This window comes from Tenacibaculum sp. M1.3A (assembly GCF_057732375.1).
This window is the reverse complement of sequence record NZ_JBYJEF010000005.1, coordinates 115344-171010: the sequence shown is the minus strand read 5'-3', so window position 1 is coordinate 171010 and position 55667 is coordinate 115344. Positions and strand designations below refer to the sequence as shown.

The 55667-nt window shown below is 31.9% G+C and carries 73 protein-coding genes and 1 riboswitch (1 of these 74 only partly in view); of the genes, 12 read left to right on the top strand and 61 right to left on the bottom strand.

Annotated features, from left to right (window positions below; genetic code table 11):
• The 4 genes in view from AC28QF_RS09600 to AC28QF_RS09585 are tightly spaced (at most 10 nt apart) and all read right to left on the bottom strand, a layout consistent with a single transcriptional unit that may run on beyond the window.
• Positions 1-1612, bottom strand: the 5' portion of a protein-coding gene (locus AC28QF_RS09600; RefSeq protein WP_488202421.1) for an ABC transporter substrate-binding protein. 23 nt of this gene lie to the left of the window's left edge; the window shows 1612 of its 1635 coding nt (coding positions 1-1612); the start codon lies at positions 1610-1612; its stop codon lies beyond the left edge, outside the window.
• Positions 1569-2081, bottom strand: a complete 513-nt coding sequence (locus tag AC28QF_RS09595; protein WP_488201557.1) for a DUF4442 domain-containing protein — start codon at positions 2079-2081, stop codon at positions 1569-1571. Before AC28QF_RS09595 ends, AC28QF_RS09600 begins: the two co-directional genes overlap by 44 nt.
• Positions 2082-2091: 10 nt before the next feature.
• Positions 2092-2409 carry an antibiotic biosynthesis monooxygenase family protein gene (locus tag AC28QF_RS09590; RefSeq protein WP_488201558.1) on the bottom strand — a complete coding sequence of 106 codons (318 nt, stop codon included), beginning with the start codon at positions 2407-2409 and terminating at the stop codon, positions 2092-2094.
• Positions 2406-2903, bottom strand: a complete 498-nt coding sequence (locus AC28QF_RS09585) for a GNAT family N-acetyltransferase (protein WP_488201559.1) — start codon at positions 2901-2903, stop codon at positions 2406-2408. Before AC28QF_RS09585 ends, AC28QF_RS09590 begins: the two co-directional genes overlap by 4 nt.
• A gap of 127 nt (positions 2904-3030) precedes the next feature.
• Here AC28QF_RS09585 and mtaB point away from each other — a divergent pair, with 127 nt between their 5' ends.
• Genes mtaB through AC28QF_RS09565 form a run of 4 tightly spaced genes read left to right on the top strand, consistent with a single transcriptional unit; the run spans position 3031 to position 6523 of the window.
• Entirely contained in the window at positions 3031-4365 is a 1335-nt protein-coding gene (gene mtaB, locus AC28QF_RS09580) for a tRNA (N(6)-L-threonylcarbamoyladenosine(37)-C(2))-methylthiotransferase MtaB (protein WP_488201560.1), read from the top strand.
• Between the two features lie 37 nt (positions 4366-4402).
• A complete protein-coding gene (locus AC28QF_RS09575) occupies positions 4403-4921 on the top strand; it encodes a DUF6438 domain-containing protein (protein ID WP_488201561.1) in 519 nt (172 codons plus the stop codon).
• Positions 4921-5586, top strand: a complete 666-nt coding sequence (locus AC28QF_RS09570; RefSeq protein ID WP_488201562.1) for an alpha/beta hydrolase family protein — start codon at positions 4921-4923, stop codon at positions 5584-5586. Before AC28QF_RS09575 ends, AC28QF_RS09570 begins: the two co-directional genes overlap by 1 nt.
• A 37-nt stretch (positions 5587-5623) precedes the next feature.
• A complete protein-coding gene (locus AC28QF_RS09565) occupies positions 5624-6523 on the top strand; it encodes a lytic transglycosylase domain-containing protein (RefSeq protein WP_488201563.1) in 900 nt (299 codons plus the stop codon).
• Between the two features lie 222 nt (positions 6524-6745).
• Here the strand turns inward: AC28QF_RS09565 and AC28QF_RS09560 are convergent, their stop codons facing one another.
• The 9 genes from AC28QF_RS09560 to nadC form a co-directional block, all read right to left on the bottom strand.
• On the bottom strand, positions 6746-6946 hold the full coding sequence (locus AC28QF_RS09560; protein ID WP_488201564.1) for a YwbE family protein: 201 nt from the start codon (positions 6944-6946) through the stop codon (positions 6746-6748).
• Positions 6947-7031: 85 nt separating this feature from the next.
• Complete coding sequence (locus AC28QF_RS09555) at positions 7032-7223, bottom strand: cold-shock protein (protein ID WP_218771141.1); 192 nt, start codon at positions 7221-7223, stop codon at positions 7032-7034.
• A 240-nt stretch (positions 7224-7463) separates the two neighbouring features.
• Positions 7464-7655 (bottom strand): cold-shock protein, encoded by a 192-nt coding sequence (locus AC28QF_RS09550; protein WP_218771143.1) that lies wholly within the window; start codon positions 7653-7655, stop codon positions 7464-7466.
• A 152-nt stretch (positions 7656-7807) separates the two neighbouring features.
• On the bottom strand, positions 7808-8476 hold the full coding sequence (folE, locus tag AC28QF_RS09545) for a GTP cyclohydrolase I FolE (protein WP_488201565.1): 669 nt from the start codon (positions 8474-8476) through the stop codon (positions 7808-7810).
• A 68-nt stretch (positions 8477-8544) separates the two neighbouring features.
• Positions 8545-9909 carry a histidine--tRNA ligase gene (gene hisS, locus AC28QF_RS09540; RefSeq protein WP_488201566.1) on the bottom strand — a complete coding sequence of 455 codons (1365 nt, stop codon included), beginning with the start codon at positions 9907-9909 and terminating at the stop codon, positions 8545-8547.
• Positions 9910-10067: 158 nt separating this feature from the next.
• A complete protein-coding gene (locus AC28QF_RS09535; protein WP_488201567.1) occupies positions 10068-10997 on the bottom strand; it encodes a YihY/virulence factor BrkB family protein in 930 nt (309 codons plus the stop codon).
• Positions 10998-11134: 137 nt separating this feature from the next.
• Entirely contained in the window at positions 11135-11704 is a 570-nt protein-coding gene (locus AC28QF_RS09530; protein ID WP_488201568.1) for a pentapeptide repeat-containing protein, read from the bottom strand.
• Between the two features lie 183 nt (positions 11705-11887).
• The gene (locus tag AC28QF_RS09525; RefSeq protein WP_488201569.1) at positions 11888-13993 is read right to left on the bottom strand and encodes a M3 family metallopeptidase; all 2106 of its coding nucleotides are present in this window, start codon (positions 13991-13993) and stop codon (positions 11888-11890) included.
• Positions 13994-14008: 15 nt separating this feature from the next.
• Positions 14009-14869, bottom strand: a complete 861-nt coding sequence (gene nadC, locus AC28QF_RS09520; RefSeq protein ID WP_488201570.1) for a carboxylating nicotinate-nucleotide diphosphorylase — start codon at positions 14867-14869, stop codon at positions 14009-14011.
• Positions 14870-14930: 61 nt separating this feature from the next.
• Here nadC and rlmH point away from each other — a divergent pair, with 61 nt between their 5' ends.
• Both rlmH and AC28QF_RS09510 read left to right on the top strand, forming a co-directional pair.
• Complete coding sequence (rlmH, locus tag AC28QF_RS09515) at positions 14931-15404, top strand: 23S rRNA (pseudouridine(1915)-N(3))-methyltransferase RlmH (protein ID WP_488201571.1); 474 nt, start codon at positions 14931-14933, stop codon at positions 15402-15404.
• A 118-nt stretch (positions 15405-15522) separates the two neighbouring features.
• Positions 15523-16377, top strand: coding sequence for a hypothetical protein (locus AC28QF_RS09510; protein WP_488201572.1), 855 nt, complete (start codon positions 15523-15525; stop codon positions 16375-16377).
• A 73-nt stretch (positions 16378-16450) separates the two neighbouring features.
• Here AC28QF_RS09510 and AC28QF_RS09505 read toward each other — a convergent pair whose 3' ends face one another.
• Positions 16451-17212 carry a helix-turn-helix domain-containing protein gene (locus tag AC28QF_RS09505; RefSeq protein WP_488201573.1) on the bottom strand — a complete coding sequence of 254 codons (762 nt, stop codon included), beginning with the start codon at positions 17210-17212 and terminating at the stop codon, positions 16451-16453.
• Positions 17213-17413: 201 nt separating this feature from the next.
• Between AC28QF_RS09505 and AC28QF_RS09500 the strand changes: the two genes are divergently transcribed.
• The 5 genes from AC28QF_RS09500 (at position 17414) to AC28QF_RS09480 (ending at position 21762) form a co-directional block, all read left to right on the top strand.
• Entirely contained in the window at positions 17414-17992 is a 579-nt protein-coding gene (locus AC28QF_RS09500; protein ID WP_488201574.1) for a non-canonical purine NTP diphosphatase, read from the top strand.
• Positions 17993-19024, top strand: coding sequence for a FecCD family ABC transporter permease (locus tag AC28QF_RS09495; RefSeq protein ID WP_488201575.1), 1032 nt, complete (start codon positions 17993-17995; stop codon positions 19022-19024).
• Positions 19025-19026: 2 nt separating this feature from the next.
• On the top strand, positions 19027-19824 hold the full coding sequence (locus AC28QF_RS09490; RefSeq protein ID WP_488201576.1) for an ABC transporter ATP-binding protein: 798 nt from the start codon (positions 19027-19029) through the stop codon (positions 19822-19824).
• Positions 19825-19891: 67 nt separating this feature from the next.
• Positions 19892-20938, top strand: coding sequence for a M28 family metallopeptidase (locus AC28QF_RS09485; RefSeq protein WP_488201577.1), 1047 nt, complete (start codon positions 19892-19894; stop codon positions 20936-20938).
• Between the two features lie 107 nt (positions 20939-21045).
• Entirely contained in the window at positions 21046-21762 is a 717-nt protein-coding gene (locus AC28QF_RS09480; RefSeq protein ID WP_488201578.1) for a 3-ketoacyl-ACP reductase, read from the top strand.
• Between the two features lie 42 nt (positions 21763-21804).
• On the opposite strand, the gene moeB is transcribed toward AC28QF_RS09480, so the two are convergent.
• The 8 genes from moeB to thiS form a co-directional block, all read right to left on the bottom strand.
• Positions 21805-22860 carry a molybdopterin-synthase adenylyltransferase MoeB gene (moeB, locus tag AC28QF_RS09475; protein WP_488201579.1) on the bottom strand — a complete coding sequence of 352 codons (1056 nt, stop codon included), beginning with the start codon at positions 22858-22860 and terminating at the stop codon, positions 21805-21807.
• Entirely contained in the window at positions 22860-23981 is a 1122-nt protein-coding gene (thiH, locus tag AC28QF_RS09470; protein WP_488201580.1) for a 2-iminoacetate synthase ThiH, read from the bottom strand. The genes moeB and thiH overlap by 1 nt, the downstream gene beginning before the upstream one ends.
• Positions 23982-24090: 109 nt before the next feature.
• Positions 24091-24861, bottom strand: a complete 771-nt coding sequence (locus AC28QF_RS09465) for a thiazole synthase (RefSeq protein ID WP_488201581.1) — start codon at positions 24859-24861, stop codon at positions 24091-24093.
• A gap of 14 nt (positions 24862-24875) precedes the next feature.
• Positions 24876-25523, bottom strand: a complete 648-nt coding sequence (thiE, locus tag AC28QF_RS09460; protein WP_488201582.1) for a thiamine phosphate synthase — start codon at positions 25521-25523, stop codon at positions 24876-24878.
• A 1-nt stretch (position 25524) separates the two neighbouring features.
• The gene (locus AC28QF_RS09455) at positions 25525-26280 is read right to left on the bottom strand and encodes a hydroxymethylpyrimidine/phosphomethylpyrimidine kinase (RefSeq protein WP_488201583.1); all 756 of its coding nucleotides are present in this window, start codon (positions 26278-26280) and stop codon (positions 25525-25527) included.
• A gap of 296 nt (positions 26281-26576) precedes the next feature.
• Positions 26577-27179 carry a thiamine phosphate synthase gene (locus AC28QF_RS09450; RefSeq protein WP_488201584.1) on the bottom strand — a complete coding sequence of 201 codons (603 nt, stop codon included), beginning with the start codon at positions 27177-27179 and terminating at the stop codon, positions 26577-26579.
• Positions 27180-27472: 293 nt separating this feature from the next.
• Positions 27473-29332 (bottom strand): phosphomethylpyrimidine synthase ThiC, encoded by a 1860-nt coding sequence (gene thiC / locus AC28QF_RS09445; RefSeq protein WP_488201585.1) that lies wholly within the window; start codon positions 29330-29332, stop codon positions 27473-27475.
• A 33-nt stretch (positions 29333-29365) separates the two neighbouring features.
• Positions 29366-29569: a sulfur carrier protein ThiS gene (thiS, locus tag AC28QF_RS09440; RefSeq protein WP_488201586.1), complete on the bottom strand. Its 204-nt coding sequence runs from the start codon at positions 29567-29569 to the stop codon at positions 29366-29368.
• Between the two features lie 45 nt (positions 29570-29614).
• A riboswitch (TPP riboswitch) is annotated at positions 29615-29709 on the bottom strand.
• A 270-nt stretch (positions 29710-29979) separates the two neighbouring features.
• Between thiS and AC28QF_RS09435 the strand changes: the two genes are divergently transcribed.
• Positions 29980-30264, top strand: coding sequence for a hypothetical protein (locus tag AC28QF_RS09435; RefSeq protein WP_488201587.1), 285 nt, complete (start codon positions 29980-29982; stop codon positions 30262-30264).
• A 60-nt stretch (positions 30265-30324) separates the two neighbouring features.
• Here the strand turns inward: AC28QF_RS09435 and AC28QF_RS09430 are convergent, their stop codons facing one another.
• From AC28QF_RS09430 to rpsL, 39 genes are all read right to left on the bottom strand, one after another.
• Positions 30325-31281: an arginase gene (locus tag AC28QF_RS09430; RefSeq protein ID WP_488201588.1), complete on the bottom strand. Its 957-nt coding sequence runs from the start codon at positions 31279-31281 to the stop codon at positions 30325-30327.
• Between the two features lie 56 nt (positions 31282-31337).
• Positions 31338-32624, bottom strand: a complete 1287-nt coding sequence (locus tag AC28QF_RS09425) for a citrate synthase (protein ID WP_488201589.1) — start codon at positions 32622-32624, stop codon at positions 31338-31340.
• 324 nt (positions 32625-32948) lie between these two features.
• A complete protein-coding gene (locus tag AC28QF_RS09420) occupies positions 32949-33533 on the bottom strand; it encodes a hypothetical protein (RefSeq protein WP_488201590.1) in 585 nt (194 codons plus the stop codon).
• A gap of 85 nt (positions 33534-33618) precedes the next feature.
• Positions 33619-34908 carry a phosphopyruvate hydratase gene (eno, locus tag AC28QF_RS09415; protein ID WP_488201591.1) on the bottom strand — a complete coding sequence of 430 codons (1290 nt, stop codon included), beginning with the start codon at positions 34906-34908 and terminating at the stop codon, positions 33619-33621.
• Between the two features lie 113 nt (positions 34909-35021).
• Positions 35022-36137 carry a glutamine-hydrolyzing carbamoyl-phosphate synthase small subunit gene (carA, locus tag AC28QF_RS09410; protein WP_488201592.1) on the bottom strand — a complete coding sequence of 372 codons (1116 nt, stop codon included), beginning with the start codon at positions 36135-36137 and terminating at the stop codon, positions 35022-35024.
• 80 nt (positions 36138-36217) lie between these two features.
• Positions 36218-36523 carry a hypothetical protein gene (locus AC28QF_RS09405; RefSeq protein ID WP_488201593.1) on the bottom strand — a complete coding sequence of 102 codons (306 nt, stop codon included), beginning with the start codon at positions 36521-36523 and terminating at the stop codon, positions 36218-36220.
• Between the two features lie 521 nt (positions 36524-37044).
• A complete protein-coding gene (locus AC28QF_RS09400) occupies positions 37045-37743 on the bottom strand; it encodes a hypothetical protein (protein WP_488201594.1) in 699 nt (232 codons plus the stop codon).
• A gap of 221 nt (positions 37744-37964) precedes the next feature.
• Positions 37965-38438 (bottom strand): 50S ribosomal protein L17, encoded by a 474-nt coding sequence (rplQ, locus tag AC28QF_RS09395; RefSeq protein WP_218771174.1) that lies wholly within the window; start codon positions 38436-38438, stop codon positions 37965-37967.
• A 60-nt stretch (positions 38439-38498) separates the two neighbouring features.
• The gene (locus AC28QF_RS09390) at positions 38499-39491 is read right to left on the bottom strand and encodes a DNA-directed RNA polymerase subunit alpha (RefSeq protein ID WP_488201595.1); all 993 of its coding nucleotides are present in this window, start codon (positions 39489-39491) and stop codon (positions 38499-38501) included.
• Between the two features lie 95 nt (positions 39492-39586).
• On the bottom strand, positions 39587-40192 hold the full coding sequence (gene rpsD, locus AC28QF_RS09385; protein ID WP_488201596.1) for a 30S ribosomal protein S4: 606 nt from the start codon (positions 40190-40192) through the stop codon (positions 39587-39589).
• A 139-nt stretch (positions 40193-40331) separates the two neighbouring features.
• Complete coding sequence (gene rpsK / locus AC28QF_RS09380; protein ID WP_028887452.1) at positions 40332-40718, bottom strand: 30S ribosomal protein S11; 387 nt, start codon at positions 40716-40718, stop codon at positions 40332-40334.
• Positions 40719-40797: 79 nt separating this feature from the next.
• Complete coding sequence (rpsM, locus tag AC28QF_RS09375; RefSeq protein WP_218771177.1) at positions 40798-41163, bottom strand: 30S ribosomal protein S13; 366 nt, start codon at positions 41161-41163, stop codon at positions 40798-40800.
• Entirely contained in the window at positions 41163-41279 is a 117-nt protein-coding gene (ykgO, locus tag AC28QF_RS09370) for a type B 50S ribosomal protein L36 (RefSeq protein WP_073316873.1), read from the bottom strand. The genes rpsM and ykgO overlap by 1 nt, the downstream gene beginning before the upstream one ends.
• Before the next feature lie 12 nt (positions 41280-41291).
• Positions 41292-41507 (bottom strand): translation initiation factor IF-1, encoded by a 216-nt coding sequence (gene infA / locus AC28QF_RS09365; RefSeq protein ID WP_104808455.1) that lies wholly within the window; start codon positions 41505-41507, stop codon positions 41292-41294.
• A gap of 1 nt (position 41508) precedes the next feature.
• Positions 41509-42828 carry a preprotein translocase subunit SecY gene (secY, locus tag AC28QF_RS09360; RefSeq protein WP_488201684.1) on the bottom strand — a complete coding sequence of 440 codons (1320 nt, stop codon included), beginning with the start codon at positions 42826-42828 and terminating at the stop codon, positions 41509-41511.
• Between the two features lie 14 nt (positions 42829-42842).
• A complete protein-coding gene (rplO, locus tag AC28QF_RS09355; protein WP_260585026.1) occupies positions 42843-43292 on the bottom strand; it encodes a 50S ribosomal protein L15 in 450 nt (149 codons plus the stop codon).
• Positions 43293-43303: 11 nt separating this feature from the next.
• Entirely contained in the window at positions 43304-43486 is a 183-nt protein-coding gene (rpmD, locus tag AC28QF_RS09350) for a 50S ribosomal protein L30 (RefSeq protein ID WP_218771179.1), read from the bottom strand.
• Between the two features lie 11 nt (positions 43487-43497).
• Positions 43498-44022 carry a 30S ribosomal protein S5 gene (rpsE, locus tag AC28QF_RS09345; protein WP_488201685.1) on the bottom strand — a complete coding sequence of 175 codons (525 nt, stop codon included), beginning with the start codon at positions 44020-44022 and terminating at the stop codon, positions 43498-43500.
• Positions 44023-44030: 8 nt separating this feature from the next.
• Positions 44031-44381 (bottom strand): 50S ribosomal protein L18, encoded by a 351-nt coding sequence (gene rplR / locus AC28QF_RS09340; RefSeq protein WP_488201597.1) that lies wholly within the window; start codon positions 44379-44381, stop codon positions 44031-44033.
• Positions 44382-44399: 18 nt separating this feature from the next.
• The gene (gene rplF, locus AC28QF_RS09335; RefSeq protein ID WP_488201598.1) at positions 44400-44945 is read right to left on the bottom strand and encodes a 50S ribosomal protein L6; all 546 of its coding nucleotides are present in this window, start codon (positions 44943-44945) and stop codon (positions 44400-44402) included.
• A gap of 12 nt (positions 44946-44957) precedes the next feature.
• On the bottom strand, positions 44958-45356 hold the full coding sequence (gene rpsH, locus AC28QF_RS09330) for a 30S ribosomal protein S8 (protein ID WP_058884664.1): 399 nt from the start codon (positions 45354-45356) through the stop codon (positions 44958-44960).
• Positions 45357-45714: 358 nt separating this feature from the next.
• Complete coding sequence (gene rpsN / locus AC28QF_RS09325; RefSeq protein ID WP_101046946.1) at positions 45715-45984, bottom strand: 30S ribosomal protein S14; 270 nt, start codon at positions 45982-45984, stop codon at positions 45715-45717.
• Between the two features lie 3 nt (positions 45985-45987).
• Complete coding sequence (gene rplE / locus AC28QF_RS09320) at positions 45988-46539, bottom strand: 50S ribosomal protein L5 (protein ID WP_488201599.1); 552 nt, start codon at positions 46537-46539, stop codon at positions 45988-45990.
• Positions 46540-46541: 2 nt separating this feature from the next.
• Positions 46542-46850 (bottom strand): 50S ribosomal protein L24, encoded by a 309-nt coding sequence (rplX, locus tag AC28QF_RS09315; RefSeq protein WP_488201600.1) that lies wholly within the window; start codon positions 46848-46850, stop codon positions 46542-46544.
• Between the two features lie 12 nt (positions 46851-46862).
• Entirely contained in the window at positions 46863-47231 is a 369-nt protein-coding gene (rplN, locus tag AC28QF_RS09310) for a 50S ribosomal protein L14 (protein WP_218771186.1), read from the bottom strand.
• A gap of 1 nt (position 47232) precedes the next feature.
• On the bottom strand, positions 47233-47490 hold the full coding sequence (gene rpsQ / locus AC28QF_RS09305; protein WP_068703444.1) for a 30S ribosomal protein S17: 258 nt from the start codon (positions 47488-47490) through the stop codon (positions 47233-47235).
• Positions 47491-47508: 18 nt separating this feature from the next.
• Positions 47509-47700 (bottom strand): 50S ribosomal protein L29, encoded by a 192-nt coding sequence (gene rpmC, locus AC28QF_RS09300; protein ID WP_218771187.1) that lies wholly within the window; start codon positions 47698-47700, stop codon positions 47509-47511.
• Between the two features lie 11 nt (positions 47701-47711).
• A complete protein-coding gene (gene rplP / locus AC28QF_RS09295) occupies positions 47712-48143 on the bottom strand; it encodes a 50S ribosomal protein L16 (RefSeq protein ID WP_488201601.1) in 432 nt (143 codons plus the stop codon).
• A gap of 22 nt (positions 48144-48165) precedes the next feature.
• A complete protein-coding gene (gene rpsC, locus AC28QF_RS09290) occupies positions 48166-48888 on the bottom strand; it encodes a 30S ribosomal protein S3 (protein WP_488201602.1) in 723 nt (240 codons plus the stop codon).
• 11 nt (positions 48889-48899) lie between these two features.
• Positions 48900-49304, bottom strand: a complete 405-nt coding sequence (rplV, locus tag AC28QF_RS09285) for a 50S ribosomal protein L22 (protein WP_418649878.1) — start codon at positions 49302-49304, stop codon at positions 48900-48902.
• A 9-nt stretch (positions 49305-49313) separates the two neighbouring features.
• A complete protein-coding gene (gene rpsS / locus AC28QF_RS09280; RefSeq protein WP_028887472.1) occupies positions 49314-49592 on the bottom strand; it encodes a 30S ribosomal protein S19 in 279 nt (92 codons plus the stop codon).
• A gap of 3 nt (positions 49593-49595) precedes the next feature.
• Positions 49596-50420: a 50S ribosomal protein L2 gene (gene rplB / locus AC28QF_RS09275; RefSeq protein ID WP_488201603.1), complete on the bottom strand. Its 825-nt coding sequence runs from the start codon at positions 50418-50420 to the stop codon at positions 49596-49598.
• A gap of 11 nt (positions 50421-50431) precedes the next feature.
• Positions 50432-50722, bottom strand: coding sequence for a 50S ribosomal protein L23 (rplW, locus tag AC28QF_RS09270; protein WP_488201604.1), 291 nt, complete (start codon positions 50720-50722; stop codon positions 50432-50434).
• Between the two features lie 8 nt (positions 50723-50730).
• Positions 50731-51360, bottom strand: coding sequence for a 50S ribosomal protein L4 (gene rplD, locus AC28QF_RS09265; protein WP_488201605.1), 630 nt, complete (start codon positions 51358-51360; stop codon positions 50731-50733).
• A complete protein-coding gene (rplC, locus tag AC28QF_RS09260; RefSeq protein WP_260584997.1) occupies positions 51360-51977 on the bottom strand; it encodes a 50S ribosomal protein L3 in 618 nt (205 codons plus the stop codon). Before rplC ends, rplD begins: the two co-directional genes overlap by 1 nt.
• A 281-nt stretch (positions 51978-52258) precedes the next feature.
• The gene (gene rpsJ / locus AC28QF_RS09255; protein ID WP_058885438.1) at positions 52259-52564 is read right to left on the bottom strand and encodes a 30S ribosomal protein S10; all 306 of its coding nucleotides are present in this window, start codon (positions 52562-52564) and stop codon (positions 52259-52261) included.
• Positions 52565-52576: 12 nt separating this feature from the next.
• Entirely contained in the window at positions 52577-54694 is a 2118-nt protein-coding gene (gene fusA, locus AC28QF_RS09250; protein WP_488201606.1) for an elongation factor G, read from the bottom strand.
• 3 nt (positions 54695-54697) lie between these two features.
• Positions 54698-55174 (bottom strand): 30S ribosomal protein S7, encoded by a 477-nt coding sequence (rpsG, locus tag AC28QF_RS09245; protein WP_218771196.1) that lies wholly within the window; start codon positions 55172-55174, stop codon positions 54698-54700.
• 32 nt (positions 55175-55206) lie between these two features.
• Positions 55207-55581, bottom strand: a complete 375-nt coding sequence (rpsL, locus tag AC28QF_RS09240; RefSeq protein ID WP_028887479.1) for a 30S ribosomal protein S12 — start codon at positions 55579-55581, stop codon at positions 55207-55209.
• Between the last annotated feature and the right edge of the window lie 86 nt (positions 55582-55667).

The following is a 55667-nucleotide window of genomic DNA, read 5'->3' as shown; positions in this document are numbered from 1 at the left end:
AATTCAATAAATCAATAGGGTTAATTCCTAATCCTTGGATATTTTTTTGACTAAAACGAATTACTTCATCATAATATAACGGAACAATCGGAGCCTGATTTATTATTATACTATCCATTCGTTGATACAATTTGTATCGCTTATCAACTTCGATTTCCTTTATTGAGCTTTCATATAACTCATCAAATTTCTCATTCTTAAAATGCGTATAATTTGGTCCGTTTGGTGTAAAATTTTTGCTGTAAAATAACGACACATAGTTTTCTGCGTCTGGATAATCAGCAATCCAACTTGCTCTAAAAATAGGTAGTTTTCCACTTGATTTTCCTTGTCGTAAGGTTGAAGGCGGAATTACATCTACTTTAGTTTGTAATCCTATATTTTGTAATTCACGCTGAATAAACTCACATAAATCTAAATAATTACCATTCGTAGTAATTGTAATTTCTGGATTTTCATTTCCTGTTACCTTTATATATTCCGAAACCAACGCAGCCGCTTTTTCTGGCTGATAAGAATATCCTTTTTGGTTATTAAACGACGGTAATCCTTTTGGTATAAATCCGCTTGTGGCAGGTGTACCAATTCCGTTTCTTAAGAATTTAATCATTTTTACACGATCAAATCCATAATTTATAGCCTGCCTTATTAATTTTGACTTTGTTGGTTCTTCATTTTCACCATCTAAATAAATCCCTAAATATTCAGTATTCAAATATGCGCCAGTTTCCATCTTAATCTTACCAACATATTTCTCTTTTAAAGTTCCATCTGTATTTAAAATATCATCTTTATAAGAAGCATCTAAACTCTTCATAAAATCGAGATTTCCTTGTATAAATTGCAAAAATTCACTCTGCTTGTCTGGTAAAAAAGTAATTGCAACAGCTTCTAAATATGGTAACGACTTCCCATCTATATCTTTTTCATAAAACAACGGATTTTTACGCAACACCAACTTCGTATTTTCTACCCATAATTTAAATTTAAAAGGCCCTGTACCAATTGGATTTGCTCTAAAAAAATTACCAAAATAGGTTATTGCTTCTTTCGGAACTACCGAACAGTATTTCATTGCCAACAACCCTAAAAAAGGCGGAAAAGGCTGTTTTATATTGATTGTAAAAAGCGAATCGTTTTCAGCTTTAAAATCCGCTACATTTTGCAAAACCCAACCTCCTGGAGAGGCTACATTTTTATCTAATAATCTATTAAATGAATATTCAAAGTCATGAGCCGTAACATTTCTGGTGGAATCTTTTCCGAACAATAAATGTTTATGAAATTTCACATCGCTTCTTAAAGTAAACTTATAGCTTTTTCCGTCTTCAGAAATCGCCCAACTTTTAGCGATGTCGGGTTGTAGATGCAAACTATCATCTAATTGCACCAAACCATTAAACAATTGATTAACCGCCCAAATGTTACGCTGATCTTTTGCAAAAGCAGGATCCAACGAAGTTATATTTGAATGTTCATTATAACGAAAAACCTGAGCTTCAGAAAAAGAACTGGCTTCTTTAGCACAAGAATTAAAACCTATAAAAAGAACTGCTAAAACAAGAAAATTACTTATTCTTCCTTTTATTTTTATAATATGATTTATCTGCAATGTATATGGTTTTTGATACTTCGGCATATATCGTCGAAGCCTCTTTATTAGTAATTTTAATTTCTTTATGTAAATCTATTTCTTGAGCATCTTTTACACCGTCTTTTATTTGCTGAATTTCATCTTCAGTAAAAACAAAATCAACATACGAATTCGATTTTGCTGGTCGTTTAAATTTAATATTGGCGCTTTTATCCCAAACTACATAATCATTTCCTAAAATATTCATTAACTGAATCATAAAAATTGGGTCCGTTGCAGAGAATAAACTTCCTCCGAAAATAGAACCTACATAGTTTTTATTTTTATAACTAATAGGTATTTTAACTTTTACATTAAACAAATCGTCAGATACTTCAATAATTTTACCTGTTGATCTACGATACATAGGCGAAATATTAAATCCGTATTTAAAAATAGTACTTTGTTTTAAAAAAGCACTTAAAACCTTAGATATTGTTGCGTACATTTAATTGTTATTATTTTTCAAATCCATATTCTCGCTCTACTTTACAAATTCGAAGCTGGTATTTTGTATACCATTTTTCTCTTCCTTTTTCTCGAGCTTCTATGTGTAATAAATTATTTTTCCATTGTGTAATTGCCTCTAAACTTCGCCAATATGAAACCGTAATTCCAACTTCTGCTCGGGCTGACTCAATTCCTAAATAACCTTCTTGTTGTTTTGCTAATTCTACCATTCTATTAGCCATGTCGTTATACCCGCTATGGTCATCAGACAATATAGTTGTAAAAATAACCGCGTAATATGGCGGAGTTAATGAATCTTCAATCATAAAATTAATTCGTATTTTGTTTCTGGCAAGCCTATATCTTCACTTATAAATTTCTTTACTTCTGTAAAATTAAATCGTTTTAATATTTTAGCTGAAGCTATATTCTCATCAACTACATAACCTACAATTTTTTTCATTCCTACAAATCTACAATAAGAAATTAGTCCTTTGCAAATTTCAGTTGCATATCCTTTACCCCAATATTCTTGAATAAACCGATATCCTATTTCATCATCTACATTGTCTTTTACCAAAGCAACGGTTCCTATAAACTTCTTATCAGTTTTTCGTTCGATTGCATAAATCCAGAAATCATTTTTTGGCTTATCATACCTATTCATCAAATCTTTAAGTTCTACTTCACACGCAATAATTGTTTTAACTTCACCTGTTGCATATTGTAAAACTACTGGATTACTTTCTAACTTAAAAAAAGGTTTTAAGTCAGTTAAAAGAAGTTTTCTAATGCGTAATCTTTCGGTTTCAAAAATCATGAATAAATTGTAATTTTGCAGTTGATAAATACTGTCTAAAACAGATTTATAAAAATACACCATACGAACTTCTAAAAAATTAAAGACTTACACAAGGCTTTTGTTTTTTATTAAGGATATTAAAAGAATGAACGTAGATAAAAAAGTAGCTTTTTACACTTTAGGATGTAAATTAAATTTTTCTGAAACTTCAACTATTGCTAGAAATTTTGTTTCTGAAGGTTTTGAACGTGTTGAATTTGATGAAAAAGCAGCTATATATGTAATTAATACATGTTCGGTTACTGACAATGCTGATAAACGTTTTAAATCGATTGTAAAATCAGCTTTAAAACAAAATGAAGATGCTTTTATAATTGGTGTTGGTTGCTATGCGCAATTAAAACCAGAAGAATTAGCCAATGTTAATGGTGTAGATTTAGTTTTAGGTGCTACCGAAAAATTTAACGTTACTAGTTACATCAACGATTTAACTAAAAATGATATTGGCGAAGTACATTCGTGCGAAATTGAAGAAGCTGATTCTTATGTTGGTGCCTATTCTATTGGCGATCGTACCCGTGCTTTTTTAAAAGTACAAGATGGTTGTGATTATAAATGTACGTATTGTACAATTCCGTTAGCACGAGGAATTTCTAGATCTGATACTTTAGAGAACGTTTTAAAAAATGCCAAAGAAATATCAGAAAGAGGAATTAAAGAAATCGTTTTAACAGGTGTAAATATTGGCGATTACGGTAAAGGTGAGTTTGGTAACAAAAAACACGAACACACTTTCTTAGAATTGGTTAAAGAATTAGATAAAGTTGACGGTATTCAACGTTTGCGAATATCGTCTATCGAACCAAATTTATTAAAAGACGAAACGATCGATTTTGTTTCTAAATCTAACACTTTTGTTCCGCATTTCCACATTCCATTGCAATCCGGATCTGACGAATTGTTAAAAAAGATGAAGCGTCGTTATTTAACACAAACCTACACAAATAGAGTTACTAGAATAAAAGAAGTAATGCCAAATTCTTGTATTGGTGTAGATGTAATTGTTGGTTTTCCTGGTGAAACAGATGAATTATTTTTAGAAACCTACAACTATTTAAACGAAATGGATATTTCGTATTTACATGTATTTACCTATTCTGAAAGACCAAATACAGAAGCTGTTAATATGGATGGAGTAGTAGCCAAAAATGTACGTGCAAAACGAAGTAAAATGTTACGTGGCTTATCTGTTAAAAAACGTAGGGCTTTTTATGAAACTCAAATAGGCAATACATTAACGGTACTTTTTGAAAGTGAAAATAAAGAAGGCTATATTCACGGATTTACACAGAATTATGTAAAAGTAAAAACACCTTGGAATCCGGAATTGGTAAACACACTACACACTGTTTCCTTAACCGAAATTGACGAGGATGGTTTAGTTCGTTTTAACTTTGTTAAAAACGAAGTTATTACTTAAATTGTGAATGGTTTTTTATCTACTTTAAAATAAAATTATGAAATACGCACTAATATTATTTTTCGCTTTAACTTTAGCTTGTAGCGTTCCTAAAACAGAATTTAAAAAAGAGTCTATACCTATCGAGAAAGAAATAGTGGTAGAAAAAACAATTGAAAAGCCTAAAGTACTAGAAAGCGAACCAATTAAAGAGAACACTCTTGTAAATATTCGAAAAACGCCTTGTCTTGGAGACTGTGCCGTTTACAATGTTACTATTGATAAAAAAGGTAATGTTATATTTAACGGAATCGAATATGTGCTTGAAAAAGGAATTCATAAGTTTAAACTTTCTGATAAAGATTTCAAAAAACTTAATGATATGTTTAATACAAATGGTTTTGACTCGTTTAAAACTGTTTATGATAACACTAATATCTCTGATTTACCAAGCACATTTATAACCCATAACAATAAACAAGTAAAAATTCGTTTGTGGAAAGATATTCCTGATGAATTAATTAATATTCACGAGTATATTGAGGAACTTTTATTAGACAAGAACCTTATTGAATAATGGTAAAAACTCATGTATATTTTGTACCGGGTTTAGCTGCAAACACCAAAATATTTGAACACATTTCTTTGCCTGAAAAAAAAGTTCAACTTCATTTTATAGACTGGTTATTACCTACATCCATAAATGAAAGTATTGAAGAGTATGCCGCTCGAATGTGCCAAACTATTAAACACAAAAACGCTATATTAGTTGGTGTTTCTTTTGGAGGAATAGTGGTGCAAGAAATGAGTAAAATTATTCCTTGTAAAAAAGTAATTATTATTTCTAGTATCAAAAGTAATAAAGAACTTCCTAAGCGTTTAAAATTAGCGCAAATAACTGGAGTATATAAACTTTTCCCTTCAAAAATAATAGCGAATATCGAAAGTTACGAACATTATTTTTTTAACGACTATCTAAAAAAAAGAGCAGAATTGTATAAAATATATTTATCGATAAGAGATAAAAAATATTTACAATGGTCTATATACAACGTATTGCATTGGCAACAAAAAGAACCATTGAAAAATACAATTCATATACATGGCAATGATGATGAAGTTTTTCCTGCAAAGCATATAAAAAATTATATTAAAATAGAAAAAGGAACTCATATTATGATTTTAAATAAAGCAAAAACTATTTCTAAAATATTAGAAAAGGAATGCTTTTTGATTGATTAAAGATCTTAATAAATTCTAATTAAAAAATTAAAAGAAAATGAATAAATCCGTACGTTTTTTATCACTACTAACAATTGTGTTTGTTGCTATTTTATTTACAAATACAATAAGCCAATCCAATGAACCTCTTGTTAAGAACGTAGCAGAGAGCTATCAAATTAAAGCTGTAAAACTCCCTAAAAACATGGAGTTAGCTGGTGAACGTGTGCCTTTAGAAAAAGCAGACATTAAAGAACGTATGGATCGTGAACTACTTGTAAATACTTATTGGCAATCAAACGGATTACTGCTAATAAAACGTGCAAACAAATACTTTCCGGTTCTAGAACCTTTATTAGCTAAACATGGTTTACCTGATGATTTTAAATTTTTAGCTTTGGCTGAAAGTGCATTTATTGATGAAACTTCTTCTGTAGGTGCGGCCGGAATGTGGCATTTTATGAAAAGTACTGGTCGTGAATACGGTTTAGAAATTAACGATAATGTAGATGAACGCTATAATATAGAAAAATCGACTGAAGTAGCTGCAGAATATTTAAAGAAAGCATATAGTCGCTTTAATTCTTGGACTCTTGCTACTGCCGCTTATAACGCTGGTAATCATGGCGTAGGAAGAAGATTAGAAGAACAAAATGTAACTAGTTATTACGACGTTTTATTGCCTGATGAAACAGAACGTTATGTATTTAGAATCTTAGCTTTAAAAGAAATAATTTCGAATCCTGAGAAGTATGGTTTTGAATTTGATAAAGAAGATTTATACACTTTACCATCTACCTACTCAGTTAAAGTAGACACTGCTATTACCAATATAGCTTTATTTGCTAAAAAGTACGGTACCACCTATAAAGACCTTAAACTACACAACTCTTGGTTAAGAGAAAATAAACTAAATAATAAAAGCGGTAAATTATACGAAATTAAAATTCCTAACTAACAAATGAAAAAAGTACTTCCCTTTTTATATATTGTAATTGGGCTATTTATTTTAATAGCAACATTCTCTCAATTTTTTAAAGATCTAGATAGCTATAGAGTTCTTTTAAGTTTCAGAACCGAAAATAAGTACATATTCTTACTTGTAAGAGTCTTATTTGCAAGTTGGTTTTTAATAGACGGAATAAAGAGATTGAAAAATATCAAAGAAGATTAGAGTACTCTAATCTTCTTTGATATTTTTTACCCTTCCTACAATTCCTGATTCTAATTGTACTTTAATTCCATGAGGATGATTTGCTGAGTTTGTTAAAATTCTACTTACAATACCTATCGTTAACTCGCCTGACCTTTGGTGATTTTTTTGGACAACCTCAACCTCTGCACCTATACGAATGTGATTTCTATTTCTACCGTCTTTCATTTAAAATATTTTCATTAAAATAAGAAAGCCTATCAATTAATTGATAGGCTTGTCTTTAAAAAGTTTACTCTGGTAATAATATATATTATAATACTCTTACGTTTACAGCGTTTAATCCTTTTTTTCCATCTTGTAAGTCAAACTCAACCTCATCGTTTTCACGAATTTCATCGATTAATCCTGAAACATGTACAAAATGCTCTTTGTTGTTTCCTTCTTCTGTGATAAATCCAAATCCTTTTGATTCGTTGAAGAATTTTACGGTACCTTTATTCATAATAAAAAATTAATTGTTGCTCGCTTAAGTGCTAACAACGTTTATTGTACTGCAAATGTAATGCCAAATATCTAAACTTAGCCTAAATAATTGATTTTATTACAATTAAAAAAATATTTCTTAAAAATCACCTATAACAAACAGCTATTTTTACAGGTGTTTAAAACATATTAAACACAAAAAAAGCTTATCAATAATTGATAGGCTTTTTATTAAAAAGTTTACTCTGGTAATAATATATTATAATACTCTTACGTTTACAGCGTTTAATCCTTTTCTTCCATCTTGTAATTCGAATTCAACTTCGTCGTTTTCACGAACTTCGTCAATTAATCCTGATACATGTACAAAATGTTCTTTGTTGTTTCCTTCTTCTGTGATAAATCCGAATCCTTTTGATTCATTGAAGAATTTTACGATACCTTTATTCATTATAAAAAATTATGTGTCGCTAACTTAAGTGCTAGCTATGTTTATTAAAGTGCAAATGTACTATCAAAAAACGTAATAAAAAATATTTTTTTTAATAAAAAAAACTCGATTTACATGAAATAAATCGAAGGTTTTCTTTATAAACATTGACGTTAATCAAACTTTGTATCCATTTTAACGTAATCTAAAAACTCACGCTTAGTATCTTTCTCTTTAAATTTACCGCCAAATTCGGCTGTAACAGTACTACTTTCTATATCTTTTATACCTCTTGAGTTTACACATAAATGTTTTGCATCAATAATACAAGCTACATCTTGTGTTCCTAAAGCATCTTGCATTGCCTGAACTATTTGCATTGTTAAACGCTCTTGTACTTGCGGTCTTTTAGAAAAATACTCCACAATACGATTCATTTTAGACAACCCAATTACTTTTCCGTCAGAAATATAAGCAACATGTGCACGACCAATTATAGGTAATAAATGATGCTCGCAGGTAGAATATACAACGATATTCTTTTCTACTAACATTTCACCATAATTGTAATTATTATCAAACGTAGATGCTTTTGGCATATTTGCAGGGTTTAAACCCATAAATATTTCATTTACAAATGCTTTAGCTACACGTTTAGGTGTACCTTGCATACTATCGTCTGTTAAATCCATTCCTAAAGTGATTAAAATATCTTTAACACTTTCTTGAATTTTCTCTATTTTTTCTTCATCAGAAATATCAAAAGCATCCGCACGTATTGGTGATTCTGCCGATGTACTTATGTGGTTCTCTCCTATCTCTTCTATTCTCTCGTCATTCATTTTGTTGCTACTCACTTCAAACATTTCTTTCAATTATTAAGGCGCAAATTTACAAATTAGTTGTTAATTTACTGTACTTTACTTATCAATTCATCTAAAGAACAAGTAGTTTGCTCTCCGTTTACCATATCTTTTAAAACAAACATATTGTTTTCAATAGTAGTTACCACAAATTGTATGTCTCTACTACCAACGTATTTCCATTGTTTTTTCTCTTGTTTATTACTCGTTGCCGTATCAGGATACAACTCTGATTTTATGTTATACTCTCTTAATTTTTTAATGGCTTTGATCTTCGATAGATTTTCTGCTTCATCAAAATTTAAAAATAACACTCTTGGTTTTGGCAACTCAACCTCTTCAAATAAGTTTAACTCTTCCATTACCAAGTAAATTCTGTCTAATCCGAAAGAAATACCTACACCACTTACATCCTTTAATCCGAAGATTCCTGTTAAATCGTCATAACGACCTCCGCCACCAATAGATCCCATTTTTACACCTTCTGGCGGTGCTACTTCATAAATGGCACCTGTGTAATAATTTAATCCGCGAGCTAAAGTTACATCTAACGCTAACGAAGCAGATGCCAACCCAATTTCTTCTATCATCTCTACAACAGTACGTAATTCTTGTACCCCTGCCAATCCTTCTTCTGAAGTTTGTAACATTTCTTGCAAAGAAGCTAACTTTTCTTGATTACTTCCTGAAAAATTAAATAACGGATCTACTTTTACAATAGCATCTTCAGAAATTCCTTTTTCAAGCATTTCTTTTACAACACCTTCTTTACCTATTTTATCTAATTTATCTAAAGCAACCGTAAAATCGATTAGTTTATCTTTTGCGCCAATTACCTCAGCAATACCAGATAATATTTTTCTGTTGTTGATTTTTATAGTCGCACCATTTAAACCTAACTTACTAAAAACAGTGTCGTATAACTGTACAAATTCTACTTCTTGCAATAAAGATTTACTCCCTACTACGTCCGCATCACATTGATAAAACTCTCTAAAACGTCCTTTTTGTGGACGATCGGCTCTCCAAACTGGTTGAATCTGGTATCTTTTAAAAGGAAACGTAATATCGTTTTGATGTTGCACCACATAACGTGCAAATGGCACTGTTAAATCGTAACGTAAGGCTTTTTCAGATATTTTTGAAGTTGTTTTAAGGCTATTTTTTTCTGTTAATAAAACTTCGTCTACCTTTTTTAAGTAATCACCAGAATTTAAAATTTTAAAAATTAAACGATCTCCTTCTTCTCCATACTTACCCATTAAAGTTGATGAATTTTCGAAACTTGGTGTTTCGATAGGCTGGAATCCGAAATTTTCAAACGCGTGTTTGATCGTATTAAATATATAATTTCTTTTTGCTACTTCGTTTGATGAAAAGTCTCTGGTTCCCTTTGGGATTGATGGTTTCATAGTTAATTATGAATTGTAGGTTATAAGTCGTGAGATTTTCTCAAAATCTAAAACCTTTAATTTTTAAACGTTTGTTTTGTGTTACTTAAAAGTAAGCTTTCATAAGAGCGAGATACTTAATCCAACTTCGTTGGCAAATATCTGAATTTATAGGCGAATTATAAAGCTTTATTTATTCGTTTTAATCGATAAATAGCTGCATTTAACTCAAAGCCTAAAAGCAATATAATTGCGTTTAACCACACAAACAACATTAGTATTAATAATGTTCCTATCGCACCATATAATTGATTATAAGTTGCAAAGTTTGTCACATAAACACCGAATATATAAAATGTAAATAATGATAACACTGTAGTTAATATTGCTCCAGGCGAAAAGAACCTTACTTCCCTTCCTTGTTTGGTTCCGAAACGAAATAATATCGAAACAATTGTAAAAATCATTATTAAAAAAAGCAAACTTCTTCCCCAATAAAAAAAATCTAAATCACTAGTTTCTAACCAACCTATATTGTTAATGCGAGCTAGTGCTAGTTGATAAAAAATAATAGCAACTACGGTTATTATTAAAAAGAAAGACATTAATAAAGAAACTCCTAATGACACGATATAAGTAGCAAACACATTTCTAAATTCGGTAACATGGTAAGAATATTCAAAACCACCAAAAATGGCATTTACCCCGTTGGTCATAAGAAAAATAGATGCTAAAAAACCAAAAGATAACAAACCTCCGTATTGATTGTTTATGATGTCTTTTAATACCAAATCTACAGCCTCAAAAGTTTCTGGAGGCAATAGATCTTGTATTAACCAAAAGAGATTATCCTGAAATCCTTCAATTGGAATATAGGGAATTAACGATAAGATAAATAACATAAAAGGAAAGATTGCCATAAAAAAACTAAAAGCAATTCCTCCTGCCCTTGATGTTAAGGCTCCTTTAACAATACCAATAATATACATTTCTAGCACATCATATAAAGACATACCTTGTAGCATTGGAATTTTAATTTTCTTTCCAAAAACTACTAGTAGATTTAATACTGGTATTTTTTCTAAATTATCCTCTATCTGTTTTGTCATTTATTAAATTTCACAGGATTTAAAATTCTTATTTAATTAATATTATAAAATATATTAATGCTTTATAGTACTTATTGTGTCTTGTTATTTAAATGCAAATTTACACTTGATAAATCACAAAAAAATTGAACCTCAGATTACCCTACAACAATATTATATTTTTGCAACAATCCAATCACATTTTCTTTACTAAACTTTGCTCCTTTTAACTTATTTTCTTCAGGGTTTATTGAGAAATTAAAGGCGGTTTCAAAATCTACCTTTTCTAATATTGAGCGATCAAATATGGCGCTTTTTAAATCGCATGTATCAAAAAATGAATTTGTAATATCAGTTTCTGTAAAATCAACTTCTTGCAAATTACAATTTACAAATTTTGTGTTTGGTATTTTTAACTTATAAAATGATGAGAAATTTAATTGACAGTCTTTAAAACTAAACTGCAATAAAAACGAATCACATTCATTAAATTTTACACCAATCATTTTACATTTCACAAAAGAAGCCTCTTTAAAAGCCGTATTTGTTACAATGGCATTACTAAAATTACAATCGATAAATTCACATTCTACAAACTGAATATTTGAGGCATGTACGTTCTCGAAATTACAATCCGTGAACGTACAATTATCATATTCTCCTTTTTTGATTTTTATTTCGTTAAAATCAATTTTTGTAAATGTTTCGCTATCGAAGTAATCTTTCATTTGAAAATAATCTTAGGGTGTTTATGAGTACTAAAAATATCTCGATACAAATTTATTCGTTCCTCATAATTTACTCGATGTGACAGCCTCACAATTGTAAATATTATTTTTTTCAAAACACTGAGTAAAAATATTGGTAAAAACTCATTCATTACTTAAGGTTTACAAGATGTAACAACCAAACTATTGTAATCCTCTAGCTTTTAACATTGGTGCCGCTTTTGGATCTCTTCCTGCAAAAGTATTATACATTTTCGCGTAATTCATCGTGTTTCCTTTTGATAAAACTTGTTCGCGGAATTTCTGTCCGTTTTCACGCGTTAACAATCCGTTATCTTTAAACCAATCGTACGCATCGTGACTTAACATTTCTGTCCATAAATACGAATAATAACCAGCCGCGTAACCGCCACTAAAAATATGTGCAAAATATGTAGAACGATATCTTGGCGGAACTTCTGCTATTTTTAATTGCATCATTTTTAAGGCATCTTCTTCAAAATTAGCAACGTCTTCAATCTTTTCATCCGCAGAAATAGTATGCCAATTCATATCTAAACTAGAAGAACATAGGTTTTCAATCATTGAATATCCTTGATTAAAAGTTCCGGCATCTTTAATTTTCTGTAATAAATCAGCAGGTATTACTTCTCCTGTTTTATAATGCACTGCATAATTATTTAAAATCTCTGGATGAGTTGACCAGTTTTCGTTAAACTGAGATGGAAACTCAACAAAATCTCTCGCTGTACTTGTTCCTGAAATTGATGCATATTGTTGATTACCGAATAAACCGTGTAATGCATGTCCGAATTCATGAAACATCGTTTCTACCTCTCCAAAACTAATTAAAGCTGGCTCACCTGCTACTGGCTTAGGCGAATTACATACATTGTAAATTACTGGTTTTTGATTACGTAACTTCGATTGTTTTACGAAAGCACTCATCCAAGCGCCACCACGTTTACTATCTCTTGCAAAGAAATCTCCATAATACAAGCCTAACTTAGATCCGTCTTCTTCAAAAATTTCATACACCACAACATCAGAATGGTAAACCGGAATATCTGTACGTTTTTTAAATGTAATTCCGTACAACTTAGTAGCTGCATAAAAAACACCTTTCTCTAATACATTTGTTACTTCAAAATAAGGTTTTACGTCCTCTTCATTTAAATTATATTTAGATTTACGTACTTTCTCTGCATAATGATTCCAATCGTAAGCCGCTAATTTAAAATCGTTTTCTTCTTTTTTAATTTCAGCCTGAATTTCTTTAGTTTCTGAAGCAACTTTATCTAAAGCACCCGGAATTAATCCACTAAACATTTTAAAAACCTCATCTGGTGTTCCTGCCATTGTTCCTTGTAAGCTCCAACTTGCATAGTTTTTAAAACCTAAAATCTGTGCTTTTTTTGCTCGTAAAGCAACCATTTTTTTAACCAACTTACTTGTATCGTATTCGCCTGCGTCTGATCTGTGAATAGATTTTTCGAATAATTCTTTACGAACCTCTCTGTTTTCTAAAGTTTGTAATGATGGTTGTTGACTTGTATTAATTAACTGTATTTCATATTTACCGTCTTTATTTAACGTCTTAATTTTTTCTTCAGAAAATCCTTTTAACTTTTGTTTATCAGTAATAACAACACCTCCTTTTTTGCTTGCATCTAATAATTTTTTACCAAAATCATTTGCCAAGCTTGCTATTTCTGAGTTAATTTCTTTTAACTTCTCTTTTTTATCTTCTGATAAATCAGCCCCTGCTTTAGAAAAATTCTTATAATATTCTTTTATCAAATGTTTAGATTCAGCATCTAATTGTATACTATCTACATTATTATAAACAGTTTTAATTTTAGCAAACAATGCGGTGTTTAATAAAATATCATCATTGTGTTTAGAGAATTTTGGCGCTAATTCTTTTTGAATTTCTTTAATTGTGTCATTTGTATTAGCACCTGCTAATCCATAAAAAACAGCAGTAACTCCATCTAAAGTTTTACTACTTTCTTCTAAAATTAAAATGGTATTTTTAAAAGTTGCTGCCTCTGTATTTTCAACAATTTCTTTAATTGTTTCATTTTGCAATTTCATACCTTCCAAAATAGCAGGCATAAAATGTTCATTTTTTATTTTAGTAAAATCTGGCGCACCATAATCCAATGTGCTTTTAACTAATAACGGATTTTCTACAGCCATATTCGTATTTGTTTCTTTTTTAGTTTCTTTCGTATTACATGAAATTGCCAATACTAAAGTTGCTACTATAATTATATGTTTTTTCATTTTGATAAAATTAAATTAATCAACTGCTTTTAAACTTAAATCTAAATTATAAACCGAATGTGTTAAGGCGCCTGATGATATGAAATCTACACCGCACTCAGCATAATCACGAATTGTTTCTTCATTAATTCCGCCAGAAGATTCTGTTAAGCAAGTATCACCTATTAATGCAACCGCTTTACGAGTATCGTCATAATTAAAATTATCTATTAAAATACGATACACTCCTTCGTTCAATAAAATTTCTTTAATTTCTTCTAAACTACGCGCCTCTACTATAATTTTAATACCTAACCCTTTTTCTGCTAAATATTTTTTTGTTTTCGTAATTGCCTGTGTAATTCCACCTGCAAAATCGATATGATTGTCTTTTATCATTACCATATCATACAATGCAAACCGGTGGTTTTCTCCGCCACCAATTTTAACTGCCCATTTTTCTATAGCACGAATACCTGGCGTTGTTTTACGAGTGTCTAAAACTTTTGTTTTTGTTCCTTCTAATAAATTAGCGAAAAACTTCGTTTTCGTTGCAATGGCACTCATACGTTGCATTGCGTTTAACACCAAACGTTCTGCCATTAAAATAGATTGTGATTTTCCTGACACATAAAAAACAATATCCCCGTACTTTACTTCATCTCCATCGTTTAACAATGTTTCTATTTGCAGATCTGCATCAACATAATTAAAAACCATTTTGGCAAATTCTACTCCAGCTATAATTCCGTCATCTTTTACCAATAATTTTGCTTTACCAGTAGCATCCGAAGGAATACAAGAAAGTGATGTATGATCTCCATCGCCAATATCTTCGCGAATAGCATTAGCAATAATTAAATCTAGCTCTTTATTAAATTGTTCTTTTGATATCATGTTTTCAATAATTCTGACGTAAAAATACTAATTCGTAGTGCATAATTCATAATTTTACCCCATGAAAATAAAACTAATAGCCATTGGTAAAACTGATGATAAAAATTTGATTCAGTTGATCGATAATTATCAAAACAGATTAAAACATTATGTTAAGTTTGAACTAGAGGTTATACCTGACATTAAAAATGTTAAAAATCTTAGTGAATCTCAGCAAAAAGAAAAAGAAGGTGAATTGATTTTGGCGAAGCTTCAAAACACCGATCAACTTGTTTTATTAGATGATAAAGGAAAACATTTTACATCTGTTGAGTTCTCTAAATATCTACAAAAAAAGATGAATTCAGGTATTAAGCAATTAGTTTTGCTTATTGGTGGTCCTTACGGATTTTCGGAAGCTGTATACAAAAAAGCAAACGGAAAGCTATCTTTATCTAAAATGACTTTTTCGCATCAAATGATTCGTTTATTTATTGTTGAACAGATTTACAGAGGTTTCACGATTCTTAAGAATGAGCCCTATCATCATGAATAATTAGGCTGCTTTATTTTACGAACAAAGTTCTTTAAAAAACAGTTATTATTTTATTTAAAATTTTGTAATTTTGTCGCCCCAAAAAAAAGTGTATTAAATTTACAATAAATAAATCAAAATGAAAACATTAAAATTTTTATTAGCCTCTATTTTCTTTATCTGTTTTGTTAGTTTACAACAAGTAAATGCTCAAAACGAAATTAAATTATTAAAATCACAAGTAGAAGACAAAAAAGATCAAATTGATGCTAACGAAGAAGTTTTAGTTAGCGGAGTTAAGGCTTTAAAGCGTGTAACTGCTAATTTAGAAGATTTTAAAAAAGGTAAAAACGTAACTAAAGAAGAAGTTAAAAGAAAAGAAAAAATTATTGCAAGTTTACAAAGTAGATTAACAAGGTTAAATGCTCAAATAGACAAGCAGAAAAGCGACCTAGCTACAATTGAGAGAAAATTAGAAAGAAAAACTAAAAAGAGTTCTCCAGATGAAGCAAAGCCCGTTAAAGAAGAAGAAACTGTTGAAACTGTTGTAGACAACAGTGTAAATAATACTGTAAGTGAATTAGCATTACGTAAGCAACAATTAGAAAATGCTCGTGTAAAACTAGAAAACGATCGTAAAGCTAAAGAGATTGCTTATTTAAAGCAACAAGAATCTTTACGTTTAGAGGCTGAGAAGTTAAAGCAATTAGATAATCAAATTAAAGCTGAAGAAAAATCTATCGTTAAAGAAAAAGGAACTTTAATTAGTGATTATGAAGATGACATTAGTATAAATGAAGAGATTTTAACTAGTGGTAGAGAAGGTTTAGCTAGAATGAATGCTAAATTAGAAAAAGCTAAAAAAGACCCATCTACTTCTAAAGAAAGTATAGCACGTAAAGAAGCTATTATAATTAAAATTAAAGATCGTTTAATAAAAATACAAGAAGAAATTAACGCTAAAAAATTAGAGTTAAGTAAATTAAAAGCATAAAAAAATTAATTATTTCTTTTAAAAAGTCGAAATTTAGATACATCTAAATTTCGACTTTTTTTTGTTTGATTTATTATTTTTTCACTAACCTATAAATAACAATTATCTCTACAATGGTTGTTGGTATTAATAAAAAAGCGCCCACACCTGCTAAAAAAAGTGTAACTAAACAAACACCTAATGCTATCTCTAAAACGCCATTAACCTGAATTAAAGTACCTAATTTAGTTTTTAATTTCAGTAAGCTAGCTCCGAATATTATTTGAATTATTCCAAAAATTAGTAACTCAACAACAGTTACTGTAATTATCAATCCATCAGTAGAATTTATTAAAAAAACATCATACAATTCTGCTAAAACGTATGCTAACATAAAAATGTAAACAATAATTTCTAATAACTTATATGAATACAGTTTTGCTATTTTTAAAAACCCCCTAAAAAACATTACAAATGTTATTGAAGAAATTATTTTAATACCTGTATATGCTACTACACCAGTATAAATTTCGCCTTCAATATAACTATATACATCTATCGTTGTTTCAATAAAGCCAAACACAAGATATATAATTCCAAAAACCCAAGCTAAGTTTAACACTTTTCTATCATGGATGTTAATTTCTATATCATTTGCAAAACTACTTATATCAAAATCTGCTTCTAACGCTTCTAATATTGTTTTTATAGTAAAACTTCTAGGAGTGGTTTCTCCGGATTCTATTCTTTGAATCGTACGCACATTGATATTACATTTTTCTACTAGTTCTTCTTGAGTTAAACCTTTTTGCTTTCTTAATTCAGATATTTTCTTTCCTAATGCTGGTTGTTTCATAATAAGTAAATTTTTATTTTCCATACAATGTTACTTTAGCTTTTCTTTTTTATAAAACATTTTAATTGATTTTAACCCGACATTTACACGACGTTCCTTTATTAACAATACCTACAGAGATTTGTTCTTTTGATAAAAACAAAAATATTAATTACAAAGATGATAAAAAACAATACATTTGTTTACATTAAAAATTGATTAATGAAACTTGTTTTTGCCACAAATAATCTAAACAAACTAGCGGAAGTTAAAAAAATGCTTCCTAAAAACATTGAGCTGTTATCTTTAAACGATATTCAATGTTTTGATGATATTGAAGAAACTGCAATCACTTTAGATGCTAACGCAAAAATAAAAGCAAATCATGTTACCAATAAATTCAATTTTAATTGTTTTGCTGATGATACCGGTCTGGAAGTTGAAAGTTTAAACGGAGCCCCAGGTGTGTATTCTGCTCGTTATGCAGGTGAACCAAGTAATTCAGAAAACAATATGCAAAAATTGTTAACTGAGTTAAACGGAAAAGAAAATAGAACAGCACAATTTAGAACTTCAATATGCTTGAATTTAAACGGTAAACAGTTTTTATTCAATGGCGTTTGCAAGGGGGAAATTCTGCCTAAAAAGCAAGGAGAGAAAGGATTTGGATACGATCCTATTTTTCAACCTGAAGGATTTAAGCAATCATTTGCAGAGATGAGTTCTGAAGAAAAAAACACTATTAGTCACCGTGGATTAGCAATTAAAAAATTAGTTGAATTTTTAAAATCAATTAACTAATTGAAGTCTTCTAAAAAACACTCCAAATATTTTATTTTCTTATCAGTTATACTGGTTTTTTTCTTGTTCTTAAATATTAGTTTAGGCTCTGTATCAATTCCTATTGATGATATTTTTAACGTATTAACTGGTGGTGTTGCTTCTAAAGACAGTTGGCAAACCATTATTTTAAATTTCCGACTACCTAAAGCTGTTACAGCAATTATGGTTGGTTCTGGTTTATCAATCTGCGGATTGTTAATGCAAACCTTATTCCGAAACCCATTAGCGGGCCCTTTTGTTTTAGGTATCTCTTCGGGTGCTAGCTTAGGTGTAGCCTTACTTATTTTGGGTTCTGGCTTATTTGGCGGTATTTTTGTTTCAATCGCTTTTTCTAATTGGGCATTAGCAATCGCCGCTAGTTTAGGTTCTTTCTTTGTATTATTTGCTGTAATTATCGCAGCCAACAAAGTTAGAAACACCATGTCTATATTAATTATAGGTTTAATGTTTGGCTCGTTAACATCAGCAGTAATAAGTGTTTTATCTTACTTTAGTGAAGCCAAACAAATTCAACAATACATGTTTTGGAGTTTTGGTAGCTTAGGTAACTTAACTTGGACAGAACTTACTGTTTTCGGAATTATTTATAGCATTGGTATTTTAGGCACGTTTAGTATTATAAAACCTTTAAATAGTTTTTTGTTAGGTGAAAATTATGCAAAAAGTTTAGGAATCAATATTAAAAAAAATAGAAATATTATTTTATTAATCACCAGTTTATTAACCGGTGTTATTACTGCTTTTTCGGGTCCAATTGCTTTTATCGGTTTAGCAGTTCCTCATATTTCTAAAATGATTTTTTCTACCTCTAACCATAAAACACTTTTACCAGCAACAGCTCTTATAGGTGCAATAGTATTACTAATTTGCGATGCTATTGCTCAGCTACCTACAAGCGAGTTTACTTTACCTATAAATGCAATCACGTCTTTATTTGGTGCTCCTGTAGTTATTTGGTTGTTGGTACGAAAAAAGAAAATATATGTATAAATTTGACTGATTCTAAAAAACATATCGTTCTTAATATTGAAAACCTGGCAATAGGTTATCAAACAAAAAAACAACAAACTGTAATTGCTTCTGATATTACTTTTTCTGTAGAAAAAGGAAAATTTGTAGCTTTATTGGGTAAAAACGGTATTGGAAAATCTACCTTACTACGCACACTTTCTAAAGTTCAAAAGCCGTTAAGTGGAAGCATAAAAATTAATCAAAAAAGTATTTCCGATTATTCGCATCACGAACTAGCTACTTCTTTAAGTTTGGTTTTAACAGAGCGCTTACCTCAAAGCCAGTTAACGGTTTTCGAATTAATCGCCTTAGGACGTCAGCCATATACTAATTGGATAGATAAATTATCAGCCAAAGACCTCAAAAAAATTCTTTGGGCAATTGAACAAACAGCAATTGAGCATTTAAAAGATAAACGTTTTTATGAACTAAGTGATGGGCAACTACAACGTGTTCTTATCGCTCGTGCATTGGCTCAAGATACTGACATCATTATTTTAGATGAACCAACTGCTCATTTAGATATTCATCATACCATTAAAATATTCTCACTCTTAAAACAGTTAGTCGAAAAAACAGGAAAAACTATTGTTATTTCTACTCACGAAGTAAACCTTGCTATTCAGTTAGCTGATGAGTTTATTTTACTTTCTGAAAATAAAATTTATAGCGGAACATCTAAAGAATTAATCAATCAAAATGCTTTTGAGCAATTATTTCCTAAAGAATTGATAAGTTTTAACAAAACATTAGAACAATTCGTCATAAAGAAAAATTAAATTTGAATTTCTGTAACATTTCGTTACTTTTAGATACTAATCAAACCAAAATCTTAATTAAATATTAATGAAAAAACTACTTTATTTAGCAAGTGCTTTTGCATTTGTAGCTTGTGGAGCAAGTAAAGATACCGCTAGCACCGAAACTAATGACACTACGATAGATTATGCAGCGAAATATGCAAAAACTATCACAGCTAAAGATTTAGGAAAACATTTATTTATATATGCTTCTGATGAATTTGAAGGTCGTAACACTGGTGAGCCTGGTCAGAAAAAAGCAGTTAATTATTTAAGAGACTTTTATAAAAGCGAAGGAATTATATCTCCTTTAGGAAATGATAACTATTTTCAAAAAGTTCCTTCAGCCTACTTAAGTAATAATCGTAGAGGAATGAAGTTAAATGATTCTGAAAACGTTGTTGCTTTTATCAAAGGAACAGAAAAACCAGAGGAGATTTTAGTAATTTCTGCACACTTAGACCATGAAGGTGTAAAAAACGGAAAAATATATAATGGCGCTGATGATGATGGTTCTGGTACTGTTGCCATTTTAGAAATTGCTGAAGCTTTTAAACAAGCTTATAACGAAGGTAAAAAACCAAAGCGTTCTATTTTATTTTTACATGTTACAGGTGAAGAAAAAGGTTTATTAGGTTCTAAGTATTATACTGAAAACCCTATTTTCCCTTTAGCGAATACTGTTACTAATTTAAATATTGATATGATTGGTAGAGTTGATGACCGTCATAAAGGAAATCCTAATTATGTATATTTAATTGGTGCTGATAAGTTAAGTACTGAGTTACATGACATTTCTGAAGCAATGAACAATAAATACACAAATGTAGCTTTAGACTATAAATATAACGACGAAAAAGATCCGAATCGTTACTACTATCGTTCTGACCACTATAATTTTGCAAAGAATAACATTCCTGTTATTTTCTATTTTAACGGTACACACGATGATTACCACCAACCAACAGATACTCCTGATAAGATTAATTACGAAATGTTAGAAAACAGAACTCGTTTGGTTTTTCATACAGCATGGGAACTTGCAAATCGCGAGAATCGTGTAGTTGTTGATAAAGGGGAAACTACAAAGTAAAAAACATATTTTAGTATAAAAAACTCATCAATTTGGTGAGTTTTTTTGTATCTTTTAATTACATCTAAAAGATACAGAAACCAATATATTTCACTTAAAAAACAATAATGGAAAATTTAACGAATAAAAAAGCCCTCATAACCGGAGCTAGTAGAGGTTTAGGAAAAGCCACCGCTATTGCTTTTGCAAAAAAAGGGATAAATGTTGCCATTACTGGTAGAAACGAAAAACGACTGCTTAGTACAGTTGCCGAAATAAAAACATATGGTGTTGAGGCAACTTATGCCATCTTTGATGTTAGCAATTACAACGAAGTTCAAAAAGGGATAAAAGAGATTATAAATACATTTGGCACTGTTGATATTTTAGTAAATAATGCGGGTATTGCTGCTTTTGGTTCGCTGAACGAAATGCCCGTTGAAGATTGGACACAAATTATACAAACCAATTTAATGGGAATGTATTATGTTACCAAAGAAGTTTTACCTTATTTAATTGAAAAAAATGAAGGTGATATTATTAATATTTCTTCTACTGCCGGATTAAGTGGTAATGCAACCACTTCAGCTTATTCTGCTTCTAAATTTGCAGTAATCGGAATGTCGGAATCATTAATGAAAGAGGTTCGTAAAAACAATATTAGAGTTTGTACACTTACACCTAGTACTATTGCGTCAGATATGTCTTTAGAATTAGGTATTACAGACGGAAATCCAGAAAAAATACTACAACCTGAAGATTTTGCTGAATTGATTGTCGCTGGCTTAACCTTACCTAGAAGAGCCATGCTTAAAGGCGCTTCTTTATGGTCTACAAATCCATAATTTACACAATGCGTTTCCTTTTTTATAAAGGAAACGCATTTTTTAATTCAGTCCATTTTTTAGGTTGATAAAAACAACCTCATCAATTACTTCTTCTAAAAAGGTAATTGCTTTTTTACTTCTTATTCCTGATTTACAATACACAACTAGAGGTTTATCAATATGTAACTCTTTAAATCGATTTTGTAATTGTCCTAAAGGAATATGCTGTCCGTTTATATGATGTTGTTCGCGCTCCCAATTTTCACGCACATCTAATAAATTATATTTCGGTAAATTCTTTTGAAGTTCCTCAAAAGTAATTTCATTCTTAACTGCTTTTATTCCGCAGAAAAAATCATAATCTTTTTCTAATGCTGTAACCGCTATATTGGTTGATTTCTGAAATTTCAAAATCATTTGACGCATAGTCAACGTATCATACATCAATAATTTATTGGCTAAAACCTCTCCTATTTCGCAAATTATCTTAATAGTTTCATTCGCTTGCAAACTACCAATAATCCCTGGTAAAACACCTAAAACTCCAATTTCAGAACAGTTTGGAGACTCATCTGGTTTTGGTGGTGTCGGATATAAACATCTATACGTAGCACTTCCTTGATAATTAAATACACTAACCTGCCCTTCAAACTTAAAAATAGCGCCGTACACCAATGGTTTTTTGGTAATTACAGCGGCATCGTTTGTTAAATAACGGGTAGAAAAATTATCACTTCCATCTACAATAACATCATATTTTTCAAACAAAGAAATGGCATTTTTGTTGGTTAATTTTTCTTTATATACTTTAAAGTTTACAAACGGATTTAACCTAGATAATCGCTTTGCAGCTGTTTCAGCCTTCGACAAGCCAATATCATCAATGGTATATAAAATTTGACGCTGCAAATTACTTTGATCAATAATATCGTCATCTATAATTCCGATTGTTCCAACACCTGCTGCTGTTAAATACTGTAATACAGGGCAACCCAATCCGCCAGCACCAATCACCAAAACTTTTGCTTGCTTTAATTTTAATTGACCTGTTTCTCCTATTTTATCTAAAATAAGATGACGATTATATTGTTTTTGTTCTTCGTTGGTTAAATTCATTATTTTTCTATTGACTCAAAATGTGCCCAATCTTTCCAAACGACTTCTAAACCTTTATCTTTTAACATTTTTACCACTTCCGCTGTGCTTCGTTCATCAGAAATTTCAAACTGTTCTAACGATTGTGGCTCTACGGTATAACCTCCGGGATTCGTTTTAGATTCTGCGCTGATTGATGTAGCTCCTAAATTAACAATATTATTTCTAAAAATTTCACTTTCTCTGGTAGACATCGACAGTTCTACATCTTCATCAAGTAAACGAAAAGCACAAATTAACTGCACCAAATCTGTATCAGTCATCTCTACTTTTGGCTCTAATCCGCCAGAATGTGGTCGTAACCTTGGAAAAGAAATAGAGTACTTCGTTTTCCAATACGTTTTTTGTAAATATTTTAAATGCAAGGCTGTAAAAAAACTATCGGCACGCCAATCTTCTAATCCGAATAAAGCACCTAAACCTATTTTATGAATCCCTGCTTTTCCTAATCTGTCTGGTGTATCTAAACGATAATTAAAATTAGATTTTTTTCCCTTCGGATGATGTTTCTTATACTCATCTCTATGATACGTTTCTTGATAAACTAATACAGCATACAATCCTGCTTCAATTAACGATTCGTATTCATCCTGATCTAAAGGTTGTACTTCAATCGTAATATTTGAAAACTGCGAACGAATTAATTCAATTGCATTTTTTATATATGCAACACCAACTGTTCTATTAGCTTCACCTGTGACTAACAAAATATGATCGTACCCTTTTTCTTTTAAAAAAGCGACTTCTTTTAATATTTCAGTATCAGTTAACGTACGTCTGGGTATTTTGTTGGTCATGCTAAAGCCGCAATACGTACAAATATTCTGACATTCGTTACTCAAATACATGGGCGCATACATTTGTATAGTATTGCCAAATCGTTTTTTAGTAAGCAAACTACTTTTCTGAGCTAATTGCTCGATATACGGTCGCGCAGCAGGAGATATTAACGCTTTAAAATCTTCTAAATCGATTTTATCTTTAATTAAAGCACTCTCAACCTCAACCGCTGTTTTATTGAAAATACTTTTTAAAGTATCTTCCCAATTATAAGTATCAAAAAGTTCTTTAAAATTACTCATAATTTAATTTTTTAATGCTGTTATCGTCATTGCGAATGAAATAAAATAGAATGGAGCAATCTGCATACTATTGTAAACGATTACTTCGTCGTGCCTCCTCGTAATTACATTAATTTAAAAACGATGTTAACGGACTACTTGCTGCGGCTTGTTTTTGAACAGGTGCTAGTTTTGCCTCATAAGCCATTCTACCTGCTTCAACTGCCATTTTAAATGCTCTTGCCATTGCTACTGGGTTTTTAGAAACGGCTATTGCAGTATTTACTAAAACGGCATCCGCACCTAATTCCATTGCATAGGCAGCGTGCGATGGTGCGCCAATACCAGCATCTACAATTACAGGAACGTTAGATTGTTCGATAATAATTTCTAAAAAATCTTGTGTTCGTAATCCTTTATTACTTCCTATCGGAGCACCTAATGGCATTACACATTGTGTTCCTACATCTTCTAAACGCTTGCATAAAACAGGATCAGCATGAATATAAGGCATTACCACAAAACCAAGTTTTACTAACTCTTCTGCTGCCTTTAAAGTTTCAATAGCATCTGGTAATAAATATCGTGGATCTGGGTGAATTTCAAGTTTTACCCAATTCGTACCTAATGCTTCTCTAGATAATTCTGCCGCAAACACCGCTTCTTTTGCTGTTCTTACTCCAGATGTATTAGGTAATAAATTAATATGCGCATGGTTTAAATGCGTTAAAATATCATCATTTTCATCTTTAACATCAACTCTTTTTAAAGCAACGGTAATTAATTCACTTTCGGATGCTAATAAAGAAGCACTCATTAATTCTGAAGAACTAAACTTTCCTGTTCCTGTGAATAATCTTGAGTTAAATTCTTTATCTGCTATTTTTAATATGTTATTCATTCTTTCTCTTTAAACTACTTATCGTCCATTTTATACACTTGCTCTTGTGTACTTGGTGCACTTAAAATTTTATGAAAAACAGGAATACTTGTAAAATCATTGGTAATTGCTCCCGACGCTGCAACGCCATAAATACCTGAATGTACAATTACTGCAACATCATCTAAAGTAATACCACCAATAGCAATTATTGGCGTTTCAGTATGCAGTGCTGTTAGTATTTTTTTGTAACCTTCTATTCCTAAAACCGGACTTAAATCCTTCTTAGTTTCTGTGAAACGAAAAGGCCCTAAACCTATATAATCTACTTTTTTTTCTAATAGCTTTTTACAATCTTCTAGCGTATTTGCTGTTCCACCAATGCTATAAAACTTACCTAAATATTCACGAACTTTTAAAGGACAAGTATCTGAAGCTCCTAAATGAACACCATCTGCATTTACTTCTTTTGCTACTTTATAATGATCGTTTATAATTAATCGTGTTTGAAAATGACTTGTAATTTCTCTCGCCTCTTTAGCTGTTTCTAACAACGTTTTCGGATCTGTTTTTTTTAATCGCAGCTGTACCCACTCTACTCCCGAAGCACATGCTTTTTGAATATTATCTAAATGATCTTTAGGTGTTTCTCCTTGTGTTATATACTGTAATTTACTTATCATTTTATTTATAATTATGAGTTCCTAAGAAGGAATCGTTCGAGTTTAAAAATTGTTCTGTATATCGTTTTGTATTTTTACTGGCATCTTCTAAAGAAAATTCTAAGGCTAAGTTAGCCGCTAATGCGGATGATAAAACACAACCACTTCCGTGTTTTTCGAAAACAGTATTTGCAATGGGCGGAATATTTAGTTTTACAATTTTACTATAATACACTTCATCCCATCCTTTTTTATCTTTTCTGTGCCCGCCTTTTAAATAGATATTTGTTTTTTCGGATATAAAATCAATTGTTTCTTCGATATTTTTATTCGGAAAAAGGGCTTTTATCTCTTCGTAATTGGGTGTTACAAAATCACAGAAATTTAATACTTTTTCTAAAGTTTCTAAATTTTGATTTGCATGAAAATTAAATCCTGCGCTAGCTTTTAAAACTGGGTCTAAAACTATTTTTATCTTCGGATTTAATCGCTTTAATGTTTGAATTACTTCTAATAAAACTTCCCAAGATTCTATAATTCCAATTTTTACTGCGGATATTGAAAATCGTTCAAACAGTGTTGTTATTTGCGAAAGAATAACTTCTTTTCCAATCCAAACACAACTTTTAAAATCAATATCATTTTGAATAGTTACGGCTGTACATACTGATATTCCGTATAAACCATGCGCTTCAAATGTTTTTATATCTGAAGTGATGCCCGCGCCACTTGACGGATCTATACCTGCAATGGTTAGTATGTAGTTGTTTTTACTCAAAATGCTATTTTTTTATTTTGATTCTGATAACAATAGTTAATATAAAAATGTTCTCGATACTTTTTTATTCCGTTATCACTTCATAAAAACACCAGAACTGACACTTAGTTCTCGACTGCACTCGAACTGACAAATCAATAAAATTATTTTATCCTGTCTTTTTAATAACAACCTTTTATTTGTCATTGCGAATGAAATAAAGCAATCTATTTTTCTCTAACAGATTACATCATCGTTTACTTCTCTCCAACTGATATTTAGTTCTCGACTGCGCTCGAACTAACAAATGAACAAAATTATTGAGTTAAACAATTTTTATATCGATGTTTTATCTCTCTAAAACTTTCAACTGGATTCTCTGTATTCCAAACGCCTCCTAAAACACCAATTCCTTTAAAACCTAACTCGATAGTTTGTGCAATGGTTTCTTTATTAATTCCGCCCATTCCTACGATTGATTTATCGATATTATTTACATTAAAACCTCTTCCTTCATATCCTTTTTTAGAAATGGATGAAAAAACTGGACTCAATAAATGATAATCGAATTCAATATCACAGACTTCAATATCTTTAGGTTCGTGAAAAGAACTACTCATTGTTTTACCCAACATATTTAATCCTATAAAATACCTGTTTCCTTTTTCTAAAGCATCACGCCTTTTTTGTTCTTGAAAATGGATTCCTTTTAAATTAAATTCGTTCGTTAATTCATGAAAATAATGTACGATTATTTTATTATGATATTCCGAGTTTATCTGATTTAAATAAACACAGTGTTCTTGGTAATCTTTAAATGGTTTTCTTAAATGATAGTATTCTAAACCTGCTTCAAATAATTGATGTAGTATTTCAATTTCGTTTTCTACATCTTTTTCTGGAGCAATAAGTACTATCATATTCGTTTAATTTAGTTGCTATTAATTTGGCGTAAAAATAACCTAATTTAATCTTGAAATAGCAGATTTATCTTATCGTTTACTGCCTGTTATCACAGTTACTATTTTTCGGGTTAGGGATTGCAGTGGTATCCTTTTGCTTTTTGTTCGAGTGAATTTATGTAGTAAAACGAAATAAATTTATATCGAGAACTCGCAAAAGATATAAAGGAAAGCCCGACTACGCCTTTTTTCAAGGCGTAGGAACCTCCTTCTTCTTCTTCATTTTCCTTCCTCTTCTTCTTACTTTTATTTTATAAATATACCTCTGATCCTTTTTCTTTAAATTCTTTCGATTTTTCTTCCATTCCTTTTGCAATCACTTCATTGTCTACAATATCATTTACGGCTGCAAAATCGCGAACTTCTTGTGAAATTTTCATAGAACAAAATTTTGGACCACACATAGAACAAAAATGTGCAATTTTTGCTCCGGCTGCAGGTAAAGTTTCATCGTGATACTCACGAGCACGCTCTGGATCTAAACCTAAATTGAACTGATCTTCCCAACGAAACTCGAAACGTGCCATGCTCAACGCATTATCTCTGTGCTGAGAACCTGGATGCCCTTTTGCTAAATCTGCCGCATGTGCTGCTAATTTATAGGTTACAACTCCCACTCTAACATCTTCTTTATTTGGCAATCCTAAATGTTCTTTTGGCGTTACGTAACACAACATTGCGCAACCATACCAACCAATCATTGCCGCTCCGATACCTGAAGTTATATGATCGTAACCTGGCGCAATATCAGTAGTTAAAGGACCTAAAGTATAAAAAGGAGCTTCGTCGCAAAGTTCTATTTGCTTCTCCATATTTTCTTTAATCATGTGCATTGGTACATGCCCTGGGCCTTCGATAAAACATTGAACTTCATGCTTACGAGCAATCTGTGTTAACTCTCCCAACGTTTCTAACTCAGCAAATTGTGCTTCATCATTTGCATCAGCAACCGAACCTGGTCGTAATCCGTCTCCTAAAGAAAAAGCAACATCGTATTGTTTTAAAATCTCGCAAATATCTTCGAAATGCGTGTATAAAAAACTTTCTTTGTGATGCGCTAAACACCATTTTGCCATAATTGATCCACCACGAGAAACGATACCTGTAACACGTTTTGCCGTCATTGGCACATAACGCAATAAAACACCGGCGTGAATGGTAAAATAATCTACACCTTGTTCTGCTTGTTCAATTAAAGTATCACGGAAAATCTCCCACGTTAAATCTTCTGCAACTCCGTTTACTTTTTCTAATGCTTGATAAATTGGCACAGTTCCTACTGGCACAGGCGAGTTACGAACAATCCATTCTCGTGTTTCATGAATATTTTCTCCGGTAGATAAATCCATAATATTATCTGCTCCCCAACGGCAAGCCCAAACTGCTTTTTCTACTTCTTCTTCAATAGATGATGTAACAGCAGAGTTACCAATATTTGCGTTTATTTTCACTAAGAAGTTACGCCCTAAAATCATAGGTTCTGCTTCTGGGTGATTTATATTTGATGGAATAATTGCACGACCTCTCGCAACCTCTGACCGCACAAATTCTGGTGTAATTTTATCAGGAATATTAGCGCCAAAATGCTCGCCTTTATGTTGTTTTCTGATCTCTGTCATTTCATCTATTCGTTGATTTTCGCGAATAGCGATATATTCCATCTCAGGAGTAATCATTCCTTTTTTAGCGTAGTGTAATTGTGTTACATTTTTTCCTTTTTTAGCACGTAATGGTTTTTTTACTAACTTGAAACGCATATGATCTAAACTAGCGTCGTTTAAACGCTCGTTACAATAATCCGAAGAAAAAGATGTTAATTGCTCAACATCACCTCGATCTTTAATCCATGATTCACGAATTCTTTCAATTCCTGCGTGTACGTCAATTTCTTTCGCAGGATCGGTGTATGGCCCTGAAGTATCATAAACGGTTACCGATTCGTTTGGCGTTTTCTTTTTAGTCATAGAATCTACCGTATCACTTAAGGTAATTTCACGCATGGCAACTTTAATTTGTGGGTGAATTTTACCGGTTACATAAATTTTTTGTGAATTCGGAAACGGATTTCTTGTAATTCCGTTTTGCTTTGGTGCAGTGTCTTTATTCTTCATAAGATAATTAATACGTTAGGTTTTAAAACAAAATCATCCTCCTTGGGTAGATTTTATTATTAAAATATCATCATTATTTTGAAGTAACTTTAAAGACCAATCAGCTTTTTTTATCACGGTACTATTTATAGCAATAGCAATACCATTCGTTTGAATTTTTAAATATTCAACGAGTTCTTGTAATGTTAAGGTTTCTAAAAACTGGTGGTTTTCTTGGTTTACTTTTATAGTAATCATATTTATAAAATATTACTGTAAACCAAATGGTAGTATTTCGATATGGTATCGAACATAACTTTTTCCTACGCTGGTATTAACCAAATCAGGTTCTAAGGATGTTTCTCAAACTAATTTAATAGCTACTCCTAAAGTTTACAAAACAAATGTATTGTTATTTTTTAGAAAACGTATATTTTAAAATTATTTTTTGCGCTCTTTCTTTAATTCCCTTTCGCTTATACCTAAAAAACAAACGATTAAGGAATCTTTTAAAATACCACTACTTCTTTCTTATAACTTTGACTTATCTGATAAAACACATAATGTGGAGCAGAAACCACTAAAAAAACGACTTTTTCTATAAAATAAATTATATAGAAGGCGGTAACCGAAAAGCCTTATGAGTAGGTAAACTAATCAAATTAATTATGAATACTGAAACTTTAACAAAAAAAGAAACATTTGTAGGGGGATGGACTGCTTACCATGCATTAACGAGTGAAGACCGTAAAGTATTTGATGAAGCTTTAAAGGGGTTTGTAGGTGTAAACTACACTCCTAATCAAGTATCAACACAAGTTGTAGCTGGAGTAAATTATCGTTTTAAATGTACAGCTTCAATACCGCCTTCTGAGGTTATTTGGGAAGCTATTGTTGAAATTTATCAACCTTTAGATGGTAAAGCTCACATTACTGGTATTACTAGGTTATAAAACCAACAAAGCCTGTCTTTTGTAATTAAAAGACAGGCTTTGTTTTATAAAAATTTATTTTTATAACTTCTGAATTTCTTTTGTTACTTCTTCAAGGACTTTAAATGCCGTTTCTGCCATTTTATTTCCTTTTAAATCTAGTAATGGGTTTACTTCTACAAACTCTACACAAACTACTTTTTTACTAGCTAATAAACCATTAATTATTTCAACGATTTCTTCGTCATCAAAACCTTTTGGAACTGGTGTACCTGTACCGTATGAAATCATATCACAATCCATAGAATCAACATCAAAAGACACATAAATTATGTCGCAATCAGTTAGTTTTTCTAAAGCTTCGTTTACACAAACTTCTAATCCGCGATAGCGAACTTCGGCTACCATATAGTTTTTAATACCGTATTTTTCTATTTGCTTTTCTTCCGGCTCTTCAGTATCTCTAACTCCAAAAAACACAATATCTTCAGGTAAAACTTTTTGACCTGGCATTCCGATATTTTTCATTCTATCCCACAGGTCGGCAGTTTCTCTACTTACATCGTTAATCTGGCAATCTAAGTTATCATCTGAAATCGCTGCTCCTAATGGCATTCCATGAATATTTCCTGATGGAGATGTATAAGGTGTGTGTAAGTCTCCATGAGCATCAATCCAAACTACTCCAACTCTTTTATTAGGGTTCGCTGCCTTAACTCCGCTTATAGTTCCTAAAGCAGAAGAGTGATCTCCTGAAAGAACTATTGGGAATTTACCTTCTTGTAAATTTACTTTTACATGGTTACTTAATCTTTTACATTGATTAAAAACACTACTTATTTGCTTACCAAACGAATTGTTTTTTTTGTTGTAAACCGATTCATTTTCTGTAATTACATCTTCAGATTCAAAACGATTAAAAAAATCGTTATTTTGATTAATAGCGGCAATTTCAATAGCATCTACTCCCATATCAGATCCGCGTGTTCCGGCACCAATATCTGATCTGTTTTTGATAATTTTTATTTCTTTCATCATCAATTATATTTAATAAAAAAATGCCATCTAAATATTAAATGGCATTTTTTGTTGATTTATCTTTTATTTACGTCTACAAAACTCCTAAGGTTTTCACCTACATAAATTTGACGAGGACGACCAATTGGTTCTTTATTTTCTCTCATTTCTTTCCATTGAGCAATCCAACCTGGTAAACGGCCTAAAGCAAACATTACTGTAAACATCTCTACAGGAATTCCCATTGCACGGTAAATAATACCAGAATAGAAATCTACATTTGGATATAATTTTCTATCTACAAAATAAGGATCGTTTAATGCTTCTTGCTCTAATCCTTTAGCGATTTCTAAAATAGGATCGTTAATTCCTAAATCTGCTAATACTTCATCAGCTGCTACTTTAATAATAGTTGCTCTTGGATCAAAGTTTTTATAAACACGGTGTCCGAATCCCATTAAACGGAAAGGATCGTTTTTATCTTTTGCTTTTGCCATGTACTTTTTTGTATCACCACCATCTTCTTTAATAGCTTCAAGCATTTCTAATACTGCTTGGTTTGCACCACCATGTAATGGCCCCCAAAGTGCAGAAATTCCTGCAGAAAGAGATGCGAATAAACCTGCATGAGAAGAACCTACAATTCTTACTGTTGATGTTGAACAGTTTTGTTCGTGATCAGCATGTAAGATTAATAATTTATCTAATGCATTTTTTATAATTGGGTTTATGGTATACTCTTCATTAGGCTGTTCAAACATCATTTTCATAATATTCTCTACATATCCTAATTTTTTAGAACCATAGTTTAATGGTAATCCTTGTTTTTTACGCATTGCCCAAGCAACTAATACAGGGAACTTTGCTAAAATTTTAACAATGGCTCTGTACATATCATCTTCCGATTCAACATTTACTGAAGACGGATTAAATGCTACTAATGCGCTTGTTAATGATGATAAAACTCCCATTGGATGGGCGTTCTTAGGAAAGGCTTCGATGATTTTTTTAATATCTTCATCTACAATTGCTTTTTCTCTAATATCGTTATGGAACTTTTCTAATTTATCTTTAGATGGTAATTCTCCAAAAATTAATAAATAAGCTACTTCTAAAAAATCTGCTTTTTCAGCTAATTCTTCAATAGCATATCCTCTATACCTTAAAATTCCTTCTTCACCATTTAAAAATGTAATAGCACTTTGACAAGAACCTGTATTCTTATATCCTGGATCAATAGTAATTACACCATCGGTTGCACCTCTTAACGTTTTAATGTCAATCGCTTTTTCTTTTTCTGTTCCTTCTATTATAGGGAACTCATACGTCTTATCACCAATTTGTAGTTTTGCTATATCTGCCATTTATATCTTGAATTTTATGATTGAACTGAGTTGCGAAGATACCATTTTTTGTAGTATTTTAAAAATAGGTTTTGATAGATTTTTAATATCAGAAAATAGAAATATTTTATTATAAATCACTTAAAAAACAAAACCTCATAAACATATATTTATGAGGTTTTCTGGATTATAAATTTAATTAAAAATTGTTTTATATAAGCTTAAACACGCTTTAAATTAACATTCTAAAGTATTGATAACTAAAACAATGTAATTCTTAAATAAATTCAGAATGACGCTCTAATAATTAAACTATGCTTCAATAAAGATCCTTTAAAAAATAGTTTAGTTTTTAATCTGATTTTTATCCATTTTTTTCATAATTTTTTCCAATCCTTTTATAATTATACTCCCTGCACTTTTTGTTAAAGCCAAATTATCATAGTTTTCTGGAACAAAGACATTACCTACAACTGATTGAGAATACATTTCTTCTAGTAAATTTAAATCGTAAATAGTTACTGTTACCTCTCCTCTATTTTCAGAAGAAGACATCACATTTCCTTGTCCTAAAATTCCAACTTCATCAGAAATAACAGTTGCATTAATCTTTATAAAATAATCAAATCCGGTTCCGTTTTTAATATCTTTTAAAACAGCTTTACTAAGATTCGTGGTTATATTAGCTGGTATTAAAATTCCTCTAGTAACATCAGCAACAGAAAACCGATTTCCTAATAGCTCAGTAAATTTATCGTTCGCTATATTCGTTAAACTTTCTTTTATACTTTTTGGAGCATCAATAGTATGCAACAACCATTTACCTTTTTTGAAATCTAAACGCGAATTTACATTCCCTGAATGTGTGTACTTTGTAGAGTGACACGATGTAAAGGTTATAACTATTAATAAGGCAAGTATCTTTTTCATAGTATATTTTTATTATTTTCTGTAAAAGTAAAAACCTTGCCATCTAAATAACAAGGTTTTAATATTTATAATAGTAAGTCTTAAATTATTTTATTTTAAAGGCTTTTTCTTGCGGATAATACGCAACACCATCTAATTGCTCTTCAATACGCAATAATTGATTGTATTTTGCCATACGATCTGAACGAGAAGCCGAACCTGTTTTTATTTGACCACAATTTAATGCTACTGCTAAATCTGCAATTGTATAATCTTCTGTTTCACCAGACCTGTGGCTCATAACAGATGTATAACCTGCATTGTGTGCCATATTAACTGCTGCAATAGTTTCGGTTAAAGTTCCTATTTGGTTTACTTTAATTAAAATTGAATTTGCAATTCCGTTTTCAATTCCTCTAGATAAACGCTCTACATTCGTTACAAATAAATCGTCACCAACTAATTGCACTTTATCTCCACAAATTTCAGTTAAATATTTCCAACCTTCCCAATCGTTTTCATCCATTCCGTCTTCAATAGAAATAATCGGATATTTAGCTGCTAACTCCGCTAAATAATCAGCTTGCTCTTTACTAGAACGTACTTTACCTTTTTCGCCTTCAAACTTTGTGTAATCGTATTTACCATCAACAAAAAATTCAGCAGCAGCACAATCTAAAGCAATCATTACTTCTTCTCCGAATTTATAACCTGCATTTTTAGTTGCTAAGGCAATTGTTTCAATCGCATCTTCTGTACCGTTTAAAGTTGGTGCGAAACCTCCTTCATCTCCAACGGCTGTTGATAAATTACGATCGTGTAAAACTTTTTTAAGATTATGGAAAATTTCAGAACCAATTTGCATTGCTTCTGTAAAATTTTTAGCTTTTACTGGCATTACCATAAATTCTTGGAATGCGATAGGTGCATCAGAATGTGAGCCTCCGTTAATGATATTCATCATCGGAACTGGTAACGTATTTGCTGATACTCCGCCAACATACCTATACAAAGGTAAACCTAGCTCGTTAGCTGCTGCTTTTGCTGCTGCTAAAGAAACACCTAAAATAGCGTTGGCTCCTAAAACGGATTTGTTTGGTGTACCGTCTAAATCGATCATTATTTGATCAATCATATTTTGTTCAAAAACAGAAACACCTAATAATTCTTGTGCTATTAAAGTATTTACGTTCTTAACCGCGTTTAACACGCCTTTACCCATATAATCTTTACCGCCATCACGTAATTCTACAGCTTCATGCTCACCTGTAGAAGCTCCTGAAGGAACTGCTGCTCTTCCCATAACTCCATTTTCTGTAGTTACATCTACCTCTACAGTTGGATTACCTCTTGAATCGAATATTTGACGTGCGTGAATGTTGATTATAATACTCATAGTTCTTTATTTTTAATATAGAAACCCGTGAATTTAAGTTCACGGGGATACTAATTTATATAGTTGCTAATTTACTAATTGTGGTTGATTTTGGTATATTAATCAATAATTAATTACGCTTCAACTTTTGCTTTTTTGATGTTTTCTATAAACTCATCAAATAAATATTCTGCATCGTGTGGCCCAGGACTTGCTTCTGGGTGATACTGAACAGAAAATACATTTTTAGATTTCATTCTGATTCCTGCTACCGTATGGTCGTTTAAGTGTACATGAGAAATTTCAACATCTGGATGTGCTTCTGTCTCTTCACGATTGATAGCAAATCCATGGTTCTGAGAAGTAATTTCACCTTTCCCTGTAATTAAATTCTTAACAGGATGGTTTATTCCTCTATGACCATTATGCATTTTGTAAGTAGAAATTCCGTTTGCCAATGCAATAACTTGGTGTCCTAAACAGATACCAAATAATGGTAAATTTCTTTTAATAATTTCTTTTGCGGTGTTTTGCGCATCAACTAAAGGTTCTGGATCTCCAGGGCCATTTGATATAAAATAACCATCAGGATTAAAATCACTCATATCCTCGAAAGTAGCATTGTAAGGATATACCTTTATGTAGGCTCCTCTTTTTACTAAGTTTCTTAATATATTCTTTTTAATACCTATATCTAAGGCAGATACTTTAATTGGCGCATTTTCATCTCCTATAAAATAAGGTTCTTTAGTTGATACTTTAGATGCTAATTCTAAGCCTTCCATATTTGGAGTCGCTGCCAATTGTTTTTTAAGAGCTTCAATATTATCAATTTCAGTAGATATAATAGCATTCATTGCTCCGTTATCTCTAATATAAGCAACCAAAGCGCGCGTATCTACATCTGAGATTGCGACCAGGTTATGCTCTTTAAACCAGTCTAATAAATTTCCGTCAGAATCTACACGAGAGTATGTAAAACTAAAATTACGACAAATTAAGCCTGATATTTTAATGCCTTCAGATTCTACTTCCTTTTTATTTACTCCATAATTACCAATATGAGCATTGGTAGTTACCATAAGCTGACCAAAGTAAGAAGGATCTGTAAATACTTCTTGATAACCAGTCATACCTGTATTAAAACAAATTTCTCCAGTTGATGTTCCTTCTATTCCAATAGACTTACCGTAGAAAATGGTTCCGTCTGCTAAAAGAACTAATGCTTTTTTACGCTGTTGATATTTCATTTAGTGTGTGTTGTGTAGTTTGTTTGCAAAAATATATAAAAAAAGGGATAAACATTGAATGTTTATCCCTTTGATGTAAATTATATTGAGTTATAATAATTAATAATTTTAATTAAATCTTTTTCTTTTTTAATTTTTAACTTATTACTCTTTATAAACTCTTTTAGTTTATTCTTTTTATTTCCTAAATACTTAAAAAGTCTATTTTTTCTAAGTTTAAAATATTCTAAATTTCGATTGTTTTTTTCAATATAATATTTAGTCTCTTGGACATATTTATCATTCGTGATTTTTTTTTGAAGCATTGGGTTAAATGAACCTTTCCTAAAATAAACTGAGTAACCTTTATATATTTTAACTCCTCCAGTTGTTTTAAGTTCTTCCAAAAACACATTCTTATCAAAACCTTGATCCTTAATATTTTTTTTTATAAAACCTTTATTATTAATAACAACTCTTTTTACAGTATGATTATTAAACGTAAATATTGAATCACTTATTTTATCACTATAATTGACATCAATACTATTGTCTTTTATATTTAAATTTATTTTAGATATTTTATAACCTTTATCATCTATAGAATAAACAACTCCCTTATTACTCCATCCTTCAAATAAATATATACTACAATCTACATTATTTGTTTTACCTCTATTTTTAATCCATTCACCGTTTTTAAAACTTAATAAATTATTAGAATTACTTAGTCCATTTGAACTCGTTGGAAGGTTAAACGATCTCCCTGCTTTACTTTGACCTTGAAGGCTAACGCAAATTAGTATTGAGAAAATACTTATTATTATTTTTTCTTTAATATTTTAGCTATATTGAATAAAAAAACCATACCATTTACATAACAAAAAAAGGTTAAATATTTAATATTTAACCTTTTTTTTTATGTAAATTATATTGAATTATAATAATTTAAAAGTCTTATAAATTCAGATTCTTTTTTCATTTTCATTTTATTTGTCTTTATAAAATCTTTTAATTTATTTTTTTTGTTTCCTAAATACTTGAAAATTAGCTTCTTTTTAAGTTTAATATATTCTAAATTTAAATTGTTTTTTTCAATATAATATTTAATATTTTGAACATACTTATCATTAGTTATTTTTTTTTGAGTCATTGGATTAAAAGAACCTTTTTTGAAAGAAACTGAGTAACTTTTATATAATTTAATTTCTCCTCTCGTTTTTAGTTCTTCTAAAAAAATATTTTTATCAAAATCTTCATTCTTAATCGTTTTTTTAACAAAATTCTTATTATTAATAACTACTCTCTTTACTGTATGATTATTAAATGAGAATATTGAATCATTTGTTTTATCACTATAATTAACATCAATGCTATTGTCTTTTATATTTAAATTTATATTAGATAACTTATACCCTTTATCTTCTATAGAATAAACAACTCCTTTATTACTCCAACCATCAAATAAATATATACTCCCTTCAATATTACTAGCTGTTTTAATATTTAAATCTTTAAAGATAAAAGTACTACTTTTATTATTCAACCCATTAAACACACTCATTTCACCCTGACTGTAAACGTTAACATAAATTAACACCAACAATACAATAATTATTTTCTTCATACTTTTTTTATTTTTAATAAAATTAATACTTTTTTATATAAAAAAAGTTAAATAACACTTAATATTTTATTTAAAAACTTCTGTTAATTTTAGAATAACAAAATGACACAAATACAACATAGTATTACTTTCAATTTGGCAAGTAATAATTCGTTTTAAATAAAAAAAGGGATAAACATAAATGTCTATCCCTTTGATATAAATTATAAAAATTTTCATTTTTATTCCTCTTCTTGTGAAGTTTGAGTTTCAACTGCTGCATCAGTAGTTTTTGCTCCACCACGACGGCTACGACGAGTGTTCTTCTTAGCTTTGTTTCCTTTCGGATTGTATAATTCGTTGTAATCAACTAATTCTACCATTGCCATAGGAGCATTATCTCCCTGACGGTTTCCTAATTTGATAATACGAACATAACCTCCTGGTCTGTCAGCTATTTTAACAGAGATTTCCTTAAATAATTCCGTTACTGCATCTTTACTACGTAAATAGCTAAATACTGTACGACGATTATGAGTAGTATCTGTTTTAGACTTAGTAATTATAGGTTCGATAAACGTACGAAAAGCTTTCGCTTTAGCAACTGTAGTGTTTATACGCTTGTGTTCTATTAAAGAACAACCCATATTTGCTAACATCGCCTTTCTATGCGCTGTTTGTCTTCCTAAATGATTAAATTTCTTTCCGTGTCTCATGACATTTGGTTTTGGCTTTCATCTTGCTACAACCCTTTTTGAGGAGCAAAATATGAAAGGTTAATCTCTATCTAATTTGTATTTGCTTAAGTCCATTCCGAAATTAAGGTTTTTGTTTGCCACTAACTCATCTAATTCAGTTAATGATTTCTTACCAAAGTTTCTAAATTTCATTAAATCACTTTTGTTGAATGATACTAAATCTCCTAAAGTATCAACTTCTGCAGCTTTTAAACAGTTTAAAGCACGAACTGATAAATCCATATCAACTAATTTCGTTTTTAATAACTGACGCATATGTAATGACTCCTCATCATATGTTTCAGTCTGAGCAATTTCATCTGCCTCTAAAGTGATACGCTCATCAGAGAATAACATAAAGTGGTGGATTAAAATTTTAGCTGCTTCAGTTAAGGCATCTTTTGGGTTGATAGAACCGTCTGTATCGATATCGAAAACTAATTTTTCATAATCGGTCTTTTGTTCTACACGAAAATTTTCAACAGCATACTTTACATTCTTTATAGGAGTGTAAATAGAATCTGTAAAAATTGTTCCTAAAGGTGCACCTGCTCTTTTATTTTCTTCTGCTGGTACAAAACCTCTACCCTTTTCGATAGTGATTTCAGCATTAAAACTTACTGATTTATCTAAGTTACAAATTACTAAATCTGGATTTAATACTTGAAAACCTGAGGTAAATTTCTGTAAATCTCCTGCAGTCAATTGTTCTTGACCTGATACTGATATAGATACTGTTTCTCTATCAGTTTCTTCAATTTGTTTCTTAAAACGAACTTGCTTTAAGTTTAAGATGATTTCTGTTACATCTTCTACAACTCCTTGAATTGTTGAGAACTCATGATGAACACCGTCAACACGTAATGATGTAATTGCAAACCCTTCTAATGAAGATAATAATACTCTTCTTAATGCGTTACCAATTGTTAATCCAAAACCTGGTTCAAGAGGTCTAAATTCAAATCTACCTGTAAAATCAGTAGATTCAACCATTATTACTTTATCTGGTTTCTGAAAATTTAAAATTGCCATTGTATCTTCTTTTTAATTGTTATTTAGTTGCGCGGTTTATTAGTTCGAAGATGTACATATAAACCCTTTGGCTAAATACCAATATGAATAATTTATTATTTAGAATATAATTCTACGATTAACTGCTCCTTAATGTTTTCAGGAATTTGTAATCTCTCTGGTGCTTTAATAAAAGTTCCAGATTTTAAATCAGAGTTCCAGCTTAACCATTCAAAAACGTTACTGTTTGATGCTAAAGCATCTTCAATAGCGATTAATGATTTAGATTTTTCTCTTACTGCAACAACATCACCAGCTTGTACACTATAAGAAGGAATATTTAATATTTCTCCATTTACTGTAATATGACGGTGAGATACTAATTGACGTGCTCCACTACGAGAGTTAGCAATACCTAATCTGTATACTACATTGTCTAAACGCGATTCACATAATTGTAATAAAACCTCACCAGTAACACCTCCAGCAGCTTGAGCGCTTTTGAATAAGTTACGGAATTGACGCTCTAAAATACCATACATGTATTTCGCTTTTTGCTTCTCCATTAACTGAGTCGCATATTCAGATTTTTTACCTCTTCTTCTTGCATTTCCATGCTGTCCTGGAGGATAGTTTCTCTTTTCGAAGTTTTTATCATCTCCGAAAATTGCCTCGCCAAACTTACGAGCAATTTTAGTTTTTGGTCCTGTATATCTTGCCATTTCTTATTGTTTTAGCAGGGGTTATGAATTAAGGCTTAATCCTTCGATAACCTGATTCCTACTTTAGTTAAAAATATTCTTTTTTTTTGCGCGCACAAAAGTACACAAAATAAAAATATAAGTTGAAAATTAATTCAACTTATACTCTTCTTCTTTTAGGAGGACGACATCCGTTATGAGGAATAGGAGTAACATCAATAATTTCAGTTACTTCGATTCCAGCATTGTGGATAGATCTGATTGCAGATTCTCTACCGTTCCCAGGTCCTTTAACATACACCTTTACTTTACGTAAACCTGCTTCTTTTGCTACGTTAGCACAATCTTCTGCTGCTAATTGAGCTGCATACGGAGTGTTCTTTTTAGAACCTCTGAAACCCATTTTACCTGCAGATGACCAAGAAATAACGTCACCTTTTTTGTTTGTTAAAGAAATAATAATGTTGTTGAATGATGCAGTAACGTGAGCTTCACCTACTGATTCTATTACAACTTTACGTTTTTTTGTTATTTTAGACTTTGCCATGATTATTATAGTTTTAGTAATTTAGTTTTCTAACCTTGTAGTTTTGTTACTACTATTAGATCTTTATTACTTATCTAACTTATTTTTTCTTGTTAGCTACAGTTTTTCTCTTACCTTTTCTAGTACGAGAGTTATTCTTAGTTCTTTGACCTCTTAAAGGAAGACCTAATCTGTGACGAATACCTCTTTGGCATCCGATGTCCATTAAACGCTTAATGCTTAATTGAACTTCTGAACGTAATTCACCTTCAATAGTAAATGTTCCTGCTTGCTCACGAATCGCTGCAATTTGATCATCAGTCCAATCTTGAACCTTGATACTCTCGTCTACCTTTGCAGTTGCTAAAATTTCTTTAGATCTGCTGTTTCCTATACCAAAGATGTAAGTTAAAGCGATAACACCTCTTTTATTCTTTGGAATATCAATACCTGCTATTCTTGCCATTACCCTTGTCTTTGTTTAAATCTAGGATTCTTTTTGTTAATTACATATAATCTGCCCTTTCTACGTACAATCTTGCACTCGGCGCTTCTTTTCTTTAATGATGCTCTTACTTTCATCAGTGTGTTTTTTTAGTATCTGTAAGTAATTCTTGCCTTTGATAAATCATACGGACTCATTTCTAATTTCACCTTATCTCCTGGTAATAATTTGATATAATGCATACGCATTTTACCTGAAATGTGTGCCGTTACAACATGGCCGTTCTCTAATTCTACACGAAACATTGCATTAGATAATGCTTCTGTAATTGTTCCGTCTTGCTGAATTGCTGATTGCTTAGCCATATTATTTTAATGATTTTCTGTTACTGTTACCTGATTTCATTAAACCATCATAACGACTGTTTAATAAATACGAGTTAATTTGCTGTATGGTATCTATTGCTACACCAACCATAATAATTAATGATGTACCTCCAAAAAACATTGCCCAGTTTTGAGTAACCCCAAACTTTACAATAATTGCAGGTAAAATAGATAAAGCTGCTAAAAATAAAGAACCTGGAAATGTTATTTTAGATAACACAGAGTCTAAATAGTTTGCAGTTTCTTCTCCTGGCTTATAACCTGGAACAAAACCATTACTTCTTTTTAAATCTTCAGCCATTTTGTTTGTAGGGATCGTAATCGCCGTATAAAAATAACTAAAAATGATTATCAAAAGAGCAAATATAAGGTTATACTGCCATCCGAAATTATCAGTTAAACTGTTTAATGCTGGAAATTTTTGACCTAGAGCTACTGGTAAAAACATAATAGCTTGTGCAAAAATAATTGGCATTACACCAGACGCATTCAATTTTAATGGAATGTACTGGCGAGCACCGTCAACATCTTTAATGTCTGTAACGGCTGTACGACGTGCGTATTGAACTGCTACTTTACGTACTGCTGTAACTAATAAAACGGTTAACAAAATCACTACAAACCAAACTATTAATTCGATTAGAATCATCATAATACCTCCTGCTCCTGCTGTTTGCTTAGAAACTAATTCTTGAATGAATGCAGCTGGAAAGTTAGCGATAATACCTACAGTAATTAATAATGAAATTCCATTACCAACTCCTTTTTCTGTAATACGCTCACCTAACCACATTGCAAAAATTGTTCCTGCAGATAATAGGATTATTGATGACACCCAAAATGTAGCTCCTGTTACTAAAAATGCTTCAGGTCCTAATCCCATTTGGTTTTGAATAATACCAATATAGGTTGGTGCTTGAAACAATGTAATAGCAATTGTTAGCCATCTTGTTATTTGTGTAATCTTCTTACGTCCACTTTCTCCATCTTTTTGTAACTTCTGTAAATAAGGTACCGCGATACCCATTAACTGTACTACAATCGATGCAGAAATATAAGGCATTATACCTAGTGCCATTACTGACGCTCTAGCAAATGCCCCTCCTGTAAATGCGTTTAATAAACCTAAAAGTCCACTAGAAGTACTGTCTTGTAAAGCTGATAACTGTGTAGGGTCAATTCCAGGTAATGGAACTGCCGCCATAAAACGGTAAACAGCGATTAAACCTAAGGTTAAAAGTAATTTCTCTTTTAACTCTTCTATCTTCCAAATGTCTTTTAACGTATTTATAAAATTCATCATTTACAATTTTCTTATAATGTAACTACTTCACCTCCTGCAGCTTCAATAGCCGCTTTTGCTGTTGCAGTAAATTTATGTACAGTTATGTTTAATTTAGCTTTTAACTCACCACCACCTAGTATTTTTACTAAATCGTTTTTACGAGCTAAACGGTTTTCTACTAAAACCTCTAAAGTAACTGTATCTGTAATTTTTCCGTTCTCTACTAATCCCTGTAACTTATCTAAATTAACACCAACATACTCTTTACGATTAATGTTTGTGAAACCAAATTTAGGTACACGTCTTTGAAGTGGCATTTGCCCTCCTTCAAATCCTATTTTACGAGAATAACCAGAACGAGATTTCTGACCGTTATGACCTCTTGTAGAGGTACCTCCATGCCCAGATCCTTCTCCACGAGCGATTCTTTTACCGCTCTTAGTAGATCCTACTGCAGGTTTTAAGTTGTGTAAACTCATCTTATATTGTCTTATTTAATTTCTTCTACAGAAACTAAGTGTGAAACTGTTTTTACCATACCTAAAATTGATGCTGTTGCATTGTGTTCTACAGTATGATTCATCTTACGTAAACCTAAAGCCGCTAAGGTTAATTTTTGACTTTTAAGGCGACCGATTTTACTTCTTACTTGTGTAACTTTAATTTTACTCATCGTCTTAAATTTTAACCGTTAAAAACTTTCTCTAAAGAAATTCCTCTTTGCTTAGCAATTGCTGCCGCGCTACGTAATTGTAATAAAGCATCAAAAGTTGCCTTTACTACGTTATGAGGATTTGATGATCCTTGAGATTTTGATAATACGTCTTTAATACCAACAGACTCCAATACTGAACGTACTGCTCCACCGGCGATAACTCCCGTACCATGAGAGGCTGGCTTGATAAAAACTTTCGCTCCACCAAATTTACCTTTCTGTTCGTGAGGCAAAGTACCATCTAAAAGAGGAATACGTACTAAACTTTTCTTTGCATCTTCAATTGCTTTTGCAATTGCCGAAGCAACATCTTTAGATTTCCCTAACCCATGACCTACAACTCCGTTACCATCACCAACTACTACGATTGCAGAGAAACCAAATGCTCTACCACCTTTTGTTACTTTGGTTACACGTTGTACACCTACTAACTTATCTACAAGCTCTAATCCGCTTGGTTTTACTCTTTCTACGTTTTTATATCCTAACATAATATAATTTCTTAAAATTTTAAACCAGCTTCTCTAGCAGCTTCTGCTAATACCTTAACTCTACCGTGGTATAAAAACCCATTTCTATCAAAAGAAATAGCTTCAAAACCTTTTGCAGCAGCCTTTTCAGCAATTGCTTTACCTACTGCAGTTGCAGCTTCTGATTTAGAACCAGATGTAATTTCTTTATCTCTTGATGATGCAGATGCTAATGTTACACCGGCAACGTCATCAATTAATTGAGCATAGATTTCTTTGTTACTTCTAAAAACTGATAACCTAGGTTTAGCAGCTGTTCCTGTAACGACTTTTCTAATTCTATACTTAATTCGTTGTCTTCTTTCAAGCTTTGATAATGCCATAATAATATCTCTTATTTATTATGCAGATTTACCTGCTTTTCTTCTTAATATTTCACCTACAAACTTAATTCCTTTTCCTTTATATGGCTCTGGAGCACGGAAAGAACGAATTTTAGCTGCTACTTGACCAACTAATTGTTTGTCAAATGAAGATAATTTAATGATTGGGTTTTTACCTTTATCAGATACTGTTTCAACCTTTACTTCAGGAGCTAAGTTTAAAACAATGTTATGAGAAAAACCTAAAGCTAAGTCTAATTTTTGCCCTTGGTTAGATGCTCTATAACCAACACCTACTAATTCTAATTCCTTAGTATAACCATTAGAAACACCTTCAATCATGTTACTGATTAAAGAACGATATAAACCGTGTGCTGCTCTATGATCTTTACTATCTGATGTTCTTTTAACTGTTAAAACACCATCTTCAATTTCTACAGTAATGTCAGATTTTAACTCTTGAGTTAATTCTCCTAATTTACCTTTTACTGTAACCACATTTCCGTCTACTTTAACTTCAACACCTTGTGGTAATGCGATTGGATTTTTTCCTATTCTACTCATTGTACAAAGTGATTAATAAACGTAACATAATACTTCTCCACCAACGTTTTCTAGTTTTGCTTTTTTGTTTGTCATTACACCTCTAGATGTAGAAACAATAGCAATACCTAAACCGTTTAATACTCTTGGCATCTCTTTCGAGCCAACGTACTTACGTAAACCTGGTGTTGAAATTCTTTGAATTTTTCTGATTACTGATTCTTTCGTATCACGATCATACTTTAAAGCTATCTTGATTGTTCCCTGAACTTTATCGTCATTGAACTGGTAGCTTAAAACATAACCTTGATCGAACAAAATTTTCGTCATTTCCTTCTTCAATTTTGAAGCAGGAATCTCGACTACTCGGTGATTTGCTGCAATAGCATTTCTAACTCGAGTAAGAAAATCCGCGATTGGATCTGTATACATAATTAATTAAATTTCGGTTTTGGTATTCAATAAACCCTATTCCCACTATGAAAACTCGTGATTATTAAACCTGAAACCAGTTAATATTTATTTTTTGTTTTAAGGATAAGATATCGTAAGCATTATACAGTTATTCAGTATTTACTTACAAGACTCAACATACCCTGTAAAAACAGTGTGCAAATATACATAAACTTTTTAAAAATCAACCATTTAAAGCCTTATCATTTTGAGTCTTAAATTATTGCCTTAAATATGTTGTATTAGAGCTTACAAAAACTGTATAAATTACTTTAATAAAACAAAAAAAACGTACACCTTTTATAGTTGTACGCTTTTTTTTATGAAAAAGTGCTGTTTACCAGCTTGCTTTTTTAACACCTGGAATTAATCCTTGGTTAGCCATTTCACGAAAAGTAACACGTGAAACACCGAACTGACGCATATATCCTTTAGGACGACCTGTTAATTTACAACGATTGTGCATTCTAACTGGTGATGCATTCTTTGGCAATTTCTGTAAACCTTCGTAGTCTCCAGCTTCTTTTAAAGCTTTTCTCTTCTCAGCATACTTTGCTACCACTTTAGCTCTTTTGCGCTCACGCGCTTTCATTGATTCTTTAGCCATGTCTTAGTTCTTTTTAAATGGTAAACCTAATTCAGTTAATAATGATTTAGCTTCTTTATCAGTATTTGCAGATGTTACAAAAGTAATATCCATTCCACTAATCTTTTTTACTTGATCAATATTAATTTCAGGGTAGATGATTTGTTCAGTAATTCCTAAATTGTAATTACCTCTACCATCAAAACCATTAGCTTTGATTCCGTTAAAATCTCTTACACGTGGTAAAGAAGCGGTAACTAATCTATCTAAAAATTCGTACATTTTAACTCCTCTTAACGTAACTTTAGCGCCAATTGGCATTCCCTTACGTAATTTAAAGTTAGCAACATCTTTTTTAGATATAGTTGAAACTGCTTTTTGACCTGTAATTGTACTTAACTCGTCAATAGCGTATTCTATTAATTTCTTATCTGCTATAGCTTCACCAACACCTTTATTTACAACAATCTTCTGTAATTTAGGTACTTGCATTACATTACTATAACCGAATTCTTCAGTAAGAGCTTTTATAACTCTGCTCTTGTACTCCTCTTTTAATCTTGGTACGTAACTCATTGTTATATTGCTTTATCTGATTTTTTTGAAAATCTAATTTTCTTATCTCCTTCTACTTTGTAACCAACTTTTACAGCTTCACCATTTTCTACTAAAGCTAAGTTTGATATATGTAAAGAAGCTTCTTTTTTCACAATTCCTCCTTGAGGATTAGCAGCGCTTGGTTTAGTGTGTTTAGACACCATGTTAACACCCTCTACTAAAACTCTATCTTTATCTCTAAAGATTTGTAAAACTTTTCCTTCCGATCCTTTGTGATCTCCTGCTAATACTTTAACAGTATCTCCTGATTTGATTTTGAACTTCTTCATCTTAATGTCGATTTAAAGCACTTCAGGTGCTAATGATACTATCTTCATAAATTGCTTATCACGTAATTCACGGGCAACAGGACCAAATACACGAGTTCCTCTCATTTCCTCTGTAGGATTTAAAAGTACACAAGCATTATCATCAAATCTGATGTATGATCCGTCTTTACGTCTAATTTCCTTTTTAGTACGAACAACAACTGCGCGAGATACTTGACCTTTTTTTACACTTCCGTTTGGAGATGTAGACTTTACAGTTACTACAATTTTATCTCCAACGCTAGCATAACGCTTTCTTGTTCCTCCTAAAACTCTTATCACTAAAACTTCTTTTGCTCCAGTGTTATCTGCGACTCTTAATCTTGATTCTGTCTGTAACATATTATTTAGCTCTTTCTAAGATTTCTACTAATCTCCAACGCTTAGATTTACTCATAGGACGTGTTTCCATTATCCTAACTGTATCTCCTTCGTTGCAGTCGTTATTCTCGTCATGTGCAACGTACTTTTTCGTCTTTAATACGAATTTACCATACATTGGGTGTTTGGTTCTTTTTACCTCATTAACAACAATAGATTTCTCCATTTTGCTACTAGATACTACACCTATTCTCTCTTTTCTAAGATTTCTTTTTTCCATCTTTAAAACTGACTAGAATTATTGTAATTCTCTTTTAGTTAACTCCGTAGCAATTCTTGCTACAGTTTTTCTTAAGCTTTTAATCTGCATTGGGTTTTCCAATGGAGTTATGGCGTGAGCCATCTTAAGATCCGTATAATTTTTCTTTAACGTCACAAACCTTCCTTGTAAGTCAGTTGTGGTTAATTCTTTAATTGCTGATTGTTTCATTGTATATAGAATTAAGCGTTAAAATCAAAATCTCTTGCAATAACAAACTTCGTTTTTACTGGAAGTTTTTGTGCAGCTAAACGTAAAGCTTCTTTTGCTACATTCATTGGCACTCCACCAATTTCAAACAAAATTCTACCTGGTTTAATAACTGACACAAAATGGTCAGGAGCACCCTTACCTTTACCCATACGTACTTCTAATGGCTTCTTGGTAATAGGCTTGTCTGGAAATATCTTAATCCAAAGCTGTCCTTCTCTCTTCATGTGACGAGTTGCCGCAATACGAGCTGCTTCTATTTGACGAGAGGTAAGTAAATTCTGATCTAATGATTTGATACCAAACGTTCCGTTAGAAAGTTGAGCACCTCTACCAGAGTTACCTTTCATATTTCCTTTCGCCTTCTGTACCTTACGGTATTTTACTCTTTTTGGCTGTAACATTTTTAATTTCTAATTTTAAAAATTATTTTCTTCTGCGAGGTTGTTGACGTTTGTTTCCACCACCTTTACTAACACCACCTTTTTGTTTAGATAATCCTACTAATGGAGATAATTCACGTTTTCCATAAACCTCACCTTTCATGATCCATACCTTAATACCTAATCTTCCGTATTGTGTATGTGCCTCAACAAGTGCATAATCAATGTCTGCTCTAAAAGTAGAAAGAGGAATTCTTCCTTCTTTATAATGCTCAGAACGTGCCATTTCTGCTCCATTTAAACGACCAGAAATTTGGACTTTAATCCCCTCTGAATTCATTCTCATTGCTGCAGTAATAGCCATTTTAGTAGCACGCTTGTAAGAAATTCTATTTTCAATTTGACGAGCAATACTAGCTGCTACTAATTTAGCATCTAATTCTGGACGCTTAATCTCAAAAATATTAATTTGAACTTCTTTTCCTGTAATTTTCTTAAGCTCTTCTTTTAACTTGTCTACCTCTTGACCTCCTTTACCAATAATGATACCTGGACGTGCAGTAGTGATAGTAACGGTTACAAGTTTAAGCGTACGCTCAATAATTACTCTTGATACACTTGCTTTAAATAAACGAGCATTAATATACTCTCTTATTTTAAAATCTTCAGCTAATTTATCTCCGTAGTCATTTCCACCATACCAGTTAGATTCCCATCCTCTGATAATTCCTAAACGATTTCCTATTGGATTTGTTTTTTGTCCCATATCTACTTTGATTAATTACTTTTATTTTTAGCTCCTAACTCTAAAGTAACGTGATTAGAACGCTTACGAATTCTGTGTGCACGCCCTTGTGGAGCTGGTCTTAATCTCTTTAACATACCTGCGCTATCTACACAAATAGATTTAACGAATAATCCAGCATCTTCGATACTAGCATCTTCATTCTTAGCTTGCCAGTTTGCTATTGCAGACATTAACAATTTCTCTAAGTTTCTTGATGCTTCTTTTGGACTAAACTTTAAGATTTGTAAAGCTTTTTCAACCTCTACTCCTCTTACTAAATCTGCTACCAAACGCATTTTTCTTGGTGATGTAGGACAATTAGTTATTTTAGCAAAAGCTTTAGACTTTCTTGCTTCTTTTAACTGTGTTGCCATGTTATGTTTACGACTTCCCATAATTTCCTACTATTTTTTACCTTTATTTTTTGCACCAGCGTGCCCTCTAAAAGAACGTGTTGGTGAAAATTCGCCTAATTTATGACCTACCATGTTTTCAGTAACGTAAACTGGTACAAACTGACGTCCGTTATGAACAGCAATTGTTTGCCCAACGAAATCTGGAGTAATCATACTTGCTCTTGACCAAGTTTTGATAACTGACTTACTCTCAGTTTCAACGTTAGTTAACACTTTTTTCTCTAACTTATAGTGAACGAAAGGTCCTTTTTTTAATGATCTTGCCATGGTTTATTTCTTTCTACGTTCTATAATATACTTATTACTAGCTTTAGTTTTAGATCTAGTCTTAAACCCTTTAGCTGGAATACCGTTTCTTGATCTTGGATGTCCTCCTGAAGAACGTCCTTCACCACCACCCATTGGGTGATCAACAGGATTCATACGTACAGCGTTAACTCTTGGTCTTCTACCTAACCATCTAGATCTACCTGCTTTACCAGAAACTAGTAATTGGTGATCTGAATTAGATACAACCCCGATAGTTGCCATACAAGTTAACAAGATTAATCTTGTTTCACCTGAAGGTAACTTAACTGTTGCGTACTTACCATCTCTTGCCATTAATTGAGCAAATGAACCTGCAGAACGAGCCATAACAGCTCCTTGACCTGGGTGCAACTCAATACAAGAAATAGTTGTTCCTAAAGGAATTTCGCTTAAGTATAAACCATTTCCAACTTCTGGAGCTAATCCTTTACCTGAAACGATTACTTGACCTACTTTTAAACCGTTTTGTGCAATTACATAACGCTTTTCACCATCAGCATAACTAAGTAAAGCAATAAATGCAGTACGATTTGGATCGTACTCTATAGTTTTTACTGTTGCAGGGATACCTTGTTTATTTCTTTTGAAATCAATAATACGGTATTTTTGTTTATGACCACCACCAATGTTACGTGTTGTCATTCTACCCTGGTTGTTTCGACCTCCAGATCGTTTTTTCGGAGCAAGTAAACTTTTCTCCGGCTTATCAGTTGTTATGGTGTCGAACCCATTTACAACTCTAAAACGCTGACCTGGTGTTATTGGTTTTAATTTTCTAACTGACATTCTGTCTTTTCTTAAAGATTGTTATAAAAATCAATAGCTTCTCCTTCAGCCAACTGAACGATTGCCTTTTTGTATCCACTAGTTATCCCTGTTACTAAACCTTTTTTAGTGTGTTTAGTATTTCTTTTAATAGGATAATTCATAGTCTTAACAGACTTAATTGCAACACCATAAGTTGCTTCAACAGCTCCTTTGATTTCCAATTTATTAGCCTTACTGTTCACAACAAATGCATAGCGATTAAATACTTCGCTATCTTTTGTTGCTTTTTCCGTTATAATAGGTTTAATTAAAATACTCATATCTTTCCCTATTTACTTAAGTTAATTTGAATTCCTTCTAAAGAGCTTTCAGAAATAATTACTTTATTAGCATTTAAAACACTGTAAGTATTAACTCCTGTAGCATTTACTACTTTAGATCCTTTTATGTTACGAGATGATAAGTAAACATTATCACTTTCGTCACCTAATACAAATAAAGATTTTTTTGTATCTAATTCTAAAGCTTTTAAAACATTGATAAACTCTTTAGTTTTTGGAGTTTCAAAATTGAAATCTTCAATTATTACTAAATTGCTTCCCTTTGCTTGAATACTTAAAGCTGACCTACGTGCTAAACGCTTTAAGTTCTTATTCAACTTAAAAGAATAACTTCTTGGTCTTGGTCCAAACATACGTCCACCACCTCTGAAAACTCCAGATTTGATCGAACCCGCACGTGCAGTACCTGTTCCTTTTTGTTTCTTAATCTTTCTTGTACTACCAGCGATCTCTGCTCTTTCTTTAGACTTATGAGTTCCTTGTCTTTGATTAGCCAAGTACTGCTTTACATCTAAATAAATTGCGTGATCGTTCGGTTCAATACCAAATACCTCGTTAGAAAGTTCAACTTTTCTACCGGTATCTTTTCCTGTAATATCTAAAACTGCTACTTTCATTATTTTTCGATAGTTACAAAAGTATTCTTGTGACCAGGAATTGCTCCTTTAACTACGATAAGATTCTTATCAGCAACCACTTTTAATACTTTTAAATTTTGAACTTTTACTTTGTCTCCACCCATACGACCTGCCATGCGCATTCCTTTGAATACTCTTGCAGGATATGATGCAGCACCAATCGAACCAGGAGCTCTTAAACGGTTATGCTGACCGTGAGTTGCTTGACCAACACCGGCAAATCCATGACGTTTAACAACACCTTGAAAACCTTTACCTTTAGAAACTCCAGAAACATCTACGAATTCTCCTTCAGTAAAGTGCTCAACAGTAATTGAATCACCTAATTTATACTCTCCGTCAAATCCTTGAAATTCAATGACTTTTTTCTTAGCAGATGTACCAGCTTTTTTAAAGTGTCCATCTAAAGCTTTATTAGAGCTTTTTGCTTTTTTGTCATCGAAACCAAGTTGTAACGCACTATAGCCGTCTACCTCTTCGGTTCTGACTTGGGTAACCACGCATGGCCCTGCTTCGATTACAGTACAAGGAATGTTTTTCCCGTTCTCATCGAATAAGCTGGTCATACCTACTTTTCTACCTATTAACCCAGACATATTTGTTAATTTTAAGACGATAGATTTTATTTATCCAGCGCGTCTATTAATAAAAAATTTTTGAAACAAATGTTTCAGATTCCTTAAAATTTTACATAAAAAAAGAGCGAAAAACATCTTCACCCTGAATTTGTTTTTACCGTTTTTCCATCGCGAAACCCTCAGGACATGTTAAATACTGAATAAATCAGCATTATTACACCACGGAACGTTAATTCCGGTGCGCAAAAGTATAAAAAACTTTCGGTTTAAAAAAATTAAACCGAAAGTTAGTTATTTACTTATACTTTAATCTCAACTTCAACTCCACTTGGTAACTCAAGTTTCATTAAAGCATCAATAGTTTTCGAAGAAGAACTATAGATGTCTAATAATCTTTTGTAAGCAGATAATTGAAATTGCTCTCTAGATTTTTTGTTTACGTGTGGTGAACGTAATACAGTAAAAATCTTTTTATTTGTTGGTAAAGGAATTGGTCCGTTTACTACAGCTCCAGTAGCCTTTACTGTCTTTACGATTTTTTCAGCAGATTTATCAACTAAGTTGTAATCGTAAGATTTTAATTTAATTCTAATTTTTTGGCTCATCTTAATATCTTATTAACCTTTAGATTTTGCAATTACATCTTCAGAAACATTTGAAGGAGTTTCAGCATAGTGATCAAATTCCATAGTAGAAGTAGCTCTACCAGAAGACATTGTTCTTAAAGCTGTTACATATCCGAACATTTCAGATAATGGAACTAATGCTTTTACAACTTTAGATCCGGCACGATCGCTCATGTCGTTAACTTGACCTCTTCTTCTGTTTAAATCTCCTACGATATCTCCCATGTTTTCTTCAGGAGTTAACACTTCAACTTTCATTAATGGCTCCATAATTCTGGCTTTAGCAGCTTTAGCAGCAGCTTTATACCCCATTTTTGCAGCTAACTCGAAAGATAATGCATCAGAATCCACAGGGTGGAAAGATCCATCTCTTAAAGTTACTTTCATTGAATCCATTTCGTATCCAGCTAAAGGACCGTTCTTCATAGCTTCTTTGAATCCTTTCTCTACAGAAGGAACAAATTCTTTAGGAACGTTACCACCTTTAATTACTGACTCGAATTGTAAACCTTGAACACCTTCATCAGCAGGCTCCATAGTAAATGCTATATCAGCAAATTTACCACGACCACCAGATTGCTTTTTGAAAACTTCTCTATGTTCAGCAGAAGCAGTAATTGCCTCCTTATACTCTACTTGTGGCTGACCTTCGTTCACTTCTACTTTGAATTCACGCTTTAAACGATCAACAATAATATCTAAGTGTAACTCACCCATTCCAGAAATAATAGTCTGTCCTGAAGCTTCATCTGTTCTTACAGTAAACGTAGGATCTTCTTCTGCTAGTTTAGCTAAAGCCATTCCTAATTTATCAACATCTGCTTTAGTTTTAGGCTCAACCGCAATACCAATTACTGGGTCTGGGAAGTCCATAGATTCTAAAACAATAGGATGCTTTTCATCAGATAAAGTATCTCCTGTTTTAATAGATTTAAAACCTACTGCTGCACCGATATCTCCTGCCTCAATGAAAGGGATAGCGTTTTGCTTGTTAGCGTGCATTTGGTAGATACGAGAAATACGTTCTTTTTTACCTGAACGGTTATTTAAAACATAAGAACCTGCATCTAAACGACCAGAATATGTTCTAAAGAATGCTAAACGACCTACGAAAGGATCGGTAGCAATTTTAAATGCTAAAGCAGCGAAAGGCTCCTTTACATCTGGCTTACGAGAAATCTCTTCACCATTATCAGGATTTGTACCAACGATTGCTTCCTTATCCATTGGAGAAGGTAAATAACGACAAACAGCATCTAATAAGAACTGAACACCTTTATTTTTAAACGCTGATCCACAGATCATAGGAATGATAGACATATCCATTACTGCAGCACGAAGCGCGGCATGCACTTCTTCTTCAGTAATTGAATTTTCATCTTCCATATATTTCTCTAAAAGATTCTCATCATAAGCGGCAACCTCTTCAATAAGTTTACCTCTTAACTCAGCAGCTTCTTCTTTTAATTCTTCTGGAATATCTATAATATCGAAAGTAGCTCCTTGTGTTTCATCATGCCATACAATAGCACGGTTCTTCACTAAATCTACAATACCTTTAAACTCATCTTCATCACCAATGTTCATAACAATTGGCACTGCGTTTGACTTTAACATGTCCTTAACTTGCTGACATACTGCCATAAAGTTAGATCCTTGACGGTCCATTTTGTTAACAAAACCGATACGTGGTACTTTATAATTATCAGCAAGTCTCCAGTTAGTTTCAGATTGAGGCTCAACACCATCAACTGCACTAAATAAGAAAACTAATCCATCAAGTACTCTTAATGAACGGTTTACTTCAACTGTAAAATCAACGTGACCTGGAGTATCAATAATATTAAAGTGATATCCTTTTGTTTCATCTGTAGCTTCACCATTATTTAATGGGAACTTCCATTCACAAGTAGTAGCTGCAGAAGTAATTGTAATACCTCTTTCTTGCTCTTGCTCCATCCAGTCCATAGTTGCGGCACCATCATGTACCTCACCTATCTTGTGACTAACACCTGTATAATACAATACACGTTCTGTCGTAGTGGTTTTACCGGCATCAATATGCGCAGCAATTCCAATATTTCTAGTAAATTTTAAATCTCTAGCCATTTCTTAGAATCTAAAGTGTGAGAATGCTTTGTTAGCTTCAGCCATCTTATGAGTGTCTGTACGCTTTTTAACAGCAGCTCCTTCTTCTTTAGCCGCAGCTAAGATTTCAGCAGCTAAACGCTGTGCCATTGTTTTCTCATTACGCTTACGCGTGTAAGTTATCATCCATTTAATAGCCATAGACACTTTACGGTCTGGGCGGATTTGCATTGGTATCTGGAATGTTGCTCCACCTACACGACGAGAACGAACCTCTACATGTGGCATCACATTTGACAAACCATCTTTCCAAATTTCTAAGGCTGATTTTTCTTCGTCAGTCTTTTTTTCGTTTACGATATCCATTGCATCGTAAAATACTTTAAAAGCTACAGATTTTTTACCATCCCACATTAAGTTGTTTACAAAACGTGTTACTAATTGGTCGTTAAACCTTGGATCTGGTAAAAGAACCCTTTTTTTCGCTTTTCTTTTTCTCATGTCTTTACATTAAAAAAGTTAATTGATTGTTTTTACTTCTTTGGGCGTTTTGCACCGTACTTAGACCTACGTTGGGTTCTACCCTCAACTCCTGCAGTATCTAATGCACCACGTACTACGTGATACTTAACTCCTGGCAAATCTTTTACCCTTCCACCTCTAACTAATACTATCGAGTGCTCTTGCAAGTTGTGCCCTTCTCCTGGAATATACGCGTTAATTTCGTTACCATTTGTTAATCTTACCCTTGCAACCTTTCTCATTGCTGAGTTAGGTTTCTTAGGTGTAGTGGTATACACACGCGTACAAACTCCACGTCTCTGAGGACAAGCTTGTAAAGCAGCCGATTTACTCTTCTTAGTTATTTTGGTTCTTCCTTTACGAACTAATTGTTGAATAGTTGGCATACTATTATTACTTGTTTTTAATTTGTACTAAAAATTACTCTCTTTAAAAGAGTGTGCAAATGTACAATTATTTTCTAATTATTCAA

Bases quoted from the DNA above. Each gene is read 5' to 3' on its own strand.
- AC28QF_RS09595 (WP_488201557.1), bottom strand. From the start codon at position 2,081: ATGTACGCAACAATATCTAAGGTTTTAAGTGCTTTTTTAAAACAAAGT.
- AC28QF_RS09590 (WP_488201558.1), bottom strand. From the start codon at position 2,409: ATGATTGAAGATTCATTAACTCCGCCATATTACGCGGTTATTTTTACA.
- AC28QF_RS09585 (WP_488201559.1), bottom strand. From the start codon at position 2,903: ATGATTTTTGAAACCGAAAGATTACGCATTAGAAAACTTCTTTTAACT.
- mtaB (WP_488201560.1), top strand. From the start codon at position 3,031: ATGAACGTAGATAAAAAAGTAGCTTTTTACACTTTAGGATGTAAATTA.
- AC28QF_RS09575 (WP_488201561.1), top strand. From the start codon at position 4,403: ATGAAATACGCACTAATATTATTTTTCGCTTTAACTTTAGCTTGTAGC.
- AC28QF_RS09570 (WP_488201562.1), top strand. From the start codon at position 4,921: ATGGTAAAAACTCATGTATATTTTGTACCGGGTTTAGCTGCAAACACC.
- AC28QF_RS09565 (WP_488201563.1), top strand. From the start codon at position 5,624: ATGAATAAATCCGTACGTTTTTTATCACTACTAACAATTGTGTTTGTT.
- AC28QF_RS09560 (WP_488201564.1), bottom strand. From the start codon at position 6,946: ATGAAAGACGGTAGAAATAGAAATCACATTCGTATAGGTGCAGAGGTT.
- AC28QF_RS09555 (WP_218771141.1), bottom strand. From the start codon at position 7,223: ATGAATAAAGGTACCGTAAAATTCTTCAACGAATCAAAAGGATTTGGA.
- AC28QF_RS09550 (WP_218771143.1), bottom strand. From the start codon at position 7,655: ATGAATAAAGGTATCGTAAAATTCTTCAATGAATCAAAAGGATTCGGA.
- folE (WP_488201565.1), bottom strand. From the start codon at position 8,476: ATGAATGACGAGAGAATAGAAGAGATAGGAGAGAACCACATAAGTACA.
- hisS (WP_488201566.1), bottom strand. From the start codon at position 9,909: ATGAAACCATCAATCCCAAAGGGAACCAGAGACTTTTCATCAAACGAA.
- AC28QF_RS09535 (WP_488201567.1), bottom strand. From the start codon at position 10,997: ATGACAAAACAGATAGAGGATAATTTAGAAAAAATACCAGTATTAAAT.
- AC28QF_RS09530 (WP_488201568.1), bottom strand. From the start codon at position 11,704: ATGAAAGATTACTTCGATAGCGAAACATTTACAAAAATTGATTTTAAC.
- AC28QF_RS09525 (WP_488201569.1), bottom strand. From the start codon at position 13,993: ATGAAAAAACATATAATTATAGTAGCAACTTTAGTATTGGCAATTTCA.
- nadC (WP_488201570.1), bottom strand. From the start codon at position 14,869: ATGATATCAAAAGAACAATTTAATAAAGAGCTAGATTTAATTATTGCT.
- rlmH (WP_488201571.1), top strand. From the start codon at position 14,931: ATGAAAATAAAACTAATAGCCATTGGTAAAACTGATGATAAAAATTTG.
- AC28QF_RS09510 (WP_488201572.1), top strand. From the start codon at position 15,523: ATGAAAACATTAAAATTTTTATTAGCCTCTATTTTCTTTATCTGTTTT.
- AC28QF_RS09505 (WP_488201573.1), bottom strand. From the start codon at position 17,212: ATGAAACAACCAGCATTAGGAAAGAAAATATCTGAATTAAGAAAGCAA.
- AC28QF_RS09500 (WP_488201574.1), top strand. From the start codon at position 17,414: ATGAAACTTGTTTTTGCCACAAATAATCTAAACAAACTAGCGGAAGTT.
- AC28QF_RS09485 (WP_488201577.1), top strand. From the start codon at position 19,892: ATGAAAAAACTACTTTATTTAGCAAGTGCTTTTGCATTTGTAGCTTGT.
- AC28QF_RS09480 (WP_488201578.1), top strand. From the start codon at position 21,046: ATGGAAAATTTAACGAATAAAAAAGCCCTCATAACCGGAGCTAGTAGA.
- moeB (WP_488201579.1), bottom strand. From the start codon at position 22,860: ATGAATTTAACCAACGAAGAACAAAAACAATATAATCGTCATCTTATT.
- thiH (WP_488201580.1), bottom strand. From the start codon at position 23,981: ATGAGTAATTTTAAAGAACTTTTTGATACTTATAATTGGGAAGATACT.
- AC28QF_RS09465 (WP_488201581.1), bottom strand. From the start codon at position 24,861: ATGAATAACATATTAAAAATAGCAGATAAAGAATTTAACTCAAGATTA.
- thiE (WP_488201582.1), bottom strand. From the start codon at position 25,523: ATGATAAGTAAATTACAGTATATAACACAAGGAGAAACACCTAAAGAT.
- AC28QF_RS09450 (WP_488201584.1), bottom strand. From the start codon at position 27,179: ATGATAGTACTTATTGCTCCAGAAAAAGATGTAGAAAACGAAATTGAA.
- thiC (WP_488201585.1), bottom strand. From the start codon at position 29,332: ATGAAGAATAAAGACACTGCACCAAAGCAAAACGGAATTACAAGAAAT.
- thiS (WP_488201586.1), bottom strand. From the start codon at position 29,569: ATGATTACTATAAAAGTAAACCAAGAAAACCACCAGTTTTTAGAAACC.
- AC28QF_RS09435 (WP_488201587.1), top strand. From the start codon at position 29,980: ATGAATACTGAAACTTTAACAAAAAAAGAAACATTTGTAGGGGGATGG.
- AC28QF_RS09430 (WP_488201588.1), bottom strand. From the start codon at position 31,281: ATGATGAAAGAAATAAAAATTATCAAAAACAGATCAGATATTGGTGCC.
- AC28QF_RS09425 (WP_488201589.1), bottom strand. From the start codon at position 32,624: ATGGCAGATATAGCAAAACTACAAATTGGTGATAAGACGTATGAGTTC.
- AC28QF_RS09420 (WP_488201590.1), bottom strand. From the start codon at position 33,533: ATGAAAAAGATACTTGCCTTATTAATAGTTATAACCTTTACATCGTGT.
- eno (WP_488201591.1), bottom strand. From the start codon at position 34,908: ATGAGTATTATAATCAACATTCACGCACGTCAAATATTCGATTCAAGA.
- carA (WP_488201592.1), bottom strand. From the start codon at position 36,137: ATGAAATATCAACAGCGTAAAAAAGCATTAGTTCTTTTAGCAGACGGA.
- AC28QF_RS09400 (WP_488201594.1), bottom strand. From the start codon at position 37,743: ATGAAGAAAATAATTATTGTATTGTTGGTGTTAATTTATGTTAACGTT.
- rplQ (WP_218771174.1), bottom strand. From the start codon at position 38,438: ATGAGACACGGAAAGAAATTTAATCATTTAGGAAGACAAACAGCGCAT.
- AC28QF_RS09390 (WP_488201595.1), bottom strand. From the start codon at position 39,491: ATGGCAATTTTAAATTTTCAGAAACCAGATAAAGTAATAATGGTTGAA.
- rpsD (WP_488201596.1), bottom strand. From the start codon at position 40,192: ATGGCAAGATATACAGGACCAAAAACTAAAATTGCTCGTAAGTTTGGC.
- rpsK (WP_028887452.1), bottom strand. From the start codon at position 40,718: ATGGCAAAGTCTAAAATAACAAAAAAACGTAAAGTTGTAATAGAATCA.
- rpsM (WP_218771177.1), bottom strand. From the start codon at position 41,163: ATGGCAAGAATAGCAGGTATTGATATTCCAAAGAATAAAAGAGGTGTT.
- ykgO (WP_073316873.1), bottom strand. From the start codon at position 41,279: ATGAAAGTAAGAGCATCATTAAAGAAAAGAAGCGCCGAGTGCAAGATT.
- infA (WP_104808455.1), bottom strand. From the start codon at position 41,507: ATGGCTAAGCAATCAGCAATTCAGCAAGACGGAACAATTACAGAAGCA.
- secY (WP_488201684.1), bottom strand. From the start codon at position 42,828: ATGAATTTTATAAATACGTTAAAAGACATTTGGAAGATAGAAGAGTTA.
- rplO (WP_260585026.1), bottom strand. From the start codon at position 43,292: ATGAGTTTACACAACTTAAAACCTGCAGTAGGATCTACTAAGAGCGGT.
- rpmD (WP_218771179.1), bottom strand. From the start codon at position 43,486: ATGAGTAAAATTAAAGTTACACAAGTAAGAAGTAAAATCGGTCGCCTT.
- rplR (WP_488201597.1), bottom strand. From the start codon at position 44,381: ATGGCATTATCAAAGCTTGAAAGAAGACAACGAATTAAGTATAGAATT.
- rplF (WP_488201598.1), bottom strand. From the start codon at position 44,945: ATGAGTAGAATAGGAAAAAATCCAATCGCATTACCACAAGGTGTTGAA.
- rpsH (WP_058884664.1), bottom strand. From the start codon at position 45,356: ATGTATACAGATCCAATCGCGGATTTTCTTACTCGAGTTAGAAATGCT.
- rpsN (WP_101046946.1), bottom strand. From the start codon at position 45,984: ATGGCTAAAGAATCAATGAAAGCGCGTGAGCGCAAAAGAGCTAAAGTG.
- rplE (WP_488201599.1), bottom strand. From the start codon at position 46,539: ATGAGTTACGTACCAAGATTAAAAGAGGAGTACAAGAGCAGAGTTATA.
- rplX (WP_488201600.1), bottom strand. From the start codon at position 46,850: ATGAAGAAGTTCAAAATCAAATCAGGAGATACTGTTAAAGTATTAGCA.
- rplN (WP_218771186.1), bottom strand. From the start codon at position 47,231: ATGTTACAGACAGAATCAAGATTAAGAGTCGCAGATAACACTGGAGCA.
- rpsQ (WP_068703444.1), bottom strand. From the start codon at position 47,490: ATGGAAAAAAGAAATCTTAGAAAAGAGAGAATAGGTGTAGTATCTAGT.
- rpmC (WP_218771187.1), bottom strand. From the start codon at position 47,700: ATGAAACAATCAGCAATTAAAGAATTAACCACAACTGACTTACAAGGA.
- rplP (WP_488201601.1), bottom strand. From the start codon at position 48,143: ATGTTACAGCCAAAAAGAGTAAAATACCGTAAGGTACAGAAGGCGAAA.
- rpsC (WP_488201602.1), bottom strand. From the start codon at position 48,888: ATGGGACAAAAAACAAATCCAATAGGAAATCGTTTAGGAATTATCAGA.
- rplV (WP_418649878.1), bottom strand. From the start codon at position 49,304: ATGGGAAGTCGTAAACATAACATGGCAACACAGTTAAAAGAAGCAAGA.
- rpsS (WP_028887472.1), bottom strand. From the start codon at position 49,592: ATGGCAAGATCATTAAAAAAAGGACCTTTCGTTCACTATAAGTTAGAG.
- rplB (WP_488201603.1), bottom strand. From the start codon at position 50,420: ATGTCAGTTAGAAAATTAAAACCAATAACACCAGGTCAGCGTTTTAGA.
- rplW (WP_488201604.1), bottom strand. From the start codon at position 50,722: ATGAGTATTTTAATTAAACCTATTATAACGGAAAAAGCAACAAAAGAT.
- rplD (WP_488201605.1), bottom strand. From the start codon at position 51,360: ATGAAAGTAGCAGTTTTAGATATTACAGGAAAAGATACCGGTAGAAAA.
- rplC (WP_260584997.1), bottom strand. From the start codon at position 51,977: ATGTCTGGGTTAATAGGTAGAAAAGTAGGTATGACCAGCTTATTCGAT.
- rpsJ (WP_058885438.1), bottom strand. From the start codon at position 52,564: ATGAGCCAAAAAATTAGAATTAAATTAAAATCTTACGATTACAACTTA.
- fusA (WP_488201606.1), bottom strand. From the start codon at position 54,694: ATGGCTAGAGATTTAAAATTTACTAGAAATATTGGAATTGCTGCGCAT.
- rpsG (WP_218771196.1), bottom strand. From the start codon at position 55,174: ATGAGAAAAAGAAAAGCGAAAAAAAGGGTTCTTTTACCAGATCCAAGG.
- rpsL (WP_028887479.1), bottom strand. From the start codon at position 55,581: ATGCCAACTATTCAACAATTAGTTCGTAAAGGAAGAACCAAAATAACT.